Source organism: Nakamurella flavida, assembly GCF_030811475.1.
In the GTDB taxonomy this organism is placed as follows: Bacteria; Actinomycetota; Actinomycetes; order Mycobacteriales; family Nakamurellaceae; genus Nakamurella; species Nakamurella flavida.
Genome location: NZ_JAUSQV010000001.1, coordinates 2,422,301 through 2,479,022, shown reverse-complemented (window position 1 = coordinate 2,479,022; position 56,722 = coordinate 2,422,301). Strand labels below are relative to the sequence as shown.

General features: G+C 71.8%; 53 protein-coding genes (1 of these 53 only partly in view). 31 read left to right on the top strand and 22 right to left on the bottom strand.

The features are described from left to right. The first annotated feature begins 10 nt into the window (after positions 1-10). Genes J2S58_RS11090 through J2S58_RS11075 form a run of 4 tightly spaced genes read left to right on the top strand, consistent with a single transcriptional unit; the run spans position 11 to position 6,283 of the window. Positions 11-997: an ABC transporter permease gene (locus J2S58_RS11090; protein ID WP_205258309.1), complete on the top strand. Its 987-nt coding sequence runs from the start codon at positions 11-13 to the stop codon at positions 995-997. A gap of 1 nt (position 998) precedes the next feature. Further along, positions 999-1,964: an ABC transporter permease gene (locus J2S58_RS11085; RefSeq protein WP_205258310.1), complete on the top strand. Its 966-nt coding sequence runs from the start codon at positions 999-1,001 to the stop codon at positions 1,962-1,964. A 1-nt stretch (position 1,965) separates the two neighbouring features. Continuing rightward, the gene (locus J2S58_RS11080) at positions 1,966-3,870 is read left to right on the top strand and encodes an ABC transporter ATP-binding protein (RefSeq protein ID WP_205258311.1); all 1,905 of its coding nucleotides are present in this window, start codon (positions 1,966-1,968) and stop codon (positions 3,868-3,870) included. Between the two features lie 22 nt (positions 3,871-3,892). Next, the gene (locus tag J2S58_RS11075; RefSeq protein WP_205258312.1) at positions 3,893-6,283 is read left to right on the top strand and encodes a beta-galactosidase; all 2,391 of its coding nucleotides are present in this window, start codon (positions 3,893-3,895) and stop codon (positions 6,281-6,283) included. A gap of 72 nt (positions 6,284-6,355) precedes the next feature. On the opposite strand, the gene J2S58_RS11070 is transcribed toward J2S58_RS11075, so the two are convergent. Next, positions 6,356-7,360: a LacI family DNA-binding transcriptional regulator gene (locus J2S58_RS11070; protein ID WP_306828240.1), complete on the bottom strand. Its 1,005-nt coding sequence runs from the start codon at positions 7,358-7,360 to the stop codon at positions 6,356-6,358. 134 nt (positions 7,361-7,494) lie between these two features. Here J2S58_RS11070 and hisD point away from each other — a divergent pair, with 134 nt between their 5' ends. The 10 genes from hisD to J2S58_RS11020 all read left to right on the top strand — a co-directional run bounded on the left by hisD (position 7,495) and on the right by J2S58_RS11020 (position 19,468). Further along, on the top strand, positions 7,495-8,820 hold the full coding sequence (hisD, locus tag J2S58_RS11065; protein ID WP_205258314.1) for a histidinol dehydrogenase: 1,326 nt from the start codon (positions 7,495-7,497) through the stop codon (positions 8,818-8,820). A 46-nt stretch (positions 8,821-8,866) separates the two neighbouring features. Continuing rightward, complete coding sequence (locus tag J2S58_RS11060) at positions 8,867-9,919, top strand: zinc-dependent alcohol dehydrogenase (protein ID WP_205258315.1); 1,053 nt, start codon at positions 8,867-8,869, stop codon at positions 9,917-9,919. A gap of 104 nt (positions 9,920-10,023) precedes the next feature. Continuing rightward, complete coding sequence (locus J2S58_RS11055; RefSeq protein WP_240189400.1) at positions 10,024-11,139, top strand: sugar ABC transporter substrate-binding protein; 1,116 nt, start codon at positions 10,024-10,026, stop codon at positions 11,137-11,139. Positions 11,140-11,141: 2 nt separating this feature from the next. Further along, a complete protein-coding gene (locus tag J2S58_RS11050; protein ID WP_205258317.1) occupies positions 11,142-12,641 on the top strand; it encodes a sugar ABC transporter ATP-binding protein in 1,500 nt (499 codons plus the stop codon). After that, positions 12,638-13,654 carry an ABC transporter permease gene (locus J2S58_RS11045; RefSeq protein WP_205258318.1) on the top strand — a complete coding sequence of 339 codons (1,017 nt, stop codon included), beginning with the start codon at positions 12,638-12,640 and terminating at the stop codon, positions 13,652-13,654. Before J2S58_RS11050 ends, J2S58_RS11045 begins: the two co-directional genes overlap by 4 nt. Positions 13,655-13,709: 55 nt before the next feature. Then, complete coding sequence (locus J2S58_RS11040) at positions 13,710-15,080, top strand: NAD-dependent succinate-semialdehyde dehydrogenase (protein WP_240189370.1); 1,371 nt, start codon at positions 13,710-13,712, stop codon at positions 15,078-15,080. 91 nt (positions 15,081-15,171) lie between these two features. Then, positions 15,172-15,912, top strand: a complete 741-nt coding sequence (locus J2S58_RS11035) for a dienelactone hydrolase family protein (protein ID WP_205258319.1) — start codon at positions 15,172-15,174, stop codon at positions 15,910-15,912. 38 nt (positions 15,913-15,950) lie between these two features. Beyond that, positions 15,951-17,450: an FGGY-family carbohydrate kinase gene (locus tag J2S58_RS11030; RefSeq protein WP_205258320.1), complete on the top strand. Its 1,500-nt coding sequence runs from the start codon at positions 15,951-15,953 to the stop codon at positions 17,448-17,450. A 32-nt stretch (positions 17,451-17,482) separates the two neighbouring features. Beyond that, a complete protein-coding gene (locus tag J2S58_RS11025; RefSeq protein WP_205258321.1) occupies positions 17,483-18,520 on the top strand; it encodes a ketopantoate reductase family protein in 1,038 nt (345 codons plus the stop codon). A gap of 105 nt (positions 18,521-18,625) precedes the next feature. After that, positions 18,626-19,468, top strand: a complete 843-nt coding sequence (locus J2S58_RS11020; protein ID WP_205258322.1) for an aldo/keto reductase — start codon at positions 18,626-18,628, stop codon at positions 19,466-19,468. Between the two features lie 67 nt (positions 19,469-19,535). Here J2S58_RS11020 and J2S58_RS11015 read toward each other — a convergent pair whose 3' ends face one another. After that, complete coding sequence (locus J2S58_RS11015; protein ID WP_205258323.1) at positions 19,536-20,120, bottom strand: YczE/YyaS/YitT family protein; 585 nt, start codon at positions 20,118-20,120, stop codon at positions 19,536-19,538. A 130-nt stretch (positions 20,121-20,250) separates the two neighbouring features. On the opposite strand from J2S58_RS11015, the gene J2S58_RS11010 reads away from it, so the two are divergent. Further along, entirely contained in the window at positions 20,251-21,123 is an 873-nt protein-coding gene (locus tag J2S58_RS11010; protein WP_205258324.1) for an LLM class flavin-dependent oxidoreductase, read from the top strand. Between the two features lie 86 nt (positions 21,124-21,209). Continuing rightward, positions 21,210-22,397 (top strand): dipeptidase, encoded by a 1,188-nt coding sequence (locus J2S58_RS11005; RefSeq protein WP_205258325.1) that lies wholly within the window; start codon positions 21,210-21,212, stop codon positions 22,395-22,397. A 3-nt stretch (positions 22,398-22,400) separates the two neighbouring features. Here J2S58_RS11005 and J2S58_RS11000 read toward each other — a convergent pair whose 3' ends face one another. Both J2S58_RS11000 and J2S58_RS10995 read right to left on the bottom strand, forming a co-directional pair. Continuing rightward, positions 22,401-23,171, bottom strand: a complete 771-nt coding sequence (locus J2S58_RS11000) for an HAD-IIB family hydrolase (protein WP_205258326.1) — start codon at positions 23,169-23,171, stop codon at positions 22,401-22,403. A 154-nt stretch (positions 23,172-23,325) separates the two neighbouring features. Next, on the bottom strand, positions 23,326-23,568 hold the full coding sequence (locus J2S58_RS10995; RefSeq protein ID WP_205258327.1) for a ferrous iron transport protein A: 243 nt from the start codon (positions 23,566-23,568) through the stop codon (positions 23,326-23,328). Positions 23,569-23,726: 158 nt separating this feature from the next. On the opposite strand from J2S58_RS10995, the gene J2S58_RS10990 reads away from it, so the two are divergent. From J2S58_RS10990 to J2S58_RS10975, 4 genes are all read left to right on the top strand, one after another. Beyond that, complete coding sequence (locus J2S58_RS10990; RefSeq protein WP_205258357.1) at positions 23,727-24,761, top strand: LacI family DNA-binding transcriptional regulator; 1,035 nt, start codon at positions 23,727-23,729, stop codon at positions 24,759-24,761. 440 nt (positions 24,762-25,201) lie between these two features. After that, positions 25,202-29,380 (top strand): fibronectin type III domain-containing protein, encoded by a 4,179-nt coding sequence (locus tag J2S58_RS10985; RefSeq protein WP_205258328.1) that lies wholly within the window; start codon positions 25,202-25,204, stop codon positions 29,378-29,380. Positions 29,381-29,585: 205 nt separating this feature from the next. Further along, the gene (locus J2S58_RS10980; protein WP_205258329.1) at positions 29,586-29,807 is read left to right on the top strand and encodes a hypothetical protein; all 222 of its coding nucleotides are present in this window, start codon (positions 29,586-29,588) and stop codon (positions 29,805-29,807) included. After that, positions 29,804-30,298, top strand: coding sequence for a hypothetical protein (locus tag J2S58_RS10975; protein WP_205258330.1), 495 nt, complete (start codon positions 29,804-29,806; stop codon positions 30,296-30,298). The genes J2S58_RS10980 and J2S58_RS10975 overlap by 4 nt, the downstream gene beginning before the upstream one ends. 65 nt (positions 30,299-30,363) lie before the next feature. Here J2S58_RS10975 and J2S58_RS10970 read toward each other — a convergent pair whose 3' ends face one another. The 3 genes from J2S58_RS10970 to J2S58_RS10960 all read right to left on the bottom strand — a co-directional run bounded on the left by J2S58_RS10970 (position 30,364) and on the right by J2S58_RS10960 (position 32,240). Beyond that, on the bottom strand, positions 30,364-30,945 hold the full coding sequence (locus J2S58_RS10970) for a TerD family protein (protein ID WP_205258331.1): 582 nt from the start codon (positions 30,943-30,945) through the stop codon (positions 30,364-30,366). A gap of 94 nt (positions 30,946-31,039) precedes the next feature. Beyond that, positions 31,040-31,615, bottom strand: a complete 576-nt coding sequence (locus J2S58_RS10965) for a TerD family protein (protein ID WP_205258332.1) — start codon at positions 31,613-31,615, stop codon at positions 31,040-31,042. Between the two features lie 46 nt (positions 31,616-31,661). Next, positions 31,662-32,240 carry a TerD family protein gene (locus tag J2S58_RS10960; RefSeq protein ID WP_205258333.1) on the bottom strand — a complete coding sequence of 193 codons (579 nt, stop codon included), beginning with the start codon at positions 32,238-32,240 and terminating at the stop codon, positions 31,662-31,664. A gap of 441 nt (positions 32,241-32,681) precedes the next feature. Here J2S58_RS10960 and J2S58_RS10955 point away from each other — a divergent pair, with 441 nt between their 5' ends. Both J2S58_RS10955 and J2S58_RS10950 read left to right on the top strand, forming a co-directional pair. Then, a complete protein-coding gene (locus J2S58_RS10955) occupies positions 32,682-33,086 on the top strand; it encodes a hypothetical protein (protein ID WP_205258334.1) in 405 nt (134 codons plus the stop codon). A gap of 88 nt (positions 33,087-33,174) precedes the next feature. Continuing rightward, positions 33,175-34,728 carry a signal peptidase I gene (locus J2S58_RS10950; protein ID WP_205258335.1) on the top strand — a complete coding sequence of 518 codons (1,554 nt, stop codon included), beginning with the start codon at positions 33,175-33,177 and terminating at the stop codon, positions 34,726-34,728. Between the two features lie 40 nt (positions 34,729-34,768). Here the strand turns inward: J2S58_RS10950 and J2S58_RS10945 are convergent, their stop codons facing one another. The 4 genes from J2S58_RS10945 to J2S58_RS10930 all read right to left on the bottom strand — a co-directional run bounded on the left by J2S58_RS10945 (position 34,769) and on the right by J2S58_RS10930 (position 38,291). Then, the gene (locus tag J2S58_RS10945; protein ID WP_205258336.1) at positions 34,769-35,848 is read right to left on the bottom strand and encodes a hypothetical protein; all 1,080 of its coding nucleotides are present in this window, start codon (positions 35,846-35,848) and stop codon (positions 34,769-34,771) included. A gap of 58 nt (positions 35,849-35,906) precedes the next feature. Further along, positions 35,907-36,473 (bottom strand): TerD family protein, encoded by a 567-nt coding sequence (locus tag J2S58_RS10940; protein WP_205258337.1) that lies wholly within the window; start codon positions 36,471-36,473, stop codon positions 35,907-35,909. A gap of 2 nt (positions 36,474-36,475) precedes the next feature. Continuing rightward, on the bottom strand, positions 36,476-37,009 hold the full coding sequence (locus J2S58_RS10935; protein ID WP_205258338.1) for a hypothetical protein: 534 nt from the start codon (positions 37,007-37,009) through the stop codon (positions 36,476-36,478). 61 nt (positions 37,010-37,070) lie between these two features. Beyond that, a complete protein-coding gene (locus J2S58_RS10930) occupies positions 37,071-38,291 on the bottom strand; it encodes a toxic anion resistance protein (RefSeq protein WP_205258339.1) in 1,221 nt (406 codons plus the stop codon). 244 nt (positions 38,292-38,535) lie between these two features. On the opposite strand from J2S58_RS10930, the gene J2S58_RS10925 reads away from it, so the two are divergent. Then, on the top strand, positions 38,536-39,969 hold the full coding sequence (locus J2S58_RS10925) for an MFS transporter (RefSeq protein ID WP_205258340.1): 1,434 nt from the start codon (positions 38,536-38,538) through the stop codon (positions 39,967-39,969). 371 nt (positions 39,970-40,340) lie between these two features. Then, positions 40,341-41,495 (top strand): hypothetical protein, encoded by a 1,155-nt coding sequence (locus J2S58_RS10920; RefSeq protein WP_205258341.1) that lies wholly within the window; start codon positions 40,341-40,343, stop codon positions 41,493-41,495. 3 nt (positions 41,496-41,498) lie between these two features. Here the strand turns inward: J2S58_RS10920 and J2S58_RS10915 are convergent, their stop codons facing one another. The 4 genes from J2S58_RS10915 to rpmG all read right to left on the bottom strand — a co-directional run bounded on the left by J2S58_RS10915 (position 41,499) and on the right by rpmG (position 42,953). Beyond that, positions 41,499-41,969 (bottom strand): NUDIX domain-containing protein, encoded by a 471-nt coding sequence (locus J2S58_RS10915; RefSeq protein ID WP_205258342.1) that lies wholly within the window; start codon positions 41,967-41,969, stop codon positions 41,499-41,501. A 39-nt stretch (positions 41,970-42,008) separates the two neighbouring features. Continuing rightward, complete coding sequence (locus J2S58_RS10910; RefSeq protein WP_205258343.1) at positions 42,009-42,449, bottom strand: Fur family transcriptional regulator; 441 nt, start codon at positions 42,447-42,449, stop codon at positions 42,009-42,011. A gap of 76 nt (positions 42,450-42,525) precedes the next feature. Beyond that, positions 42,526-42,789: a 30S ribosomal protein S18 gene (rpsR, locus tag J2S58_RS10905; RefSeq protein WP_205258344.1), complete on the bottom strand. Its 264-nt coding sequence runs from the start codon at positions 42,787-42,789 to the stop codon at positions 42,526-42,528. Next, positions 42,789-42,953: a 50S ribosomal protein L33 gene (gene rpmG / locus J2S58_RS10900; RefSeq protein WP_205258345.1), complete on the bottom strand. Its 165-nt coding sequence runs from the start codon at positions 42,951-42,953 to the stop codon at positions 42,789-42,791. The genes rpsR and rpmG overlap by 1 nt, the downstream gene beginning before the upstream one ends. A gap of 240 nt (positions 42,954-43,193) precedes the next feature. Between rpmG and J2S58_RS10895 the strand changes: the two genes are divergently transcribed. The 3 genes from J2S58_RS10895 to J2S58_RS10885 all read left to right on the top strand — a co-directional run bounded on the left by J2S58_RS10895 (position 43,194) and on the right by J2S58_RS10885 (position 45,474). After that, positions 43,194-43,847 (top strand): DUF2020 domain-containing protein, encoded by a 654-nt coding sequence (locus J2S58_RS10895; protein WP_205258346.1) that lies wholly within the window; start codon positions 43,194-43,196, stop codon positions 43,845-43,847. A 94-nt stretch (positions 43,848-43,941) separates the two neighbouring features. After that, positions 43,942-44,469: a peptidylprolyl isomerase gene (locus J2S58_RS10890; RefSeq protein ID WP_205258347.1), complete on the top strand. Its 528-nt coding sequence runs from the start codon at positions 43,942-43,944 to the stop codon at positions 44,467-44,469. A 69-nt stretch (positions 44,470-44,538) separates the two neighbouring features. Continuing rightward, a complete protein-coding gene (locus J2S58_RS10885) occupies positions 44,539-45,474 on the top strand; it encodes a rhomboid family intramembrane serine protease (RefSeq protein WP_205258348.1) in 936 nt (311 codons plus the stop codon). Between the two features lie 6 nt (positions 45,475-45,480). On the opposite strand, the gene J2S58_RS10880 is transcribed toward J2S58_RS10885, so the two are convergent. Next, positions 45,481-45,927, bottom strand: coding sequence for a PH domain-containing protein (locus J2S58_RS10880; protein ID WP_205258349.1), 447 nt, complete (start codon positions 45,925-45,927; stop codon positions 45,481-45,483). Between the two features lie 69 nt (positions 45,928-45,996). Next, a complete protein-coding gene (locus J2S58_RS10875) occupies positions 45,997-46,284 on the bottom strand; it encodes a cell division protein CrgA (RefSeq protein WP_205258350.1) in 288 nt (95 codons plus the stop codon). A gap of 481 nt (positions 46,285-46,765) precedes the next feature. On the opposite strand from J2S58_RS10875, the gene J2S58_RS10870 reads away from it, so the two are divergent. From J2S58_RS10870 to J2S58_RS10855, 4 genes are read left to right on the top strand one after another with little or no spacing between them, the layout of a single operon-like run. Beyond that, the gene (locus J2S58_RS10870; protein WP_306828211.1) at positions 46,766-47,467 is read left to right on the top strand and encodes a DUF881 domain-containing protein; all 702 of its coding nucleotides are present in this window, start codon (positions 46,766-46,768) and stop codon (positions 47,465-47,467) included. After that, positions 47,464-48,348: a class E sortase gene (locus J2S58_RS10865; RefSeq protein WP_205258351.1), complete on the top strand. Its 885-nt coding sequence runs from the start codon at positions 47,464-47,466 to the stop codon at positions 48,346-48,348. The genes J2S58_RS10870 and J2S58_RS10865 overlap by 4 nt, the downstream gene beginning before the upstream one ends. Before the next feature lie 3 nt (positions 48,349-48,351). Continuing rightward, positions 48,352-48,504, top strand: coding sequence for a hypothetical protein (locus J2S58_RS10860; protein WP_205258352.1), 153 nt, complete (start codon positions 48,352-48,354; stop codon positions 48,502-48,504). 55 nt (positions 48,505-48,559) lie between these two features. Continuing rightward, positions 48,560-49,216, top strand: a complete 657-nt coding sequence (locus J2S58_RS10855; RefSeq protein ID WP_306828208.1) for an aminodeoxychorismate/anthranilate synthase component II — start codon at positions 48,560-48,562, stop codon at positions 49,214-49,216. A gap of 131 nt (positions 49,217-49,347) precedes the next feature. On the opposite strand, the gene J2S58_RS10850 is transcribed toward J2S58_RS10855, so the two are convergent. From J2S58_RS10850 to J2S58_RS10830, 5 genes are all read right to left on the bottom strand, one after another. After that, positions 49,348-50,928 (bottom strand): S1C family serine protease, encoded by a 1,581-nt coding sequence (locus J2S58_RS10850; protein WP_306828207.1) that lies wholly within the window; start codon positions 50,926-50,928, stop codon positions 49,348-49,350. Positions 50,929-51,071: 143 nt separating this feature from the next. Continuing rightward, positions 51,072-53,318: a Stk1 family PASTA domain-containing Ser/Thr kinase gene (gene pknB / locus J2S58_RS10845; RefSeq protein ID WP_306828205.1), complete on the bottom strand. Its 2,247-nt coding sequence runs from the start codon at positions 53,316-53,318 to the stop codon at positions 51,072-51,074. Positions 53,319-53,406: 88 nt separating this feature from the next. Further along, positions 53,407-54,762, bottom strand: coding sequence for a serine/threonine-protein kinase (locus tag J2S58_RS10840; protein WP_306828202.1), 1,356 nt, complete (start codon positions 54,760-54,762; stop codon positions 53,407-53,409). 1 nt (position 54,763) lies between these two features. Next, positions 54,764-56,275, bottom strand: coding sequence for a peptidoglycan D,D-transpeptidase FtsI family protein (locus J2S58_RS10835; RefSeq protein WP_306828200.1), 1,512 nt, complete (start codon positions 56,273-56,275; stop codon positions 54,764-54,766). Further along, positions 56,272-56,722: the 3' portion of an FtsW/RodA/SpoVE family cell cycle protein gene (locus J2S58_RS10830; protein ID WP_306828198.1), read on the bottom strand. The gene runs 1,046 nt beyond the window's last position; the window shows 451 of its 1,497 coding nt (coding positions 1,047-1,497); the start codon falls outside the window, past its right edge — the gene reads right to left on this strand; the stop codon is at positions 56,272-56,274. Before J2S58_RS10830 ends, J2S58_RS10835 begins: the two co-directional genes overlap by 4 nt.

Here is a 56,722-nt window from a genome sequence, read left to right as displayed (position 1 = left end):
GAGACCCGTCATGAAGTATTTCGCCAGCAAGATCGGGTACTTCCTGCTCACGGTGTGGGCGGCGGTCACCCTGAACTTCCTCATCCCGCGCCTGCAGCCCGGTGACCCGGCCGAGGTGATGGTGCGCCGGCTCTCCGGGGAGACCGGGCAGGTCGACCCGGCCCAGGTGGAGGCGGTGCGGGCCATGCTCGGCCAGCCCACCGGCAGTCTCTGGTCGCAGTACTGGGACTACCTCGGCGCGCTGCTCAGCGGCGACTTCGGGGTGTCGTTCACCTACTTCCCGTTCCCGGTCACCGAGGTGATCGCCAAGGCGCTGCCCTGGACGGTGCTGCTCGTCGGCCTGACCCAGGTGCTCTCCTTCGTCATCGGCACCCTGCTCGGCGCGTGGGCGGCATGGCGGCGCAACAGCCGGTTCGACGGGTTCATCTCCATCGGGTCCACCTTCATCGGCAACCTGCAGACCTTCTGGATCGGCCTGCTCATCCTGTTCTTCGGCGCCTACGAGCTCGGCTGGTTCCCGGCGTCCGGCGGGTACGGCTACACCACCCCGGGGTGGAACGGGCAGTTCGTCGCGGACGTGATCGCCCACGCCTTCCTGCCCGCGCTCACCCTCATGGTCACCGCGCCCATCGGCTTCATCCTGGGCATGCGCAACACCATGGTGATGACGCTCGGGGAGGACTACATCCGCCTCGCCCGCGCCGAGGGCCTGTCCGACCGCACCGTGGCGTTGAAGTACGCGGCGCGGAACGCGTTGCTGCCCAGCGTCACCAACTTCGCGCTGTCCCTGGGGGCGTTGTTCGGCGGGTCGATCCTGGTCGAGACCATCTTCGACTATCCGGGACTGGGCCGGCTGATCGGCGAGGCGACCAGCAACCGCGACTTCCCGCTCATGCAGGCCCTGTTGCTGTTCACCATCCTGGCCGTGCTGGTGGCCAACCTGATCACCGATCTGCTCTACGGCGTCCTGGATCCGCGCGCCCGGAAGGAGAGCTGAGATGACCGTCCCCCTGCCCCAGTCCGTACCCGGCGCGGCCGAACTGAACGAGGCCGTCGACCCCACCCGGCCGCCCGCCGGGGTGGACGAGCTCGGGTCCGACGACGCGGATCGCGGCGCGAAGCCGCCCCGCTGGTACGCCATCATCTGGTCCAGCGGGAAGGCCCGCGTCGGGCTGTGCATGCTGGCGTTCTTCGTCCTCATCGCGGTGTTCGCGCCGCTGCTGGCGCCCTACGACCCGCTGGACGGCTCCTTCGAACCGGTGCTGCCGGTCAGCGGGGACCACCTGCTGGGCACCACGTCCCAGGGCTACGACATCCTGTCGCAGTTCCTCTACGGCACCCGGCTCTCCCTCGGGGTGGGCGTGCTGGGTGGGCTGTTCGCCACCCTGATCGCCGTGTTCGTGGGCCTGGTCTCCGGCTACGCCGAGGGGTCCTGGCTGGACAGCGTGCTGTCCTTCTTCACCAACCTCGCCCTGGTCGTCCCGGTGCTGCCGCTGATGATGGTGATCATCGCCTACAGCGAGACCCGCGGGCTGCTGCTGCTGGTCTTCGTCATCGGCATCACCAGCTGGGCCGGGGCGGCGAGAGCCAAGCGGGCGCAGATCATCACGTTGCGGAACCGGGAGTTCGTCACCGCGGCCAAGTTCGCCGGCGAGGGCACCCTGCGGATCGTGTTCCGCGAGATCATGCCCAACATGACCTCGCTCATCGCGGCGGGCTTCATCGGCGCCTCCACCGGCGCCATCGTCGCCGAGGCGGGCCTGTCCTTCCTCGGCTTCGGCGACCCGACCTCGGTGAGCTGGGGGCAGATGCTCGCCCAGGCCAACGCCAACGGCGCCCTGGTCCAGGGCCTCTGGGTGTGGCTGTTCGTCCCCGGCATCGCCCTCGCCCTGCTGATCACCTCGCTGACGTTCGTCAACTTCGGCGTGGACCTGCTGAGCAACCCCCACCTGCGGGAGGACTGACATGGCCGTTCGAAAGCCGTTGCTTCAAGTGCGTGACCTGACCGTCCGCTACGAACCCCGGATGCATTCCGGGCTGACCGCCGTCGACCACGTCAGCTTCGATCTGCACGAGGGGGAGTTCGTCGGGCTCATCGGTGAGTCCGGCTGTGGCAAGAGCACTCTCGGGGTGGCGCTGCTCCGGCTGCGGCAGAGCCCGGCGAAGATCACCTCGGGCCAGGTGCTGTTCGACGGCACCGACATCCTGGCGCTCTCGGAGGACGAGCTGCGCACGCACCGGTGGAGCGACATCGCCACGGTCTTCCAGAGCAGCATGAACAGCCTGAACCCGGTGACCCGCATCGCGTCCTCGTTCGCCGACGTGCTCCACGCGCACACCGATCTGGACGACCGTGCCGTTGCCGCCCGTTCGGCCGAACTGCTGGAGATGGTCTCCATCGACCCGTCCTTCCTGCAGAACTACCCGCACGAGCTGTCCGGCGGGATGAAGCAGCGGATCAACCTGGCCCTGGCGCTCGCCCTGCGGCCGCGGTTCGTGCTGCTCGACGAGCCGACCACCGGCCTGGACGTGGTGGTGCAGCGGACCATCCTGGACAACATCCGCGAGCTGCAGCGGGAGCAGAAGTTCACCGTGCTGTTCATCTCCCACGACATGGGCACGGTGCTGGAGTCCTCGGACCGGATCATGGTCATGTACGCCGGACGGATGGTCGAGATCGGGTCCAGCCGCGCCCTGCTCGAGAAGCCGCTGCACCCGTACTCCAAGGCGCTGCTGGGCTCCTACGGGGACCCGCGGGCGGAGACCGTGGCCATCACCTACATCCCGGGGCGCCCGCCGGACCTGCGGCAGCGCCCGCCGGGCTGCGCCTTCGCCCCCCGCTGCCCGGAGGCGGTGGCGTCCTGCACCACGCTGGACCCGCCGCTGCAGCGGGTGGAACGGGTGGACGTGGCCTGCCTGGTCGCCCAGGCCCAGCACGGGCTGCGTGACCTGCCCGAGGACGTCGGCGAGCCGATCGCCGGGTTCGCCGGGCCGGCGTTCGTCAAGGAACTCACCGACCCGGCGGCCCGCCGCGGATCGGTGATCATCGAGGTCGACGCGGTGAGCAAGACCTTCACCCGGCGGCAGAAGATGAAGACCCACACCATCCAGGCCGTGGACGACGTCAGCTTCACCCTGCGCGAGGGGGAGGTGACGGCGCTGGTCGGGCAGAGCGGCAGCGGGAAGAGCACCCTGGCCAGGATGATCACCGGGGTGGAGCGCCCGTCCGCGGGGTCCGTCCGCTTCCACCCGCCGGGCGACGGCGGTCGTGATCAGGGGGCGGGCCAGGAGGTCGGGCGGATCCGCGGCAAGCAGCTGGAGGCGTTCCGGCGCAGCGTGCAGTACGTCTTCCAGGACCCGTACGCGGCGCTGAACCCGGCGCACACCATCGGCATGACGCTCGGCCGGCCCGTGCACAACTTCGCCGGGCTGCGCGGGAAGGCGCTGACGCAGCGGAGTGTGGAGCTGCTGGAGAAGGTGGGCCTGTCCCCGGGGGCCCGCTTCCTCGGCCGCTTCCCGTACGAGCTGTCCGGCGGGCAGCGGCAGCGCGTCGTCATCGCCAAGGCGTTGGCATCCGGCCCGCGGCTGATCATCGCCGACGAGCCCATCTCCAGTCTCGACGTGTCGATCCGCGCCGAGATCCTCGAGCTGCTCAACGCCCTGGTCGTCGACGAGCACGTGGGCATCCTCTACATCACCCACGATCTGCTCAGCGCCCGCATGCTCGCGGACTCAGCGCTGGTGCTCAACCACGGGAAGCTCGTCGAGTCCGGGCCGGCGGCGCAGGTCATCCTGCACCCGAAGGACGAGTACACCCGGACCCTGCTGGCCGCCATCCCCGACCCGAAGGCCGCCGGCCGGGTCGCCTGACCGATCCGCGGGACGGGTGGCCGTGACGGCCCCCGTCCCGTTCCCGTGCGAGGAGGACAGCGTGCAGGTGCACTTCGTCGACAAGCAGATCCGGCTGGACGGTCGGCCGGTGATGGTGCTGGCCGGGGAGATCCACTACTTCCGGCTCGACCGTGCGGACTGGTCCGACCGGCTCGACCTGCTGGTGGCGGCTGGGGCGGACACGGTGGCCAGCTACATCCCGTGGGTGGTGCACGAGCTGCCCGACGGCACCCTCGATCTGACCGGGCGCACCCGCCCCGAGCTCGATCTCGGCGCCTTCGTCGACCTGGCCGCGGCCAAGGGACTGGCCTTCCTGGCCCGGCCGGGGCCGTTCACCATGGCCGAGCTGCGGCACGAGGGCGTGCCCGGTCGGGTGGCCGTGGAGCACCCGGAGATCCGGCCGGTCGGCTGGGACGGCGCACCTGCCCCGACGTCCACGCTGGACTACCTGGCGCCGGCCTTTCTGGCCGAGACCCGTTCCTGGTACGCCGCTGTCGGGGCGGTCCTCGCGCCGCGGATGGCCGGCGTGGGTGGCCCGGTGACCCTCGTCCAGCTGGACAACGAGATCGGCATGCTCGCCTGGGTCTCCAACACCCCGGACCTGACCGAGCATCTGCTGGCCGATCTGCACACCTGGCTGGAGGACCGGTACGGCCCGGACGGTCTCGTCCTGCGGTACCCCGGTGCGCCGCTGGTGCTCACCGACGATCCGGTCGGGTGGGCGAGCCTGGTGCGCAGTCCGCAGCTGCAGAGCAGCGGGGCGCTGCGGCATGACCTGAGCACGTTCCTGCGCGGCCGGTTCGCCCGGTACGTCGACGCCCTGGCCGGATTCGCCACCGAGAGCGGATTCGGCGGGGTGCCGTTCCTGATCAACGTGCACGGCACCGAGGCCGGCGGGGCGGCGTCGTTCCCGATCGGCATCGCCCAGCTGCTGGAGACCTGGCGGGGGCGGGCCGACCGGACGGCCGGGTCCGACCACTACGTGGGCACGCTGACCTGGGCGTCGGCCGCCGAGCTGTACCTGGTGCACGCCTTCCTCGACGCCACGCTGGACGCCGGCCAGCCGTTGACCAGCCTGGAGTTCGAGGTGGGCACGGGCGACTACGGCGGCGACGAGGGCGCCTTCACCGACCCCACGTCGGTGGTGCTCAAGACCCGGCTGCTGCTGTCCCAGGGCACCCGGTTGTTCAACGCGTACCTGTTCGCCGGCGGGGAGAACTTCCTCGATGAGCGGGTGGACGACCGGGGCACCCACCGATTCGGGATCACCGGCCAGCGGCACGGCAGCGCGGCGCCGGTCGATCCCGACGGGCGGCCCGGCCCGGCGTACGCGTCGACCCGGGAGGCGCTCCAGGTGGCCCGCGCGCACGAGCGCTGGGCGGCGACCTGGCAGCCCGAGTTCGACGACGTGACGGTGGGTTTCGTCCCCGACCACTACGCGACCGAGTACACCTACCGCGGCAACGCGGTGATGCCCGAGCTGACCGATGACCTGCGGCACGCCCGCGGTGGCGGCCCCGGCAGTGTGCTGGCCCGCGCCCTGCTGGGGGCCGGGATCCGCTATTGCGCAGTCGATCTCGGTGGGGCCGGTGCACTCGGCGGGGTCGTGGTACTGGGCAGCCCGTCGGTGTTGGGCGCCGCCCTGCAGCGGCGGCTGGTCGAGCACGTGACCGCGGGCGGCGGACTGCTGCTCGTCGGGTCGCTGCCCACCCGCGACGACGACGGCGCGTCCTGCACGATCTTCGCCGACGCGCTGGGGCTGCGGGCGGGGGAGACGCTGACCGGAGCGGACCTGCCGTTCGCCTCCTTGGTCGGCGCCGGGTGGGCGGCGCACCGGCCGGAGGTGCGGGTGGGCCGGATGCAGGTGCTGGACGTGCCGGCCGGTGAGGTCCTGCTGCGGGATGCGATGTCCGGCCGCCCGGTCGCTGCCCACGTCCGGCTGGGTGCCGGGCAGGCGGTGGTGATCGCGGCGGACGTGGCCCTGCCGCCGGAGTTCCTCGGCGAGATCATCGGGCGGCTGGGCGGTCGCCCCGGTCTGCGGATCGAGCGGGACACCCCCGGCGTGCTGGCCACCACCACCCGCACCCCGGACGGCGACCGCTTCCTGCACGTCATGACGGTGACCGGGCTGACCAGCACGGTGTCGTTCACCCTCGACGGCCGTCCGCTGTTCGACGGGGACACCGTCGAGCTTGCCCCGCGGACGGGGCTGATCCTCCCGGTCGACGTGGGCATGGCCGGCCGTCGGGTGGCCGCCACCGCCGAGATCGTCTCCCTGGACGGCGATGTGCTCACGCTGCGGGCGGCCGGCCCCGGCCGGGCGGTGTGGATCGACGGGTGTCGGCGGGACCTCGGCGGCCCGGGTGACCAGGCGGTCGCTCTGACCGGTTGACCGGATGCTCGGCCGGTGGGGTAGGGCCGTCGGCGTGGTCGGCCGGTCGGCCGCCTCCGGACACCGGCGGTCTCAGCCGCGGACCGCGGCGTGCGTCCGACGACGGGCCAGCGTGGTGGCGACGACCCGTCGCTCGGGTGCGGCCTCCTTGTCCCGGATCCGGCGGACCAGCAACTCCGCCGCTCCCGCAGCCATCGCGGCGAGATTCACCCGGACCGTCGTCAGGTCGAAGACGGACCAGCCGGCCGGGGCGATGTCGTCGAAACCGACCACGGACACGTCGCCCGGGACGTCGATGCCGTCGGCCGCGGCCGCATCCAGCGCACCGAGCGCGATGACGTCGTTGGCGCAGAACACGGCGGTCGGTGGGTGCGGCCCGCCCAGGAGCTGCCGCAGGCCCCGCTGGCCGGCCTCGTGGGTGAAGCTGCCGACGACGATGCGTTCGTCGGGCAGGGCGATCTCGTGATCGGCGAGGTGTCGGACGAACGAGGCCCGGCGGGCCCGGGCGGTGCTCACGTCCATCGGGCCGGAGATCATCCCGAGGCGTCGGTGACCCAGGCCCACCAGTTCACGGACGACGGTCTGCACGCCACCGTCGTCGTCGGGCACGCAGGAGTCGGCGTCGTCCCCGTCCACCTCGCGGTTGAGGAAGACGAACGGGATCCCGGCCCGGGTCAGGGCACCGGGCAGGGGGGAGGACACGGTCAACGCGGTCAGCACCACGCCGTCCAGTGAGCCGTCGAAGATCGGTGCGAGATCGGTCTTCTCGTCGGATCCGTCGGCGCTGGTGGTGAGCAGCACCGTGCAGTTCCCGGAGGCCATCAGCGCATCGTGCAACGGGGCGAGGAGTGCGGGGTAGAACGGGTTCAGCAGCTCCCCGGTGACCACCCCGATCCGCCCGGTCCGCCGGGTGGCCAGGCTGCGGCCGACCTGACTGGGTGTGTAGCCCAGGGCCTCCACCGCGTCCAGGATGCGCTTCTTGGTCTCCGGCGAGATCCGGGTCGAGTCACGCAGCGCCAGGGAGACCGCGGACTGCGAGACCCCCGCGAGCCGCGCCACGTCGTACCCGGTCACCACGTCGTGCTCCCCGACAATTCAGTCATACGCATGAATGCCCCCTTCTTGAGCGTCCACAGTGTCACAGCGCTGCTTGACGGTCATGCGCATGACCGGTAGACAGACCGAGTACACCCCGACCCAATGGAGGATCAATGGTGGCCTCGCAGCACCTCAAGCAAGCATCGCCCACGGCCCCGTCGTCGGTGGGTTCCGGGGTGGCCGACACGGTGTCCGGCGTGATCGCCGACATCCGGACCCGCGGTGACGTGGCGGTCCGGGAGTACTCCGAGAAGTTCGATCGCTGGTCCCCCGAGAACTTCCGTCTGTCGGCCGAGGACATCGAGCGCATCGTCGCGACCGTCCCGGAGGCGGTCATCACCGACATCACGACCGTGCAGGCCAGCGTCCGCCGGTTCGCCCAGCACCAGCGCGACTCGATGACCGACTTCGAGGTCGAGATGTCTCCGGGCGTCCACCTCGGCCAGAAGAACATCCCCGTCTCCGCGGTCGGCGCCTACGTGCCCGGTGGTCGCTACCCGCTCGTCGCCTCGGCCCACATGACCGTGGTGACCGCGAAGGTCGCCGGCGTGGAGTCGGTCGCCGCCTGCACCCCGCCGATCCGCGGGGAGATCCCCGCCGCCACCATCGCGGCGATGCATCTGGCCGGCGCGGACGACATCTACGTGCTGGGCGGGGTCCAGGCCGTCGCGGCCATGGCCGTCGGCACCGAGACCGTCCGACCGGTCAACCTGCTGGTCGGCCCGGGCAACGCCTACGTGGCGGAGGCCAAGCGCCAGCTGTTCGGCAGCGTCGGCATCGACCTGTTCGCCGGTCCCACCGAGACCCTGGTCGTCGCGGACGAGTTCGCCGATCCGTTCGTGGTGGCCGTGGACCTGCTCAGCCAGGCCGAGCACGGGCCGGATTCACCGGCCATCCTCGTCACCTCCTCGGCGGAGGTCGGGCGGGCCGCGCTGGAGCACATCGACCGGCTGCTGGTCGACATGCCCACGAAGGACTTCGCCGGTCCCGCCTGGCGCGATCACGGCCAGGTCATCGTCACCGAGAACCTCGAGGACGCCTACCGGGTGGCCGACTCGTTCGCGAGCGAGCACGTGCAGATCCTGACCGCCGAACCCCGCCGGGCCCTGGAGACGATGCGCAACTTCGGCGCGCTCTTCCTCGGCGAGGGCACCTGCGTCTCCTACGGCGACAAGGTGATCGGCACCAACCACACGCTGCCCACCCGCGGAGCCGCCCGGTACACCGGCGGGCTCTGGGTCGGGAAGTACCTCAAGACGGTGACCTATCAGGAGGTCACCGACCAGGCCGCGTCGGCCGCCCTCGGCGAGTTGTGCGGCCGCGCCGCCCGGGTCGAGTTCTTCGAGGGTCACGCCCGCTCCGGCGACGTCCGGGCCGCCAAGTACGCCGGGGCCGAACTGCCCTGGGCCCCCGAGCAGTACCGCGCCGTGGCCCGATGACCACCCACCCCGCTTCCGCTGGTCGATCCGCACTGAAGGAGATGTCGTGAAGGGTTACGTGTTCAAGGGCGACCGCGTCGTCGAGCTGGTGGAGCGGGACAAGCCCACCGTCGGCCCCGGCCAGGTGCTGATCCGGACGAAGACGTCCTCGATCTGCGGGACCGATCTGCACGTCTACCGCGCGCCCGCGGCCACCGTCGGCTCCAGGGGCGTGACGATCAGCGGACACGAGCCCGTGGGCGAGGTCGCCGAGGTCGGCGCCGGGGTGGCCTGGCCGGCCGTCGGCGACCGGGTCGTCGGCTACCACGTCGCCGGCTGCAACGTCTGCAAGTTCTGCCAACTCCGCCGCTACAAGGAATGCCCGCACAACTACAGCGCCCCGGCCTCCGACCCGCAGCGCATCGCCATGCAGGAGAACCTGGACGGCTCGAACGGGGAATACATCCTGCTCGAGGCCGGGCTGGTGCTCCCGCTGCCCGACGAGTTCACCTGGGCGGACGGCTCGGTGCTGGTGTGCAACTTTGGCACCGCCTACGGCGCCGTCCGGAACGCGTTCAGCTTCCCCGGCGGCACCCTCGCGGTGTGGGGCCTGGGGCCGGTCGGCCTGAACATCGTCCTGGTCGCCCGGGCCATGGGCATGCGCGTCATCGGGATGGACGTCTCCGCGGGACGCCGCGGCGTCGCGGAAGCCATGGGGGTCGAGGTCGTCGACGGGGCCCAGGGCTCGCTCACCGAGCTCCTGCACTCGATGACCGATGGCGAGGGCCCGGACTCGATCATCGACACCACCGGGGTCGGTTCGGTCCACGAGATCCTGGTACCCACCGTGAAGCGCGGCGGCACCGTGGTGCTGGTCGGCCTGGGGCACAACACCTCGGTCGGCCCGGTTCCGCAGGCGGTGCTGCGCCAGGTGACCATCAAGGGCTCCTGGATCTTCGACATCGAGGACTGGCAGCCGATGCTCGAGTTCGTCCGCTCGCACGAGCTCGTCGACCTGATGGCCACCGTCGACAAGGTCGTCCCCATCGCCGATTTCGAGCTCGCCTTCGAGGAGGCCGATCAGGCCCTCGCCGGAAAGATCATCTTCGACTGGGCGTAGTCCCCCGGTCGTCCCCCCGCGCACCGGCTCCGCCGGGTCGCAGCACCCCCGGTCGCCGTCCCGCGCACCGTGGTCACAGGCAAAGGAGCCAAGTCGTGAACGAGATGTCGCGTATTTCCCGCCGGTCCTTCGGGGCGGGTGCGCTCGGCGCCGCCGGGCTCGCCCTGCTGGCCGCATGCGGTCAGGGCGCCCAGGCCGGCGCGTCCGGGGCGAGTTCGGGCGCCGGCGGTGGTGGCGGTGGTGGCACCGGCACCTACGCCAACAAGGGCATGGACTTCTTCTTCTTCGTCATGCTGGCGGAGTCGATCAAGCGGCGCACCGAGGAGCTCGGCTTCACCTACAACTCCACCGATGCCAAGCAGGACTCCAGCCAGCAGTTCAACCAGGCCAAGACCCTGCTGGTGCAGAAGCCGTCGTTCCTCGTCGTCGACACCGTGGACTCGGGTGCGTGGGCTCCCATCGCGACCCAGACCAAGGGCGCCAAGGTCCCCTTCGGTGCGGTCGACTCGCTGGTCACCGATGGTGAGATCGACTTCCAGGTCGCGTTCGACAACTCCATGGCCGGGACCCTGGCCGCGCAGAAGACGGTCGAGCTGCTCAAGGCCAAGTACGGCACCGAGCGCGGCCAGGTCTTCAACGGGTACGGCGCGCTGTCCTCCGCGGCCTGGAACGCCCGCAAGATCGCCTTCGAGGCCGAGCTCGCCAAGTACCCGGAGATCCAGCTGATCTCCCGCCCCACCGACGGCAGCGAGACCACGGCCCGCCAGGTCGCCGGCGCCACCCTGTCGGAGTTCGCCGACCTGGACGCCATCCACGGCCCCAGCGACTCGATCACCCGCGGCTTCATCACCGCCATGCAGACCGCCGACCGGCTGAAGAAGGTCGGCGAGGAGGGGCACATCATCGTCACCACGATCGACGGCGAACCCCAGGCGCTGCAGTGGTTCCGCGACGGCACCGTCGACGCGCCGGTGTCCCAGGACCCGGTCGCCTACGGCGAGATCTGCGTGGACATGCTGACCACGTACACGGCCAAGGGCCAGGCCATCCCGCTGGGTGCCTACGACAACAAGGACTACTTCTGGGAGAGCTCGGTGATCGACTCGACGCCGAACGGCCCGGTCATGACGATCCCGCCGTACATCATCGACAAGGACAACGTCGAGGACCCGCGGCAGTGGGCGAACGTGGTCACCCAGAAGTGGGGCATCAAGCAGTGACGGTGGAACGGGGCGAGGTCGTCCTGGAGACGCGGGGCCTGGAGAAGAAGTACGGCGAGAACTACGCGCTGGAGCCCTTGGACCTGACCATCGCGGCCGGATCCATCCACGGGTTCCTCGGCAAGAACGGTGCGGGCAAGTCCACCCTGGTCGGCATGATCGCCGGCTCGGTGCGGCCGACGGCCGGCGAGATCCTGCACGAGGGAACCGACATCACCTCCACGGGGTACACCGAGCGCCGGGCGATGGGCATCCACCTGCTCGGCCAGCACGCCGAGCTGGTGGGTGCGCTGAGCGTCGCGGAGAACCTGATGATGCCCAACCTGCCCCGCGGGGCCGGTGGCCTCGTCAAGTGGTCCAAAGTGCGCAGTGAGGCCAGGGAGGTGCTCGAGCGCTACCGGTTGCCGTTCCACGTCTCGACACCGGCCGCGGAGCTGTCCCTGCACGACCAGCGTCGGCTCGCCATCGCCCGCACCCTGCGCGAGGGCGGCAGCCTGGCCATGCTCGACGAGCCGACGGCTGCGCTGAGCCGCAGCGAACGGCGTGAGCTGTTCGACTGGATCCGGGAGCTCAACGCCGAGGGGCAGACCTTCGTCTTCATCTCGCACTACAACAGCGAGATCCAGGAGATCTGCGACGAGTGCACGGTGTTCCGCGACGGTCGCCTGGTGGCCTCCGGGGTGAACCCCCGGAGCATCTCCTCGGCCGAGATCTCCGAGCTGGTCACCGGAACGGCCGTCCAGGAGTTCCACCGCGTGCCCGTCCCCGAGGCGCAGGCGCACCTGGAGCTGCGGGACTTCCGGGCACCCGGGGTCGGCCCGATCGACCTGGAGATCGGCCGCGGCCAGATCATCGGGTTCGTCGGACTGCCGTCCTCCGGGGCGAAGGAGCTCGCCCGCGCCATCGGCGGACTCAACCCCGGCCACACCGGGGAGATCGTCCTGGACGGCAAGGCCGTCGCGACGGCCGACGTGCCGGCGGCCCACGCCGCCGGCATCGCCTACCTGACCGACGACCGCATCCACGAGGGCCTGGTCAAGGAGATCTCCATCATGGAGAGCCTGCACCTGGGCAACTGGCCCACCTCCCGGGGCCTGGTCGACTTCCCGGCCATGAAGCGCTACTACACGTCCATCAACCAGCGGCTGCACATCCGCTCCAGCGGTCAGCAGCAGCCGGTGGGCGAGCTGTCCGGCGGGAACCAGCAGAAGGTGCTGATCGGCGCGATCCTCGCGCTGAACCCGCGGGTGATCATCCTGGACGAGCCGACGGTGGGCGTGGACGTCGGGACGAAGGAAGAGATCCACGGCCTGATGGACGAACTGACCCGCCAGGGCATCAGCGTCATCCTGCTGACCTACGACGCCGACGAGATGTGCCGCGTCGCCGACATCGTCGTGGCCTTCCAGGACCAGCGCGTGGCCAGGGTTCTCACCGGCGCGGACATCACCGCCGACGCCATCATCGACAGCCTTGTGGAACACACGGGAGTATCGGCATGAGCCAGACGCAGTCACCCGAGCACGTCACGCCCACCGGCCCACCGGTGCCGAGGGCCACGGCCGCCACCAGGGGAAGACCGGGCGCCGTCCCGCTGGTCCTGAACAACATCGTCTGGGTGTTGCTCGTCCTGTTCGCGATCGTCGGGTACCTGCTGAACCCGTTCTTCTTCAGCATCCCCAACGCCCAGAACATCCTGGTGCAGGCGACGACGCTGGGCTTCCTGGCGGTCGGCATCGCCTTCACGCTGCTGATCGGCGAGATCGACCTGTCCGTGGTCGGCGTCCTCGGGTTCAGCGGGGCGATCGGCGCCGTCGCGGTGAACAACGGCGTGCCTCCGCTCCTGAGCATCCTGCTGGTCATCGCCACCGGCGGGTTGATCGGCCTGATCAACGGCTTCTGCGTGGCCAAGCTCAAGATGAACTCGCTGATCACCACCCTCGCGGTCGGGTTGACCCTGGGCGGCGCCGTGCTGGCGATCACCGAGGGCACCACCATCACCATCGACCAGCCCGGGTACACCTTCATCGGCACCCAGTCGATCGGCGGCTGGCCGATCATGCCGCTCGCCCTGGTGATCCTGTTCGTGGTCGTCTTCGTCCTGCTGAACCGGACCCGTTGGGGGCGCAGCATCTACGCGACCGGCGGCAGCGAGCGCGCGTCGTTCGCGGCCGGTGTCCGCACCACCCGCGTGCGGATGAGCGCGTTCGTGGTCTCCGGGCTGTTGGCCGGCTGTGCGGGCTGGATCGCCACGGCGTACCTGTCCGGCGTCAACTCCACCATCGGCTCGGACATCCTGCTGTACGCGATCGCGGCGCCCGTGATCGGCGGCGTCTCCCTCACCGGCGGCGTCGGCAAGGTCGCCGGGATCCTGGGCGGCATCCTGCTCATCACCGTCGTCCAGGTCGGACTGCAGCTCAGCAGCATCTCGGCCTACTACATCACCATGGCGGGCGGCGCGATGATCTTCGTCGCCGTGCTCATCGACATCGTCCGGATCCGCGTGCGGCGCTGAACCGCGCCGCACCGAGCAACGCTGTTTCCGCTCTCTCCTTCCCGAAAGGATCTCCATGTTCGCGACCGTGAACCCGGCCACCGGCGAGAAGCTCGCGCAGTACGACTACCTCACCGACGAGCAGCTGCAGGACGCCCTCGCGCGGACCGACGCCGCCCACCGATCCTGGCGGGAGGTGCCCCTGGACGAGCGGATCGCCGTGCTGCACAGGGTCGCCGACCTCTACCGCGAGCGCAGGGACGAGCTGGCCCGTCTCACCGGTCTCGAGATGGGCAAGCCCTTCGAGGAGGCCAAGGGCGAGATCGACATCGTCGCCAGCATCTGGGACTACTACGCCGACCACGCGGAGGATCTGCTGCGTGAGCAGGAGCTGTCCGTCAGCGGCGGCGGCCGGGCGTTCATCCGGACGAAGTCGATCGGCTCGATCCTGGGCATCATGCCGTGGAACTACCCGCACTACCAGGTCGCCCGGTTCGCCGCCCCGAACCTGGTGCTGGGCAACAGCGTCCTGCTCAAGCACGCCGAGAACTGCCCGCAGAACGCGCTCGTCGTGCAGGAGCTCGTGGAGCAGGCCGGCGGCCTGCCCGACGCCTACCTCAACGTCTTCGTCACCACCGAGCAGGTCGGCACGATCCTGGCCGACCGTCGCAACCAGGGCGTGTCCCTGACCGGCAGCGAGCGGGCCGGTGCCGCGGTCGCGGAGATCGCCGGGCGCAACCTGAAGAAGTGCGTGCTGGAGCTGGGCGGCAGCGACGCGTTCATCCTGTTGGACACCGACGACATGGACCTCGCCGTGGAGAAGGCCGCGAGCGGCCGCATGTACAACTCCGGTCAGGCCTGCAACTCCCCGAAGCGGCTCATCGTCGTCGAGGACCTGTACGAGGACTTCGTCTCCGGGCTCAAGCAGCGGCTGACGTCCCTGAGGGCCGATCCAGACACGGAGATGGCCGCGGTGTCCATCGGGCCGGTGGCCTCGCGCACCGCCGCCGAGCAGCTCCAGGAGCAGGTCGACGACGCCGTGTCCAAGGGGGCGACCCTGCACCTGGGCGGCACGATGTCGGAGAACGGTTCGTTCTTCTCCCCGACCCTGCTCACCGACGTCAAGCCGGGGATGCGCGCCTACCGGGAGGAGGTCTTCGGGCCGGTCGCGGTGGTCTACAAGGTCAAGGACGAGGCCGCGGCGATCGAGCTGGCCAACGATTCCGACTACGGACTGAGCTGTGACATCTTCAGCGCCTCCCCGGAGCGGGCGATCGCGGTGGCCGATCAGCTGGAGACCGGCATGGCCTGGATCAACGGCATCTCCGGGACCCAGGCCGACCTCCCCTTCGGTGGGGTCAAGAAGTCCGGCTACGGCCGCGAGCTCGGCGAGTACGGCATCCTCGAGTTCGCGAACAAGAAGATCTTCCGGCTCCCCGCTGAGTGAGTGGGTCGCGTGCTCTCCGCCCCGGTGGGTGATCCCCGCCGGGGCGGAGTCGTCTCCGGGGTCCTGTGGACTGCTGCGTAGGGTCACGGGCATGCCCCACATCAGCATCTCCGCCGCCACCGCGACCGCCGGCCAGCAGGCGGAACAGGGCGCGTACCTCGCCGTTCCCGTCCCCACCGCCGACCGGCCCGGCCCCTGGCCCGGGGTGATCCTGGTGCACGACGCGTTCGGGCCGGGCGACGACATGCAGGAGCAGGCCGACTGGCTGGCCGCCGCCGGGTACGTCGCACTCATGCCGGATCTGTTCCAGGGCCGGTCATGGGTGCGGTGCGTCAAGGGCGTCTTCCAGCAGCTGGCCGCCCAGCGCGGCCCGGTGTTCGACCGGATCGAGGCGGCCCGGGCTCGACTGGCCGACCGGGCCGACTGCACCGGCTCCGTCGGCGTCATCGGGTACTGCATGGGCGGTGGGTTCGCCCTGGTCCTCGCCGGCCGACCCGGCTACGACGTGGCGAGCGTGAACTACGGCCCGCTGCCCAGGAACCTCGACGAGGTGCTCGGCGGCGCCTGCCCGATCGTGGCCAGCTACGGCGGCAAGGACACCGGCCTCAAGGGCGCCGCGGCGAACCTGCGCGCCGCCGTGGAGCGGGTGGAGGCCACGGCCGACATCAAGGAGTACCCGGACGCCGGGCACGGGTTCATCAACCGGCTGAAGATCCCGTCGCCGCTGCCCACCCTGATGCGCATCGCCGGGGTCGGGTACGACCACGACTCGGCCGCGGACGCCAAGCGCCGCATCCTGACCTTCTTCGACCAGCACCTGTCCCTCGGCTGACACCGCCCGCACCTCATCGAGATCCGAACGGAGACACCATGACCGCCGGTGGCACGACCCGGGACGACGACGTCTGGATCGGACTGGACCTGGGGACGCAGAGCGTCCGGGCGCTGGCGGTGACCGCGGACGGGACCGTCGCCGGCTCGGGCAGCGGCAAGCTGACCAGCCACCGCGACGGACCCGCCCACGAGCAGGACCCGGCGCAGTGGTGGGAGCAGGTGGTCGTGGCCACCCGCGCTGCGCTGCAGGGCATCTCACCGGAGCGGGTGCGGGGCGTCGCCGTGGACGCCACGTCGGGCACCATCGTGCTGACCGACCCGGACGGGCGCCCCCTCACCCCGGGGATCATGTACGACGACACCCGCGGTGCCGCCGAGGTGGACGAGATCAACGCCGTCGGCGCGGAGGTGTGGGCCACGCTCGGCTACCAGCGCATGCAGCCCTCCTGGGCGCTGCCCAGCCTGCGGTGGTTGCTGCGGCAGCACCCCGAGCTGGTCGGCACCGCCCGCCTGGCCCATCAGAGCGACGTGATCACCGGCCGGCTCGTCGGTCGCCCCGTCGCCGCCGATCTGAGCAACGCGCTGAAGACCGGCGCGAACCTCGACGACGAGACCTGGCCGCTGGACGTGTTCGAGCGGCTCGGCATCCCGGCCACGTTGCTGCCCCCGCTGGTGCGCACCGGAGCCTTCCTGGGCGAGGTCGGTTCCGGGGCGGCCGCCGAGACCGGAATCCCCGTCGGCACCCCGGTGATCGCCGGCGCCACCGACGGCTGCGCGGCCCAGCTCGGCGCCGGGGCGCTGCGGATCGGCAGCTGGAACTCCGTGGTCGGCACCACCCTCGTGCTCAAGGGCGTCAGCCACGAGCTCATCCGCGACCCGCTCGGCGTCGTCTACTCCCACAAGGCGCCCAACGGGGACTGGCTGCCCGGCGGGGCGTCCAGCACCGGCGCGGGCGCGGTGTCCCGGGACTTCCCCGGCGCCGACCTGGACGAGCTCGGCCGCCGCGCTGCCGCCTTCGCCCCCACCGACGTGCTCGCCTATCCGCTGGTCTCCGACGGCGAGCGGTTCCCGTTCATCGCCCCGGACGCGCGCGGCTTCCTGCTCGGTGACCCGCGCGACGACGCGGAGCACTTCGCCGCCGTGCTGCAGGGCGTGGCGTTCGTCGAGCGGCTCTGCTTCGACTACCTCGACCTCCTCGGCGCCCCGATCGGCGGCGATCTGATCGTCACCGGTGGCGCGACGCGCAGCCCGTTCTGGAACCAGCTCCGCGCCGACGTGCTCGGTCGGCCCCTGGTCCTGCCGGAGAACGCCGAAGGGGCGCTGGGCATGGCCGTCCTCGCCGCCTCCCCCGGGCGGGAGGCCGCGGATGTCGCCGCGGAGATGGTGCGCATCCGCGCCACCGTCGACCCGCGCCCGGAGATGCTCGGCCGCTACGACGACGCCTACCTGCGGTTGGTCGGTGAGCTCGAGGGGCGGGGCTGGCTGCCCGCGTCCGTCGCAACGCTCGCGCGGGAGCGCACGGGCACCGGGCGGTGACCGGGGGACGGTGAGCGGGGAACACTGACCCCATGACCCGTTACGTGATCGTCGGCGCCGGAGCCATCGGAGCCACCCTCGGTGGCCGCCTCGCGCAGGCCGACCGGGACGTCGTCCTGGTCGCCCGCGGTGAGCACGCCGCCGCCATGGCCGAGCGCGGCCTGACCCTGCGCGACCCCGCGGCCACCGTCACCGTGCACCCCCCGGTGGCCACTGCGCCCGAGGACGTCGACCTGACCGTGGACGACGTGGTCGTCCTCACCGTCAAGACCCACCAGGTGCTGGCCGCGGTGACTGCCTGGGCCGATCGGCCCGTGCGTGACGGTGGCGCGGTGGTGGGGACCGCGGGGGAGCTGCTGCCGTTCGTCACCGCGCAGAACGGGGTGAGCAGCGAGGAGCTGTGCCTGCGGTACGTCGACCGGGTGTTCGCCGCCTGCCTGTGGATGCCCGTCGTCCTGCTGGAACCGGGCGAGGTGTGGGTGCGCTCGTCGCCGTTGTCCGGGGTGTACCAGGTCGGCCGGGTCCCCGCGGCCCGCACCGATCCGCGGGACGCGGCGTTCCTGGACAGACTGGTCGCCGACTGCGCCGCCGCCGCTGTGGAGATCCAGCGTCCGGCCGAGGTCCTGGCCTGGAAGTACCGCAAGCTGCTGGCCAACCTCGGCAACGGGGTGCAGGCCCTGCTCGGCGACGGCGACCCCGAGGTCAAGCGGTTCGTCGGACTGGCCCGGGACGAGGCCCTCGCCGTCCTCGCCGCCGCCGACATCGAGCCGGTGGACCCGGACGAGCAACGCGCCGGCGTCGGGGGCAAGACGGACCCGAAGCCCATCCCCGGGCAGCCCGCGGGCATGGGCGGATCGTCCTGGCAGTCGCTGGCCCGCGGTACCGGGAGCATCGAGACCGACTACCTCAACGGCGAGATCGTCCGGCTCGCCCATGTGCACGGGGTGCCCGCCCCGGTGAACACCGTCCTGGCCCGGCTGTGCCGACAGGCCGCGGCCCGCCGCGACGCCCCCGGCTCGGTCACCGCCGACCAGCTCGACGCCGCCCTGGCCCACCCACGTACGGCGTAAGGGGTCTGCGTCGGTAAGCTGCGCCGGGCGGTCGGACGACTGCGGCAGCGACCTGCGCCGCACCCCGGTCCCGCCACATCCCGCGTCACCCAGGAGGAGACAGGCATGAGTTCGGTCCCGAACATCACCCTGAACAACGGCGTCCAGATTCCGCAGCTCGGTTTCGGCGTCTTCCAGATCAAGCCGGCCGACACCGTCGAGGCCGTGACGACCGCGCTGGAGATCGGCTACCGCCACATCGACACCGCGCAGATGTACGGCAACGAGAAGGAGGTCGGGCAGGCCGTCGCGCAGTACGACATCGACCGCGCCGACGTCTTCATCACCAGCAAGCTGAACAACAACCAGATCGGTCGCGACGACGCGCTCTCCGCGTTCGACCAGACCCTGAAGGATCTGGGCGTCGACACCATCGACCTGTTCCTCATCCACTGGCCGCTGCCGACCGTGCGCGACTACGTGGAGACCTGGAAGGCCTTCGAGGAGATCTACGCCTCCGGTCGCGCCCGCTCCATCGGCGTCTCCAACTTCCAGAAGTCCCACCTGGACAAGCTGAAGGCCGAGACGGACACCGTCCCCGCCGTCAACCAGATCGAGGTGCACCCGTACCTGACCCAGGAGGCGCTGCGCGCGGTCGACGCCGAGTACGGCATCGCCACCGAGGCATGGTCGCCGATCGCCCAGGGCAACGTGCTCGACGACCCGGCGATCACCGCCATCGCCGAGGCCACGGGCAAGAGCCCGGCCCAGGTCGTGCTGCGCTGGCACGTCCAGCTGGACAACATCGTCTTCCCGAAGTCGGTCACCCCCAGCCGGATGAAGGACAACTTCGAGATCTTCGACTTCCAGCTGACCGACGACCAGGTCGCCAGCATCTCGGCCCTGAACAAGGACGAGCGCACCGGGCCCGACCCGGACGTGTTCGACATGGTGCCGCCGAAGAAGTGACGCCGGCTGCCTGACCAGAACGGTCCGGTCCCTTCGGGGGCCGGGCCGTTCTGCGTCTCCGGGTGGGTCAGGCCGGACGGAGGTGCGGGCTGAGGGTGGCGAACCGCCGCCCCAGCAGGTCCACCGCCGGCCCGAGCAGCACGATGACCAGCACCGTGGCCACCCCGATCGAGGCGCCCAGCAGCCAGCCGGCCACCGCCCCGGCGAACTGGAACGCGCTGTAGCTCCACCGGAACGGCACGGGCGGATCCCACGCGGTGGACAGCGCCTCGGCCGGGCCGGCCCCGAACCTGCTCCCCAGGTACCCGGCGACCCCGAAGCTGAGGATCACGAACGCGATGACCAGCAGCCCGATCCGGGCGGGCAGGGACAACCCGGCGGGCACCAGGTCGAGCACGTACCCGACGACCAGCCCGGTGACCACCGGCTGCACCACCGTGCCCAGCGCCGGCCGCGCCCCCTTGAGCCAGGCCAGCAGGACCAGGATCAGGCCGATGGAGATGTTGACCAGGGCGAAGGGCAGCCCGGACGCCCGGGTCGCGCCGTTGATCAGGGTGGAGTAGCCGTCCGACCCGAGGTCGGCGGCGAGCAGCAGGCCGACCCCGATGCCGAGGACCCCGCAGGACAGGAACAGCTGGATCACCCGGCGCACGCGGCCCAGTATCCCCGGGCGCCCGCGTCGCCCTGACCACCCGCCGGACAACCGTTGTCGCGCTGGACGTGTCGGGCATCGGGTGTCGTGCAGCAGGCTGGACAGCCCGCGCCGGGGGAGGATGGCTCCCATGACCACGCTCGGTGTCGTCCACCTGCCCCAGAACCCGCCGGAGAAGCTGCGGGAGGTGGCCCGGGCCGCCGACGCCGCCGGGCTGGACGAGCTGTGGCTCTGGGAGGACTGCTTCCTGACCGGCGGGGTGTCCACCGCGGCGGCGATCCTGGCCTGGACGGAGCGGCTGGGGGTCGGCATCGGTCTGCTGCCCGTCCCGCTGCGGAACGTCGCCCTCACCGCCATGGAGCTGGCCACCCTGGAGGCGTACTTCCCGGGCCGGACGGTGCCGGCGGTCGGGCACGGGGTGCTGGACTGGATGGGCCAGGTCGGCGCCCGGGCCGCCTCGCCGATGACCCTGCTGCGCGAGTACACGACGGCGCTGCAGGCCCTGCTGCGCGGGGACACGGTGACCACCGACGGCCGGTACGTGCACCTGGACGGCGTCGCCCTGGACTGGCCGCCGGCCGCCCCGCCGCGCCTGCTGGTCGGCGCCACCGGACCGCGCACCCTGCAGCTGGCCGGTGAACTGGGCGAGGGCACGGTGCTGAGCAGCAACACCACCCCCGACGAGGTTCGCGCGGCCCGGGTCGAGATCGACCGCGGGCGGGCGACCGCGGGCCGCGGCGAGCCGGCCACCATCGCCGTCTTCGTCATCGCCGCCACAGGACCCGACGCGGCGCAGCGGTTGGACCGCGAGCTGCGGCGGTGGAACTACGACCCGGCCCGGGACATCGGGATCGCCGGTGGTGCGGACGATGTCGCCACAGCGGTGCGGAGATGGACCGACGCCGGGGCCGACACCGTCGTCCTGCAACCCACTCTCGACGAGCCCGACGTGATCGGCTTCGTCGAGTTCGTCGCCGGGCAGGTCGCTCCGCTCGTCCGCTGAGCGCGGGGCCGGGTGTCCCGGAACGTCTCGGTACAGTCACCGCGACCCGTCGAGCGGCGGCGGAGCTGCGGCGAGAGCGGGACGAGATGACCGGATCGGCCTCCGACGTGTGGATCCTGGACGGGCACAACGACCTGCCCATGGCGCTGCGGGCCGGTTCGGGATCGTCCGTGCTCGGTCTGGACGGGCCACGCCCCGCCCTGCACACCGATCTGGCACGGCTGCGGGCCGGGCAGGTCGGCGGGCAGTTCTGGTCGGTGTACGTCACCTCCGCGCTGCCCGAGCCCGAAGCGGTGGTGGCCACCCTGCAGCAGATCGACATCGTGCACCGGATGATCTCCGCCTACCCGGGCACGTTGGCCGCAGCCTGGACGGCCGACGAGGTGCTGGCCGCGCGCGCGTCCGGGCGCATCGCGTCGCTCCTGGGCATCGAGGGCGGCCACAGCCTAACCGGATCGCTCGGGGTGCTGCGGATGATGGCCCGCCTCGGCGTCCGGTACGTGACGCTGACCCACAACGACAACACCCCCTGGGCGGACTCGGCCACCGATCTCGCCGCCGCCGGCGGGCTGACCGACGTGGGCCGGGCCATCGTGGCGGAGATGAACCGGATCGGGGTGCTCGTCGATCTCAGCCACACCGCGGCGACCACGCAGAAGGACGCGCTGGCCGCCAGCCGGGCACCGGTGATCTTCTCGCACTCGTCCTGCCGGGCCGTCTGCGATCACGTCCGGAACCCGGCCGACGACGTGCTCGACCTGCTGGCCGGCAACGGCGGGGTGCTGCAGGTGACCTTCGTGCCCGCGTTCGTCTCCGAGCGGGTGCGGGAATGGGAGCTCGACCTCAAGGCCGAACGGGAGCGGCTCGACCTGCCCCGGGCCCTGAGCGAGTGGCACCGTGCCCCGCACCCCGGGGAGGAGCCCACCGACGTGCCCGTCGAGATCCCGGCGTCGCAGGATCCGCGCCTGCAGGAATGGTTGGCGCAACACCCGTCACCACGCGCGACCCTGGCCGACGTCGCCGACCACCTCGACCACGCGCGCGAACGCATCGGCGTCGACCACCTCGGGCTGGGCGGCGACTTCGACGGCGTCGACGCGCTGCCCGACGGGCTGCAGGACGTCAGCACCTACCCGGCGCTGCTGGCCGAACTGAGCCGTCGGGGGTGGTCGGACGCCGATCTGGCCGCGGTGGGGTCCGGGAACGTGCTCCGGGTCCTGCGGGCGGCCGAGGACGTCGCCGAGGAGATCGTGTGGCCGGGTGCGCCGGCCTGAGGCTCAGCCCTTGAGGGTGGCGATGAGACCGCGGATGAAGACCGCGGTCTCCTGCCAGCGCTCGATGGCCACCGTGCGGATGCCCAGCGACTTCACCGGGAAGTCGTTGCCGCCCGGATCGAGCCGGTCACCGACGAACAGCAGCTGATCGGCGGTGAGCTGGAGCTGATCCATCAGCTTGCGCATGCCGTAGGCCTTGTCGACGCCCTTGCGGGTGACGTCGATCGAGGTGGAGCCGCCGCCACGGACCTCGAGCTCGGGGAGCAGGGGAGCGGCGTAGGCGCGCAGGCTCTCCTTCTTGGACCCGTCCCGGTCCCACGCGTGCTTGGCGTCCACCGGGGCCTGCTGGCCCAGGGCGGAGAAGGTGATCTGGCTGCCGCGGTCCTCCAGGATCGGGCCCCAGGTCTGCTCCTCCCACAGGCCGAGTTCCTTGGCGCCGGCGGTGAGAACCTCCAGGACGCGCTGCTTCTCGTCCTCGGACAGCTCCTCGGAGTACTGCCGGTCCCAGTGGTCGCCGGACCACAGGTAGTACTGCGTGCCGCAGGTCGGCATGAGGTGCAGCCGGTCCAGGGCGGGGCCGGAGTCGAGGCTGGTGAGCACCTGCATCTCGAACTGCTCGAAACGGCCGCCGGAGATGATGCAGACCTGGACGTACTCGAGCAGCTCGCCCAGCAGGGCGGCCATCTCGGGGTCCACGGGGGACTTCGACGGAGCCAGCGTGTCGTCGAGATCGAAGGCCACCAGGGCCAGTTCGGTCTTCAGAGCGTGTGTCACAGCGCGTCCCCTACCCGTCATCCACCCATCAGAATCCGCCGAAACCTAACACGGGGGGCCGCTGCGTCACCGGGAGTCCACCGGACGGGGTGAGGGATCCCACGACGGGCTGACGGCAGCTCCGGGGTGCGCCATCCGCCGTCCATCGGCGCGATCACCGCAGTTCAGGTCGGGTGCGCGGGGCGCGGCGGGGTGGGGGCTCGGGGACGGCCTTGGCCGCGACCACGTGGGCCAGCACCACCTCGCGGTCACCGGTCCGGGTGTCCACCACGACCCGGTCGACCGAACGGGACCGCACGTACCCGAGGGTGTCGGTGAACCCGCCGGGGATGCGGGTGCGGATCACCACCCGGGTACCGACCGACACCTCCAGCAGGAACGCGACGGGGCCGGGCATGTCCGCACGGTAGCGCGGGCGGCCGGGACGTCCCGGGGAACCGCGCCCGGTTGACACCGGCCCATCGCGCCACGTGGTGCACTGCACCGGTGCGGCCCCGACGGGTGCGCCGGGACGAACGGGTCGGCAGTCATCTGGGGGTAGAGGCAGTGGGCGAAATGCCGACCGGCGCCGATGCGGCCCGACCCACCATGCGGGACGTCGCCGCGCTGGCCGGGGTGGCCCTGAAGACCGTGTCCCGGGTGATGAACGGCGTGCCGAGCGTGGACCCCGTCCTCGCGGCACGGGTCCGGGCCGCCGCCGCCGAGCTCGCGTACCGGCCCAACCTCGCGGCCAACCTGCGCAGCGGCCGGACCAACACCGTCGGCCTGTTGCTGGAGGACATCGGCAACCCGTTCTCCGCGGCCACGCTGCGGGCCATCGAGGACGAGCTCGAGGCCGCCGGCATCCTGCTCCTGGCCGCCAGCCTGGACGAGCAGCCGTCCCGCGAGGAGGAGCTGACCCGCCGGCTCATCGACCGCCGGGTCGACGGGTTGATCGTCGTCCCGGCCTCCCGGGACCAGCGGTACCTCGTGGCCGAACAGCTGCGCGGGACGTGCGTGGTCTTCCTCGACCGGCTCCCGCAGCCCCTCGTCGCCGATGCGGTGGTGTCCGACAACCGGGTGGGGGCGCGTCGGGGGGTGGAACACCTCGTGCGCCACGGCCGGCGCCGGATCGCCTATCTGGGCGACGATCCCGCGATCCCCACGGCCGCCGAGCGGTTCCGCGGATATGTGGACGCCCTGGCCGGTCAGGGTCTCCCGGTCGACCCCGCCCTGGTCCGCCACGGACTGCGGTCGGTCCAGGAGGCCCACCGCGCCGCTGCGGATCTGCTGGCCGGGCCGGACGGCGTTGGGGTCGACGCCCTGTTCACCAGTCAGAACCTGGTGACGATCGGCGCGGTGGGCGCACTGCACGCCGCCGGTCGCCATCGCGAGGTCGCCCAGGTCGGGTTCGACGACATCCCGTTCGCCGAGGCCCTCGAGCCCGGAGTCACCGTGGTCGCCCAGGACACCCGGATGTTGGGCCGCACCGCCGCCGAACGTCTGCTCGCCCGGATCCACGGCGACCGTTCCGCCCCGCAGGTCTTCTCCGTTCCCAGCCGCCTTCTCGTCCGGGGCTCGGGCGAATTGCCGGTTTCGACGACCCCCTGATTGATCATCGATTGTCGACGTTTTGCCAAGATGTCCTGACAATCAATTCCTGGAAGTGAGACGGAGAAATTCCGTTCTCGTGCTGGTCACGGCTGCCTCCCAGGGCCCCGGTCGGTGAAATCCGTTGTCGGGCGCAGGCCGTCGCAGCGTGCCCCGTGGATCACCGCCGGTCGGAGAATGACAACCCGGCGCGGATGAGTTTCAACGTTCATGCAGATCAGAGCGCATCGGTGGGTATTGCCCACATCACACCCCGGCCGTAGGATCTGCCCTGACCCACCCCAGACACCGGTGTCTCACGAAGGGCCCCACGTATGTCGACGAGCAGAACAAGAATGCGCCCCGCCGTTGCGGCGGGGCTCTGTGCCGCCCTGGCGATGACGGGAATGGGCCTCGCGGGCCCCGCCGCGGCGGCCGTTCCGGCCGGGATCGCATCCGCCGTGACGATCGCACCGGCGGTGAGCGCCCCGGCCGAGCAGGAGGCGGAGCCCTATCGGCCCGATTTCCACTACACGCCCGAGAAGAACTGGATGAACGACCCGAACGGGCTCGTCTACTACCAGGGCGTCTACCACCTCTTCTACCAGTACAACCCGTTCGGCACGACGTGGGGCAACATGAGCTGGGGCCACGCCACGAGCACCGATCTGGTCCGGTGGACCGAGCAGCCGCTGGCCATCCCCCAGGACGCCGACGCGGACATCTTCTCCGGCTCCATCGTCGTCGACCACGACAACACCTCCGGGTTCGGCACCGCCGAGAACCCGCCCCTGGTGGCGATGTACACCACCGCCTATCGAACCGGCGAGCAGGCGCAGTCGCTGGCCTACAGCACGGACGCCGGACAGACCTGGGTCAAGTACCCGGGGCCGGTGCTCGACCGCGATTCCAACAACTTCCGGGATCCGCACGTGTTCTGGTACGACGGCGGGACGCCGGAGACGTCGTACTGGGTCGTGGTCACCGTGGAGGCCCTCGATCACCAGGTGCTGCTGCACAAGTCGACCGACCTGAAGAACTGGACGCAGCTGAGCACCTTCGGCCCCGCCAACGCGACCGGCGGACAGTGGGAGTGCCCCGATCTGTTCCCCCTGGCCGTGGACGGCGACCCCACGAACATCAAGTGGGTCATGGTCGTCAACATCAACCCCGGCGCCGTGGGTGGTGGATCCGGCGGGCAGTACTTCGTCGGTGACTTCGACGGCACCACCTTCACCTCCGAGAGCACCGTCGGCTCCGACACCCTGCCCCCCGGAACCACTCTCGCCGGATTCGACCAGGGCACCTACGACGGCTGGACCGTCGCCAACGAACCGGGGAACTGGAAGAACGGGCCCTTCGGTGACGCCCCCGCGGGCGCGGCACTGCCGGGGCAGACCCCGGTCACCGGGTTCTCCGGCACCGGAGTGGTCAACGGGTTCAACGACGGCGACTGGCCGGTGGGCTCCATGCGGTCGCCGGACATCACGATCCAGGACGACCGCATCAACTTCCTGGTCGGCGGCGGGAACCACCCGCACGTCGACGGCACCCAGCTCACCAACGATCCGCCGGCCGGCAGCGAGCTGCTCTTCGACGGATTCGAGTACCCGGACGGGAAGTCCGTCACCGACGACGGCTGGACCCTGACCGGTGACTTCACCGCCGAGCGCAACCCCGCCACCGCGGGCGGGGAGAACTTCCTGGGCGCCAAGCGCATCAACACCTTCGAGGGCGGTCCCCGGGGCGACGACAACACCGGCACCCTGACCTCGGCGCCGTTCACCGTCGACAAGCGGTACCTGAGCATGCTGGTGGGCGGCGGTTTCCGCCCGGCCGGGAGCGAGCAGACCCTGCAGGTGCAGGTGCTCGTCGACGGTGCCGTCGTGGCCAGCACCGCGGGGCAGGAGTCCGGTTCGCTGAACTGGAAGTCCCTGGACCTCGAGGCCTATCTGGGACGCAGCGCCCAGCTGCGCATCGAGGACACCGCCACCGGCGGTTGGGGACATCTCACCCTCGACCACGTCGTCCTGGCCGACACCCCGGCCCAGGTCCGCAGTGACGAGACCACCGTCAACCTGGTCGTCGACGGCGCGGTGGTCCGCACCGCCACCGGCGGCAACAGCGAGACCCTGGACTGGACCTCCTGGGACGTCCGCGAGTTCGCCGGACGGCAGGCCCACATCACCATCGTCGACAACAACCGCGGCGGGTGGGGGCACATCCTGGCCGACCAGTTCATGGTCTCCGACGTGGCGGCACCGTCCCGTCTGCAGTCCTACGACTGGCTGGACTGGGGTCGGGACTTCTACGCCGGTGTCACCTACGACAACGCGCCCGACGGCAAGCGGATCATGGTCGCCTGGATGAACAACTGGGACTACGCCAACCAGATCCCCACCGGGCAGTGGCGCAGCGCCATGGCCCTGCCGCGCGAACTGAGCCTGGAGACCGTGGACGGGCGACCGCAGCTCGTGCAGAAGGTCGTCGACCAGGTGGCCGGCCTGCAGGAGCCCGTCGCGTACACCGCCGGACCGGCAGACATCCCCGCCGGGGAGACCGTCCTGCCGGCCGAGGCCGACGGCACCACCCTGAGGATCGACGCCGTCCTCAGCCCGGGTACGGCCACGGCCTTCGGCCTGGGCGTGCGCCGGTCCGCCGACGGGTCGCAGCAGACCCCGGTCGTCTACGACACCGACACCGGGCGGCTCAGCATCGACCGGACCCGCTCCGGCGACACGGGTTTCAGCACGGCCTTCTCCTCGGTGGAGTCCGCTCCCGTCACCCTGCAGGACGGCAAGCTGCACCTGGAGCTGTACGTGGACCGGGCCTCGGTGGAGGTCCTGGCCCAGCAGGGCAAGCGGACCCTGACCGATCAGATCTTCCCCGACGCTTCCAGCACGGGCATCTCGCTGATCTCCGAGGGCGGCACCGCCCGCCTGGACAGCCTGACCGTCACCCCGCTCCGCAAGGCGGAGGCCACCGCGCCCGGCGCGCCGACCGCGGTCACCGCCGTGGCCGGCAACGGGACCGCCACCGTCGCCTGGCAGCCGCCGGCCGACGACGGCGGATCCACGATCACCGGGTACACGGTCACCGCCTCCGACGGATCGACCTGCACCAGCACCGCCCTGTCCTGCGAGGTGACCGGGCTGGCCGCGGGCACGTACACCTTCACCGTGACCGCGACCAACAGCGGTGGCACCGGCCCGGCCTCGGCCGCGTCGGCACCGACCGCGGTCACCGTCACCTTCACCCGCACGGTCGACCCCACCATCACCGGGACGGCCGCGCCGGGTTCGGTCCTCACCGCGGCCGACGGGACCTGGTCACCGACCCCGACGTCCGTCGCCCACCAGTGGCTGCGGGACGGCGTCGCCGTCCGCGGTGCCACCGGCTCGACCTACACCGTCGCCCGCGGCGACCTGGACCGGTCGATCTCGGTCCGGGTGACGGTGAGCGCCCCCGGCCTCCCCGACGCCTCTGCCACGAGCGCGGCGGTCACCGTCCGGGCCGGTGTACCCGGTGCGCCCACCGCCGTGCGCGCCACGGCCGGCAAGGGGCAGGCCACCGTGTCGTGGAAGGCCCCCGGCAACGGCGGCAGTGTCATCTCCGGCTACACCGTCCGCACGGCCACGGCCGACGGTGCGGAGGTCGGGCAGGGCTGCACGGTGGCCGGCGGCGCCCGTCGCTGCGTGGTCACCGGTCTGACCCCCGGGATGAGCTACGTGTTCACGGTGACCGCCACGAACGCCGTCGGTGAGGGACCCGCCTCGGCGCCCTCGACGCCGGTCCAGGTGCGGGGCACGTTCACCGTCACCACCGCGCCGGCGATCTCCGGCAGCCCCGCCGTGGGTTCGGAGCTGTCGGCGACCGACGGGGTGTGGAGCCCCGCGCCCACGTCGGTGACCCACCAGTGGCTGCGCGACGGTCGACGGATCCCCGGGGCGACCGCCGCCCGGTACACGGTGACCCCCGCCGACCAGGCCACCACCCTGTCGGTGCGGGTGACCGCATCGGCGGCCGGGGTGACCACCCGGTCCGCGGACTCCGCCGGAGTGGCCGTTCCGGCGACCGTGGCCGGGGCGCCCACCGCGGTCACCGCCACGGCGGGGAACCGGCAGGCCACCGTGCGGTGGACGGCACCGGCCGCCGACGGCGGCAGCACCGTCACCCGGTACACCGTGACGACCACCTCGGCCGACGGCCCGGTGGACGGGGTCGGGTGCACGGTGGCCACCGGACGCACCTCGTGCGTCGTCGGGGGCCTCACCCCCGGCGCGACGTACACCTTCGTGGTGGCGGCGACGAACGCGGTCGGACAGGGCCCGGCCTCGGCCGCGTCCGCACCGGTCCGGGTGCGGGGGGCCTTCGTGGTCGACGCGGCCCCGACCATCACCGGGACCCCTGCGGTCGGCAGCCCGTTGACCGTCCAGCCGGGCAGTTGGACGCCCACCCCCAGCGGCATCGCCTACCAGTGGTTCCGCAACGGGGCCGCGATCCGCGGGGCCGACGGGGACAGCTACACCCCGGTGAACGCGGACAGCGGGCGGTACCTGACCGTGCGGATCACCGGTACCGGTGACGGAGTCGTCACCACCCGGGCGTACACCGCGGCGGTGCTGATCACGGGGTCCTGACCGGCGCGCCCCGTTCTCTCCGCCGCCCGGGTCCGCACGGAACCGGGCGGCGGAGCCGTGATCTCCGAGGTGTCGAACCGGTCCGGACGGGGAACCCCCGGATGTCGGACACACGACGCCCACCGGAACCGTGCATCCGTGCGGGTCACGGGCGGCGTACCTGATGCGGCCTGGACGTCAGGCTGATCGAGCGAGAGGAACCCCCATGGCTGAAACACCGCTGGAGCAGCAGAGCGTCTCGAGCTTCGCCGACCTGGGCAAGGAGATGTGGTCCTACCTCACCGGGAAGGGCGCCGTCATCAACTACGAGTTCGTCGACATGACGGTGGAGGTGCCCCGGGAGACCGGCGCCGACGCCGCCCGCGCCGTGTGGAAGCTGAACGGCTCCCTGCGCATCACGACCGCCGAGGGTTCCCCGGCCAAGTGACCGATCCGACCGGTTCGGCGGGTCGCACCGTGAACCCCGCGAACGGCCTCCCGCCGCTCGCGGTGTTCGCGGACCTCCGTATCGAGGTGGACGGCGTGCCCGCCCACCTCACCTCCGCGGGCGACCGGCTGGAGCTGCGCACCGAGCGTCCGTTCGCTCTGTTGGCCGGACTCCCGGCGACGATCGGGCCGGCCTCGGCGCGGGGCGGGCCGACCCGGTTGGCCGGGCAGGCGGCCACGCTGCTCGCCGAGAACGGTGTCGGCATCGACGTCGTCACCTCGCGGGGGCTCGTCGCGCGCCTCGGTGCCGGCGCGGACTCCCGGGTGGGCCGCCTGGTCACCGGTAGTTGCGCTGTCCAACCCGGCTCGGCGTCCGCCGTCGGCCGCCTGCTGGCCGGGTCCGTCCCGGCCGGCGCGGTCCGGGTCGGTGGCGGCGTGCTCGCCGCCGCCGGCGCCTGGTACCTCGGCCGGCTGTTGCGCCGTCGGGCCTGACACGAATGCTGCCCCCCGGCCCGACGGGCCGGGGGGCAGCGAAGCGTGCCGTGGCCGCAGATCCGTCAGACGGAGGCCAGGGCCAGCGGGACCAGCTGATCGGCCGTGCGGCCCTCACCCGGGGTGCCGATGGCCGTGAACGTCCAGCCGCTGCCCGAGCGCGAGAGCCGGGCCATCACCACCGCCGTGTGCGTCCCGGAGCCGCTGAGCTCGTACCGCACCAATTCCTTGTCCCGGTCCACCGAGTCCACGGCGCGGGCCACCGCGTTCTCGATCTGCGAGAAGTTCTCCCCGGTGTAGCTGTTCACCACGAACACGATGTGCGCGACGGTCGCCGGGACCCGCGGCAGGTCGACCAGGATCGACTCGTCGTCCCCGTCACCCTTGCCCGTACGGTTGTCGCCGGTGTGGGTGATCGACCCGTCCTTGGACCGCAACTGGCCGAAGTAGACGATGTCCACCACCTTCCGGTCGGTGGACAGGAGCAGCGCCGAGGCATCCAGGTCGACCGAGACCTGTTTCGTGCCACCGAACATGCCGCGCTTGGTGATGGCGTCCCAGCCCAGGCCCATGCGGACCTGGCTGAGTTCACCGCCGCCGGATTTGGTGAGGCTGACGGTCTGGCCCTTGGTCAGGCTGACACTCATGGTGTTCCTCTCGGGTGGGTCGAACGAGGTGATCAGGGTGGTGTCGGGCCGGCCGTGCTCGGGACGACAGGCGACAGGCGACAGGGCTACGGAGCTACAGGGCGACGCCGAAGTCGGCGGCGATCCCGCTCAGCCCCGTGCTGTAGCCCTGGCCGATGGCCCGGAACTTCCACTCCTCGCCGCTGCGGTACAGCTCCCCGAACACCATGGCCGTCTCGGTGGACGCGTCCTCGGTGAGGTCGTACCGGGCCAGCTCGCTCTGGTCGGAGTTGTTGACCACGCGGATGAACGCGTTGCGCACCTGGCCGAAGCTGACGCCGTTCTGCTCGGCCTCGTAGACCGAGGCGGCGAAGGTGACCGAGTTCAGCTCGGGCGGCAGGGCCGACAGGTCGACGGCGATCACCTCGTCGTCGCCGCTGCCGTCACCCGTGCGGTTGTCCCCGCGGTGCTCGATGGCCCCCGCCGGTGACCGCTTCTGATTGAAGAAGACGAACCATTCGTTGGACAGGATGCGGCCGTCCCCGCCCAGCCCCAGCGCGCTGGCGTCCAGATCGAACTTGACCCCGGTGGTCGTCCGGGCGTCCCAACCCAGGCCCACGCTGACCTGGGTGAGCCCCGGCGCGGCCTTGGTCAGCGACAGGTTGCCGCCCTTGGTCAGACTGATACCCATACGTGCTCCTTCGCGCGAGAGATGCTGTGTGACGGACGGTGTCGGATCAGCCGACGTTGACGCCGAAGTCGCGGGCGATACCGCCGAGCCCGGAGGCGTACCCCTGACCGATGGCCCGGAACTTCCACTCGGCGTTGTGCCGGTACACCTCGCCGAAGACCATCGCCGTCTCGGTGGACGCGTCCTCGGTGAGGTCGTAGCGGGCCAGCTCCGAACCGTCGGCCCGGTTGACCACCCGGATGTAGGCGTTGCGGACCTGCCCGAACGACTGGCCGCGGGCATCCCCCTCGTAGATCGAGACGGGGAAGACGATCGAGGTGATCTCGGCCGGCACCTGTGCGAGCTCGACGTTGATGACCTCGTCGTCGCCGTCGCCCTCGCCGGTCAGGTTGTCGCCCTGGTGCTCGATGGAGCCGTCCGGCGACCTGAGGTTGTTGAAGAACACGAAGTACTCGTCACCGAGCACCTTGTGCCCGGTGTCGAGCGCGAGGGCACTGGCATCCAGATCGAAATCCGCCCCCGATGTCGATCGGACGTCCCACCCCAACCCGATCGACACCGACCGTAGATCCGGTGCGGCCTTGGTCAGGCTGACGTTGCCGCCCTTGCTGAGGCTGACTCCCATGCTGTCGCTCCCATCCCCTGAGGTGTGCGTATCCGTGTGCGACACGTGCCGGTCGGGGTCACCTCGCCGACCACCCGTGCCTGGGCTCCACCCTGCCAGGTCCGCCGACGCCGCGGTGGTCGAGCGGGTCACGGGCCACCGGGGGACGAAGGGGTGTGACGCAGGGTGACACCTCTCCCGGCCGGGGCCGCGACGGGTGAACTGCCGGTCCGATGGTGTGATCACCGGACTTTCGCCTGGTCAGGCGCAGATCGTCGGGTCATTCTGATCACCGGGCCGTGGACGACGCGATCGCGATCGTCCGACCAGGCCTCCCACCGCACCTCCCCCCCGCCGCCCTCCCGTCCCCCGACGCGAGGGCCGACGTGGACCGATGCTGCGACCGGCCGACAGACCCACGTGGTGGGTCGGGCCTCACCCTGAAGAGATGAGAGCACCGATATGCGCACTTCCCACAAGATCATCGCGGCCGCCGCCCTCGTCGGGCTGGCCGTCGCCGGCGGCGCCGCCTTCACCGGTACCGGTCTGGCCAGCACCACCGCCGCCACCCAGTTCGTCGGCGGTACCGTCTCGCAGACCGTCACCGGCGCGACGCTGACCGGCGTCACCTACGGCTTCACCGACGACAGCAACACCGCGGTCGACGAGATCACCCTGGTGCTGGAGGGAGCGAACGGGCGCGTCCCCGACGTCACCATCAACTCCACCTCCTCGTCCCCGCTCCTCGCGGTGTGCACGGCCGTCTCCGCTCCGGGCGCCACCGTTCCCAACACGTCGACCTGCACCATGCCGGCCGGCACGACGTCGGTGACCGGTCTGACCGGCATCGACATCACCGTCGCCTGATGACCTCCCGTCGAACCGGCGTCCCCCGTCCGCGGGTGGTCGCCGGTTCGACGGGCGTCCGGGCCGGGACGACGGGGCGAACCCGGGGATGAGACGGGCAGGACGACTGCTGGCCGGCGTGCTCGCCCTGTTCTGTGTCCTGGTCTCGGCGGCCCTGGTCACCGGTCGGATCACCGCCGTGGTCACCAGCGGGGTCAGCATGAACCCCGTCTACTACCAGGGCGATCTGGTCGTGGTGGCCCACCGCGACCACTACGTGATCGGCGACATCGTCGCCTACCGCGCGAAGGGCGTGGACGCCCTGGTGCTCCACCGCATCATCGCCGGCGACGGCGCCGGCGGATTCACCATGAAGGGCGACAACAACTCCTCGATCGACCCGTTCCGGCCCACCACCGGTGACATCGCCGGAACGTCGGTCCTGCACGTCTCCGGCGGGGGACACGTCCTGCACTTCATGACCGACCCCGTCGTCCTCGGCTGTGCCGCCCTGCTGATGCTCCTGCTGGGCGAGAGCGCCCGCCGGCGGCGGCGCTCGGCCCGAACCCGAAGGAGACAAGCCGTGGACACCAGAACACGGACACCCCAGGCGGGTTCCTTCGCGGCCCGGCCCCGTCCGGTCCAGACCGCTTGGGTGATCACCGGTCTCCTGCTCGTCCTCGGACTCGGACTGGGGGTCCTGGCCTGGACCGCCCCGAGTCTGCGTCCGGGACCGCCGGTCGGCATCGCCCGCTCGGTCGACATCTCCTACACCGCGGACGTCCCGCCGTCACCGGCCTACGACGGCACCGTCGTCACGTCGCCGGACCCGGTCTACCGCAAGCTCTCCGACACCGCCGTCGTCGAGATCGGCTACACCGGTCCCCCGGGCGACCTGTCGGTCGGGGTGGCCCTGTCGGCCACGAACGGGTGGCACTCCGATCTCCCGCCCCTGGTGACCCAGGCCGTGACCGGTGACGGGGAGACCGTCACCGCCCCGCTGGATCTCCGGGACGTGCAGGCCCGCGCCGACGCCGCCGCCGAGGCCATCGGCATCCCCACCGGGACGCTCACCCTCACCCTGACGCCCAGCGTCACCAGCCCCGGCGTGCCCGCCCTCACCGCACCCGTCCCGTTCGAGGTCACCCCCCTGGTGTTCGTGCCGGCGACAGGCAGGATCCCGACCGTCGCCGACGTGGTGCCGGGCGCCCCCACCACGATCACCCACACGCTCGGGGTCGGCGCCGTCCGGATCCCGGTGGTGGTGGTGCGGTGGATCGCCCTCCTCCTGCTCGTCGCGGGGATCGCCGGCGCGGTGTTCTCCCGGACACTCCTGCGCCGCGAGCCACCGCTGAGCCCGGCTGACCTCATCCGCCGTCAGCACGGTGCCGTACTGGCCGAGGTGCGCCCCATGCCCACGCCCACCGACCGGCACATCGTGGACGTCACCGACTTCGCGACCATGGCCAAGCTCGCCCGGCGGGTCGGGCTGCTCGTCATGCACTGGACGCGCAGCGGCGTGCACACCTATCTGCTCATCGACGACACCACCGCGTACCGGTACCGGCACGGTGGCCAGGACGACGGTGCCACGAACGACGCCGCCGGCGACACCGACGCCGACGTCGAGCGGGTGGACGACCCGCCGCCGGTGGTCCGCTGAGGCGCTGCTCGACGGCTGAGGCGCTGCTCGACGGCCCCGTTCAGTCGATCGGGGTGTGGTCGTCCAGCCAGGTGATCCGGTCGAAACCGTAGGCGCGGCAGGCGTCCCGGATGGACGGGGCCACGGCGTTCATCTCGGAGCGCAGGACCCATTCCCCGGCCACGTTGTGGACGGAGGCCAGCACCGCCACCTGATGGGCCGCGTCCCACGCCGGCAGGGTGATCGGCAACTCGACGCGATCCCCGCCGAAGGTGGTCACCAGCAGCGTCCCACCCCAGGCCAGCGGGGTTCCGGACGCCGACGATCCGTAGATCACCAGCCGCTCCAGGTCGGTGGAGCAGCGCAGATCCACGCTGATCCGCTCGAACTGACCGCGCCCGGCCAGCAGCAGGGGACGCCGAGTCCGGCCCGGCGGGGCGGTGCGCCGTCCCGCGGTCAGGTCGACGGTCGAGGACAACCCGGAACCCAACTGGTAGGCCGCGCCCATGACCAGATCACCGACGGACGCGGTGACCGCGAGATCCAGCACCAGCGAACCCACCCCGGACTGGACCCGGGTCAGCGCCACCGTCGGGGACCGACGGTCCAGGATCGTCGGCGCCCCCCGCCGGATGCGCGGGTGGATCGCACCCCGCCGGCGGGCCGGACCGGCCGGTGGTCCGGAACTGTTGCTGCGCACGGGCTCCCGACTCACCGGGGGCGGGGCGGGGACCACCGCCCCGGCCGCGGGCGGTCGGGTGATCCCGCCGAGGTCCAGCGAGGTGTCCGTGCGTGCGGCGGTGGGTCGGGTGGGTGCGGGGCCGCCGAGGTCCAGGGAGGTGTCGGTGCGTGCGGCGGTGGATCGGGTGGATGCGGCCGGGGCGGGCGGGCCGCCGAGGTCCAGCGAGGTCGCGCCCGACCCGCGATCCGGGGTGGCCGCCGGGGGGCGCGCGGGGGTGGGTGGCCCGGCCGGTCGGTCCGGTGCCGCTCCCGCCGCCGCGCCGGAGTGGTGGTGGTCGCGGCCGGCACCGCCGGTGAGGAATTCGGCCAACGCGGGGTTGGCGGCCGGCTTGCGCCGGTGCCGGAGGAAGGTCAGATCGGCCCGGGTCGGCGCCTGCTCGGGGGTCGAGGCGTGGATCATCGGGCGGGCCGACGGCGGGCGGACCGGTGACGGCGTCGGGCGGCCCGGTGGCCGGTCGTCACAGCGGGACCCCGTAGTCCGCCGCGATCCCGGCAACCCCGTTCTCGTAGCCCTGGCCGATGACCTTGAACTTCCAGCCGCTGGGGTGCCGGTAGAGCTCGCCGAGGCAGATCGCGGTCTCGGAGCGCAGCTGCGGGGCCAGGTTCTCCGACTGCACGAGTTCGGTGCCGTCGGCCAGGTCGAGCACGCGGATGCGGCAGTCCCGCAGCTGGCCCAGGGTGCGCCGCGCTCCGGGGCCGTCGTTCACGTAGAGCACGACGACGATGCGGTGGATGTCGGCGGGCACGTCCCCGAGATCGACCTCGATCTGCTCGTCGTCGTCACCGACGGCGGCGGAGAGCTGGGCCACGGACAGATCCGGCGAGGTGAGCTGGTTGAAGAAGACGAAGTACTCGTCGGAGGGGGCCTGGGCCTGCCGGTCGCACAGGATGGTGGCGGCGACCAGGTTGTCGGCCAGCACGTGCTCGGCGCCGGCGTTCCACCGCACGCCCAGCACCACACCCTTCAGGGTCGGGATCTCCTGGGTGAGGGCGACGTTCGCGCCCCGCTTCATCGGTACGGCCATGGCTAGAGGTCCAGCTCCGATCCGGCGAACTTGGTGCGGAGGAAGTTGCCCTGGGCGACCAGGGCGTTGGCGTCGTTGTGCCGGACGGCGTCCAGCACCTCGGTGGCCGCGTCGAACAGGAAGTCGAGCTGCTCGGTGAGGGCGTCGCTCGGCGTCTGGCCGATCGGTCCCGGTGCCGTCCGGGTGGCCGGGTCCAGGGCCAGGTACCGACGCAGCGTCGTCGGGAGATAGTCCCGGAGGATGCCGTTCAGCGACACCCGGGCATGGATGTCCAGTTCGCCGGGTCCGTCCGGGCCACCCGCCCGGGCCGATCGGAGCACCGCGTCCACGATGTCGGTGACGCGCCGGGCGGTGACCGTGGCCGCGGTCGGCAGCTGACCGGCCCCGGCGTTGATCGACCGTTCCACCACGACGAGCTCGCGGGCCAGCGCGGACGGGCTGTCCGGCTCGCCCGCCTGCCCCGGCTGTCCCGACGGCTGGTGGTCCGCATCGGCGCCGGGCTCCGGCCGGCGGCCGAACAACCAGTCCATCACCATCGGGGCGGCCTCGGGTGGGTGCGCACGGGCGAGCGGGACGGGACGGGATCGGTTCGGCGGTTCAGCTGCCGATCTCCCCGCGTCGCGCCCGCTCCAGGTACGGCTGGGCCCGCTTGACCTGGCCCTCCAGGGCCGAGACGGTGTCGGCCATCGAGGTCACGGCCTGGGCGCGGAAGGTGTCGACGGCGTCCATCGTGGCGAACACGTTGTCGAAGGCCTGCTGGAGCTTCTCCACCGAGATGGTGCTGGACGCGGCCTGCTCGTGGATCTGTCCGCCCTGGATCCGCAGTTGCTCGCTGGTCCGCGCGATCAGGTCGCTGGTCGCCGCGTTCAGGCCGGTGATCTGGTCCAGCACCAGCTTCTGGCGGGCCAGTGCCTGCGACACGATGACGGCGGTGCGCAGCGCCGCGATGGTGGTGGTCTGCGCGCGGTCCACCCCGCGCATCAGCTCCAGGTTGTTCTTGCGCACCAGGTCGAGGGCCATGTACCCCTGCACGGCGACGGCCATCTGCGTCATGATGTCCTGCCGGCGCTGCCGGATCGGGAACAGCGCGTCGCTGCGGACGGTGTTCGCGTCGTCGGCCCGGCCGGAGGAGTCCAGTCGCTGGATCTCCAGCTCCACCGCCTGGTCGAGCGCCCCGGCCAGCTCGTTGTATTCACCGAGCTTGCCCATCAGCGCCCACATGGTGGCCTTCTCGACCTCGATGGCCGCGTTGTCCTTGCCGAGGTCGTCCTTGCCGGAGGCCAACGACCGGATGATCGCGTCCAGGTGCGACTGGGCCGACTCGTACTTGGCGAAGTAGCGGTCGATCTTGTCCCCGCCCGGGATCCACTTGAGGACCTTCTTGAACCCGGTCAGGTCGGCGCGGTTGGGGTCCAGCTCGGTGATGGTCACCCGCAGATCGGCCAGGGTGGAGGCGACCCGGGTCTGGGCGTCCTTACCACCGCCCTTGCCGGCGTTCAGCGCGGCCGCCGGCCGGTCGAGCATGCGGGAGGAGACGTTCGCCGAGTCGCGCATCTCCTTGTCGCCCAGCCCGGTGATGGACTCGACCTTGCGGGCGAACTCGGGGGAGCGCACGTCGAGCTCGACCAGTTCACGGGCGAACGACTGGGCCCGGGTGGCCAGCTCCTGCGCGCGCGCATCGGCGACCGGTACGGCCCCGGCCGCCTGCTCGGGCTTGACGATCTGCACCGGTGCGGGCGGGGTGAGCACGAGGGCGCCCGGCTCGGCCGCCCCACCGGCCGGGATCGTGCTGCCGCCGCTGAGGTCGAGGTCGGTCATCGTGCCCTCTTCTCTGTGCCCGGAGCGTGGTCCGGGCTGCTCTCGTCCGTGGCATCTGCCCACCGTGGACCCACCGCGCGGGCCCGTCCCCGGGGCGCGGACGCCGCGGGAGTCCCATGGTATCGACGGGCCCCGCTGGCGTCGCGGGGTGCCCGATGCCCGTCCGGGGGACACTGCACCGCGGCGCGCATGTGCCACCGGTGCGATCCGGGGCGGCACGAGGCGTGGGAGGACGGGGGTGGGCATGACCGGGACGACGGCCGGGGACGCCGTGGGCTTCCGGCGACCGCTGGCCCTGCTGGTGGCCGGCGCCTACTTCATGGAGATCCTGGACGGGACGATCATCGCGCCCGCCGCGCCGGCCATCGCCGCCGATCTGGGGGTGGCCCCGGTCGACGTCAACATCGTCCTGTCCGCATACCTGCTCACCCTCGCGGTGCTCATCCCGACCGGCGGTCACCTGTCCGACCGGTTCGGCGCCCGGCGGGTGTTCACCACGGCCCTGGTGGTGTTCACCCTGGCCTCGCTGGGCTGTGCCCTGGCGAGCAGCCTGCCCATGCTCACCGCCACCCGGGTGCTGCAGGGCGTCGGCGGTGCGCTGATGGTGCCGGTCGGTCGGCTGGTGGTGCTGCGCGGCATCGAGAAGACCGACCTCGTCCGGGCCATCGCCTATCTGACCTGGCCGGCCCTGCTGGCCCCGGTGCTGGCTCCGGCCGTCGGCGGACTGCTGTCCACCTACATCGGCTGGCAGTGGATCTTCCTGATCAACCTCCCCCTCGGGGTCGCCGGGGTGCTGGTGGCCCGCCGCGTCGTCCCCGACGTCCGGGCCGACACCCCGCCGCGGTTCGACACCGTGGGGTTCCTGCTCCTCGCCGGGGGTCTGGCCGCGCTGGTGGTGGCGATCGAACGCGTCGGCACCGCCCAGGAGCTCTGGTCCGTGGGCGGCGGCGCGCTGCTGGGTGCCGTGCTGCTGACCCTGGCCGTCCGGCATCTGGTCCGCACCCCCCGACCGCTCATCGACCTGCGAATCCTGCGGATCGGCACCTTCCGCACCTCGGCCACCGCCGGGACGGTCTACCGGCTCGTGGTCAGCGCGGTGCCGTTCCTGCTGCCGCTGCTCTTCCAGATCGGGTTCGGGTGGACGGCGGCCCAGGCCGGGGCCGTGGTCATCGCCCTGTTCGTCGGCAACGTGGCGATCAAACCGGCCACCACGCCCCTGATGCGGCTGCTGGGCATCCGCGGCGTGCTCCTGCTGGCCGCGCTGGGCGGGTCCGCCTGCCTCGTCGGCATGGTGTGGGTGCGTGCCGACACGCCCCTGCTGGTGCTGCTGCCCCTGCTGGTCGCCTCCGGGGTGTTCCGGTCCATCGGGTTCACCGGCTTCAACAGCGTCACCTTCGCCGATGTCGGACCCGCCGACCTCGGATCGGCGAACACCCTGAACGCCACCCTGCAGGAGGTGGCCTCCGGAGCCGGCATCGCCCTGGGGGCACTGCTCGTGCGGCTGGGGGGTCCGGTCGCGGAGCGGCTCGGGTTCGATCCCGAACCCGGTACGCCCTATCGGGTCACCTTCGTCGTCATGGCGACGGTCCTGCTCGCGACCGCGGCGGCCGTGCTGCGGATGCCCCGGTCGGCGGGTCGCGCGGTCACCGGACACCGCAGACCTCGGGACGAGGAGTGACGCATCAGCCACGGAGTTCCCCCGGACGAGCACCTGGCCCGCGGTGCCGGCCGTCGGTCCTCGCTCCGAGGATTCGGGCGTGGTCGACATGGCGGGCAGACCAACTGCGGGCATCACCCAGTTGCGCCCGGCAGGACGACTCTTCGTGACGAGGGATGATGGGGATCCCGGACGGGCCCGGGGTGGCCGGTCTGGTTGACGACCCCTCGGACGGGCAGGACGCTGATCACAGCGGCCGCGTCCTGGTCGGGGGGATGACCGGTCCGGACCGGTCACACGGGGGCGGCTCGATCGCCGGAGGAGTGCACCGCATGTATGCCGTGTCGACGAGGGGCAGAGCCGGGCGCGCTTCCGTGCGCCCCGGTACGGGCGTGACGTCGGTCCGTCCGGTCGAGCACGGGGGCTCCACCGTGCTGGTCGAGATCGCCTCCGAGAAGAAGGTCATCGGCCGGGTCCGGGTGAGCGCGAACGTGCCGCTGGACGACACGTTGACCCCGTTCATGGCCGCCGCACTGCCGATCGCCCTGCACCGACGCACCCCCCTGCATCTGCAGGGCGAGGTCGACGGGGTGGCGCTGGAGCACATCGGGGAGGTCGGGGCGCTGTTGTCCGGGTGGTACCCGGCGCTCACCCGCGTCCCGGTGACGGCCGAGGCCGTCGTCCCCGGCTCGCAGCAGCGGACCGACGACCCGCCCCGATCGACCGGTGGGGTGGGCTGCTTCTTCAGTGGCGGGGTCGACTCGCTGTACAGCGCCGTCAAGCACGCCGGCGCCGACCTGACCCATCTGATCTTCCTCACCGGGTTCGACATCTCGCTCCGCGACCCGGTGCGGGCCAGTTCGGCGCTCCGCGCCAACCGCGTGGTGGCCGACCGGCTGGGTCTGCAGCTCATCGAGATGACCACCGACCTGCGGTCGGTCGGCGATCGCTACGCCGAGTGGGGGCCGGTCTACCACGGCGCCGCCCTGGCCATGGCCGGACTCCTGCTGTCTCCCGTCCTCGACCGCGTCCTGGTGCCGTCCACCTTCCAGAGCGAGTTCATGCACCCGTGGGGTACGCACCCCGACCTCGATCCGCTGTGGAGCAGCTCCCGGGTGCGCTTCGTGCACGACGGCGACGAGCGCACCCGTCCGCAGAAGGTCGCCGTGCTCGCCGACCATCCGTTCGCCCTGGACCACCTGCGGGTGTGCTGGGAGCAGCGCGGTGAGGGGACGACGACCTACAACTGCGGCCGGTGCGAGAAGTGCGTCCGCACCATGGTCAACCTGCGCGTGGTCGGGGCGGCGGGGAAGTGCGCGACGCTGCCGGCCGACCTGACCCCGGAGCAGCTCGCCGACCTGCCGCGCGTACCCGGCCGGCAGATCCCGTCGCGGGAGAACCTGGCCGAACTGGACCGGCGGGGTCGGCACGATCCCCGGTTGCGGTCGGCCCTGCTGCGCCGGCTGCGCTACGACGCCGTCTGGGGCGCCCAGGCGGCGGCGGAGGCGCAGATCCGTTCGGTGGCCCGCCGGCTGTTGATCAGCTGAGGCTCAGGTGATCTGGCGCAGGGCCTCGGCCAGCCGGTCGAGCAAGGGCACCTGACCGGCCACGACCTTCTCCCGTGCGGTGTCCAGGTCGAACCAGGCGGCCCGGTCGACCTCGGGAAAGCTCTGCATCCGCCCCGATCGCGGTGGCCACTCCAGCTCGAAGGTGTTGCTGCTGGCCGTCGCGGCGTCGAAATCGGCCCGGCGGGCAACGGCGTGCACGATCTTGCCGCCGGACTGCCGCACCGAGCCCAGCTCGATGTCCGGGCCGTCCGGCAGCGGGGACCCGAGCTCCTCCGCGAACTCCCGCGCCGCGACCTGACGGGGATCCTCGTCCGGGGTCATCTCCCCCTTGGGGATCGACCAGGCGCGGGCGTCCTTCCGGGCCCACAGCGGACCACCCATGTGCACCAGCAGCACCTCGGGGCCGGCCGGCCCAGGACGGTGGAGCAGGGTTCCGGCGCTGATCCTCACCATCGCGGCGGAGGGAGCGGCGCGGGGTGCGGCCGGGGGTGCTCAGCCAACGCCGGCCGGCTCGGCCGGGGACCCGGACCGGGTCCGCTCGTGGGCGCAGGCGGCACAGACCCCGAAGAGCTCCATCTGGTGGTCCAGGTCGACGTACCCGAACTCCTCGGCCACGGCCCGGGCCCACTGCTCCACTCCGGGGGCCTTGATCTCCTGCGTGCGACCGCAGACCCGGCACACCAGGTGGTGGTGGTGGCTGGGCTGCTCGCACTGCCGGTAGAGGACCTCGCCGGACTCCTTGCGCACCGTGTCGAGGTCGCCGGAGCCGGCCATCTCCTGCAGCGCGCGGTAGACGGTGGCCAGGCCGATCGAGGACCCGGTCGCGCGCAGTGCACCGTGCAGGTCCTGCGCCGAGACGAACTCGCCGGTCTCGGCCAGGACCTGCAGGATCGCCGCCCGCTGGGTGGTGTTCCGTCGCTGCGTCGCAGCCATCGCGTTCTTCCTTCAGTGGGCGTCCGGTGCCCGCGTGGGCCGATCGGCCCCGCGGGTCACCGGGTACCCGCGGACGTCAGCTGGAGCGCTTGCCGGCGCCGGGGTACGGCAGCAGGGCCATCTCCCGGGCGTTGCGGACAGCGGTGGCCATACGGCGCTGCTGCTGCGGGCTCAGCCCGGTGACGCGACGGGACCGGATCTTGCCGCGGTCGGAGACGAACCGCCGAAGCAGGGCGACGTCCTTGTAGTCGACGTGCTCGACCTTGGGGTTGAGCATGGCCGGACGCTTGGCCCGGACCGCGCTGACCTTGGGGTTCGGACGGGGGGTACGAGTGGCCATCAACGCTCCTCACGAAAGTCGACGTGCAGTCCCGCGACCGGGTCGAACTTCCGCAGGACCATGCGATCGGGGTCGTTGCGCCGGTTCTTGCGGGTCACGTAGGTGAAGCCGGTGCCTGCCGTGGACCGCAGTTTCACGATCGGACGGACGTCGGTCTGAGCCATGGTGGCGCCTTCCTGTACCGATGTTCAAGTCGGCCGGTCCGTCCGCACCGTCGGGTGCTCGGTCGGACCGACCGGGGCGATCACGTTCTGAGAGTCGCTCTCAATAGCTTACGCCGAGGAGGCCCGGGGCGATCGGGGTCCGCGCAGGTCCTCACAGGCAGCCCATCCGCCACTCCTACCGTGGTGGGTGACGGCACGGTCCGCGGACCGTGTGCCCCGCCCGTCCCGAGAAGGAGACCCGTGAGATCCCTCGCTCCCCGACGCCGGGCCGTGTGCGCGGCGGTGGCGGCCCTGGCGGTGCTGGCCGGTGCGGTGCTCGTGGGGTGCACCGGCGGGCCGTCCACCGCCGCGACGAGCGACCTGCAGACCCCCGTCGCGGCGACGACGCTGGTCAGCACGGTCGGCACGACCACCCGCACGGCCACCGTGGAGCAGACGATCACCAGCCGGGCGCCGGGATCGCAGGTCGTCGCGGCGCCGCCTCCGGAGACGCCCGTCCCCGCACCCGTCGACGGGTCCTGTCCGTATCTCACCGACGACGAGGTCGCGGACATCAACGGGCAGCGCACCGGGCAGACCACCGTCACCGACGTGCAGCCCCACCCGATCTGCACCTTCACCCGCAGCGACGGCGGATGGCTGGCCACGGTCCGGTTCATCGCCGCCGACACTCCGCAGGCCGCCGTCGCCGCGGTCGACCAGCACGTCCCGATCGACGGGTCGGACCCGGCGAGCCAGCCGGCCGGCTGGTCGGGCGGATCCACGGTGCTCGCCGACCGGTCGGTCTACGCCGTCGCGAAGGGCACCATCGCCGTGGTCGCGGAGTCCAACCAGCTGCAGACGGTGAAGGGCCGGCAGATGGTGGTCACCGCGGTCGCCCGGCTCGGCCTGTGAGCCGGGTGTGGGGTCCGTCCGGGTCGGGTCGGCATGTCCGGTCGGGGCGCGCACCGTCCGGGGCCGGTCGGACGGGCCGTCGTAGGATGGCCCGGTGAGTACTCAAGCAACCCTGCACACCAACCGCGGCGACATCGTCATCGACCTGTTCCCGAACCACGCCCCGAAGACGGTCGCCAACTTCGTCGGCCTGGCGACCGGGTCCGGGAAGTACTCGGAGAAGAACGCCGGCGGCTCCTCGGAGGGCCCGTTCTACGACGGGGCGATCTTCCACCGTGTCATCGACGGCTTCATGATCCAGGGCGGCGACCCGACCGGCACCGGCCGTGGCGGCCCCGGCTACACCTTCGCCGACGAGTTCCACCCCGAGCTGTCGTTCAACAAGCCCTACCTGCTGGCCATGGCCAACGCCGGGCCGGGCACCAACGGCTCGCAGTTCTTCATCACCACCGGCAAGACCCCGCACCTGACCTACAAGCACACCATCTTCGGCGAGGTCGCCGACCAGGCCTCCCGCGATGTCGTGGACGCCATCGGCACCACGAAGACCGACCGGTTCGACAAGCCCGCCGACGACGTGGTGATCACCTCGATCACCGTGACGGACACCGACGCCGCCTGATCCCGTCGTCGCGACCGGGGGTCCTCCCCGGGCGGTCGATGACACCCACCGACCTGCGATGAGGACGTCATGACGCACCCCCCGACCGGGCCGTCCCCCTGGGGCGGCCCGGTCGCTGCGCATCAGCCCGCGTGCACCTGGCACGCCGATAGGGCTACCGGCCTGGCCTGCACCCGCTGTGGCCGGCCCGCCTGCCCCGAGTGCCTGAGGCCGGCCAGCGTCGGCTTCCACTGCCGCGCCTGCGTCGCCGAGGGTCGGGCGACCACCGTGCAGCCGACGACGATCGCCGGCTCCCGGTTCGGCCAGCAGCCCGTGGTCACCTACGCCCTGATCGCCGTCAACGTCGCGATCTTCCTGGTGACCGCGATCCAGGCCAGGTCCGGGATGCAGCTCGGCGGATCGACGTGGTTCGCCCAGGGCTCGCTGCTTCCCGAACTGGTCGCCTCCGGCGAGTGGTGGCGCCTGCTGACGTCCGGATTCCTGCACGTCAGCGTGCCGCACGTGGCCCTGAACATGCTCTCGCTGTACGTCCTGGGGCTGCCCCTGGAGCGCATCCTGGGCCGCGGCCGGTTCGTGGTGGTCTATCTGCTTGCCCTGCTGGGCGGGTCCGCCGCGGTCATGCTGTTCTCGGACCCGCTCGGCCCCACCGCCGGCGCCTCCGGTGCGATCTTCGGGTTGATGGGCGCCCTGGTCGTCACCTTCCGACGGCTGAAGTACGACCCGCGCCAGCTGCTGACCATCGTGGCTCTCAACCTGGTCCTCAGTTTGACCCTGAGCGGGATCTCCTGGCAGGCGCACCTGGGTGGGCTCGCCGTCGGTGCCGCCGTCGGCGCGGTGATGGTCTACCCGCCGCGCGTCGTCCGCAACCGCTGGCAGCTCTGGGGCAGCGTGGGCATCCTGGCCGTGCTCGTCCTGATCGTCACCCTGCGGTTGCCGACCCTGCCGCAGGACTACTGCTCGACGGTCACCAGCGGAGATGTCACGATCTTGGTCCCCTGCGAGTAGTCCGGCTCAGCGGGGGCGGCGCGCCGCGATGGCGGCGGCGACCCGCTCCGGGTCGGTCCCCAGGTCCAGGCGTCCGAAGAGCAGCAGCTCGTCGTCGACGAGCTCGAGCTCCAGGGTGGTCGAGGCGATCCCCATCCGGCGGCGGCTCGGGGCGCTGACTCGGACGATCTCCGCCCAGCGCACGGTCCGGCCGCCGCCCACCCCGCGAATCTCCAGTCCGTGGGTGCCCACGGTCAGTCGGTGACCGATGCGCAGGCCCGCTGCACAGAGCCCGAGGAGGACGAGGGACAGGGCGGCGAGCACCACGCGGTCTGTCGGCTCGGACGCCAGCAGGACGGCAGCCAGGGCGACGGCCAGACCGGCGAGGCCGGCGACGATCAGCAGGGACCGGTCGGGACCGAACGCCTCGTCGGGACCGGCGGGCCGTCCGCCGTCACCGGAGACGTTGTCCACAGGCTCCGTCCACACTGGGGATGAATGACACGCGTGTAAGTCGGCCGCCGGGGGCAGCGGGTCAGCGGGTCAGCGCCAGCCCATCGTCATCAACAGGCCGGCGATCATCAACGTGAAGCCGATGCCGAAGTTCCAGTTGCCCAGGCTCGCCATGAAGGCGATGTCGGAGCCCCACAGGTAGAAGACCACCAGCCAGATCAGACCCAGCACCATCAGCGCCAGCATGATCCCGATGTAGACCGGGCTCGACGGAGCGGCGACCCGGGTGCGCGCGGCAGCCGCGGCGGGACTGCTCATCTCCCCCGAGGTGCGTGCCGCGCTCGTGGCGACGCTCTTGCGGACCTTGGACTTCGGCACTCGACTTCCTCCATGCTGACTGAGTCGTTCCGGGTCGTGCAGGGGTGTGCGTGGTGACCCGGCCGGCCGCCGGGGAGCCGGGGCGGGCGGCCCGGGCAGCGCACCGGGAATCCGGGGGCCCGGGTGCGGAACGGCCCCCTGAGGTCCCCGGACACCTGCGGTGGTGGCCCGGTCGGCGCAACGGTAACCAGGACCGTACATCGATGTTCCTAGCCTACGGGTTCGATGTTCGTCCGCGGTTCGGTCGGATCGGCTCCGGGGCCGGTGACCTGCGCGCGGGCATGCCGAACGGCTGGCGACGCCGGTCGCCCTGCGTGCGCGGTGGTGACGCACAGGGGGAGAGGATGGGCAGACTGGAGCGGTGGGCGGTGAACGAGGGGGCGGTGACGCGGTGGGTCCGGATCCGGTGGGACGCGGTGCCCGACCCCGCCGACCGCGCCGCACCTCCCGCGCCGCCGGATCCCGCGGCCGGTGGTGGACGGTGGGCACCGTCGTGGTCTGCCTGCTCGCCGGTCTCCTGATGGGCACCGCCCGCGCCTCGTCGCAGGATCGTGACGTCCGCACCCGCGCCGTGGATCTGTCCGTGCTGGTCAGCGAGGCCGAACAGCGCGTGCAGAACGCCGACGCCGCCGCGGGCCGCCTGCAGGCCGGTATCGACGCGGAGGCCGATGCCGATCTGTCACCCACCGTGGAGAAGGTGCTCGCGCAGGCCCGCGCCCTGCAGCCCGCCGCCGGGCTGACCGCCGTGGCCGGTCCGGCCCTGCAGGTGACGCTGACCGACGCGCCGCGCGACTCCGACGGCAACTACCCGGCCGGGGTCGATCCCGACGATCTGGTGGTGCATCAGCAGGACGTGCAGGCCGTGGTCAACGCGCTGTGGGCGGGTGGGGCCGAGGCCATGACGATCATGGGCCAGCGGGTCATCACCACCTCCGCGGTGCGCTGCATCGGCAACACCCTGCTCCTGCAGGGCAGGACCTATTCACCGCCCTTCGTCGTCGCCGCGATCGGGGACGGCACACGGATGCGGACCGCACTGGACGGGGAGCCTGGCGTGACGTTGTTCCGCAAGTACGTCGACCGCTTCGACCTCGGATACGAGGTCGTCGCGCTGGACGACGTGACCATGCCCGCGTACGACGGGCTGGTGCGCGCGCAGTCGGCCACCACGATGCCCCGATGAACATCGACGAGCGGGTCCGTCCGACGCCGCCTCCGCCGCCGCCCCGGCGGGGGGTGGGCCGACTGATCGTGCGCGGCCTCGGGCAGACGTTCGTGACCCTGGGCGTGGTCATCCTGCTCTTCGTGGTCTACGAGGTCTGGATCACCGATCTGTTCGGCGAGCGCAAGCAGGCCGCGGCGACCACCGCCATCGACCAGCAGTGGGCCCAGGCGCAGGAGACGGTGGAGTCCACCAGCACGGTGGTGGTCACCGACCCGGCGCAGCTGGTCACCGATCCCCGGGAGCGCACCCCGCAGTACCAGACGCTGACCGGGCAGGGCTTCGCGAAGATCTACGTCCCGTCGTTCGGAGCGGACTACGCGTTCACCATCGTCGAGGGCACCGACCCCGACGACCTCTACATCGGACCGGGCCACTATCCGGACTCGCAGATGCCCGGTCAGCCGGGGAACTTCGCCGTCGCCGGCCACCGGGTGTCCAAGGGGTCGCCGTTCAACGACCTGAACCTGTTGAACGCCTGCGACGCGATGGTCGTCGAGACCCAGGACGACTGGTTCGTCTACCGGGTGCTGCCGATGACCGACCAGCAGGCCGGTTGGAACCCCGCGGCCGACTCCCGCTGCACCGGGGTCGAGGTGCCCGGCGGGGAGTACGGCGGCCTGTCGGGTCGGGTCATCACCGTGCCGTCCGACTACGCCCAGGTGCTGCCGGTGCCCGGTGTCGCCTCGGCCACCGTCCCGTCCGACGCCATGCGGCTGATCACGCTGACCACCTGCCACCCGCAGTTCTCCGACGCCGAACGGATGATCATCCACGGCGAACTGGTCACCAGCTACGCGAAGTCCGACGGCTTCGTCCCGCCCGAGATGCAGGAGCGCTGAGCGATGTACGTCTGGATCTGGCGCCACCTGCCCGGGCCGGCCGGGGCCAAGGCCGCGCAGGCCTTCGTGATGTTCCTGGCCTTCGCCGCCCTGTTGTTCTTCGTGGTCTTCCCCTGGGCCGAGCCGTATCTGCCGTTCGACCGCGTGGTCCAGTAGCGGGCGAGGGCGCAGGCCCGACGGGGACCGCTCCGGGCTCTGCCATGCTGGGACGGTGAGCACCCGGCAGACCCACATCCTCGTGGTGGACAACTACGACTCGTTCGTCTTCAACCTGGTCCAGTACCTGGAGCAGCTGGGTGCGCGGTGCACCGTGCGACGCAACGACGAGATCGCCGTGGGCGACGTGCAGGCGCTGGACGTGGACGGCATCCTGCTCTCGCCGGGCCCCGGTGCCCCCGCGGACGCGGGGGTCACCGAGGAGATGGTCCGCTGGGCGCAGGACCGCAGTCCGGTGCTGGGGGTGTGTCTCGGGCACCAGGCCATCGCCGAGGTCTACGGCGGGGTCGTCGACCGGGCCGAGGAGCTGCTGCACGGCCGCACCTCGTTGGTGCACCACTCGGGCGCGGGGAGCCTGGCCGGCCTGCCGGACCCGTTCACCGCCACCCGCTACCACTCGCTCGCCGTGGTGGACGGCACCGTCCCCGACGAGCTCGAGGTGACCGCCCGGACCGACGGCGGGGTGATCATGGCCGTCCGGCACCGCCGCTACGACATCGAGGGCGTGCAGTTCCACCCGGAGTCCGTGCTCACCCAGGGCGGGCACCGGCTGCTGGCCAACTGGCTGGCCCGGTGCGGCGACCGGGCTGCGGCGGCCCGGGTCGACGAGCTGGAGAACGAGGTCGAGCGGCTCCGCCTGTCCGCCGTCTGACCCGCTCTGACCCCGGACATGCCGATGGCCCCGTCCCCCGCGATCGCGGGAGCGGGGCCATCGGCATGTCCGGCACCGGGAAGGGGTGGAGCCGGAGGCCTGGTGTGCGAAGGCCTGGTGTGGCGGTGACCTCAGTTGGAGGTGGCCGAACCGAGCGTCACGGTGACCGTCTCGGTCTGCCCGTCCCGCACGTAGGTGATCGGCACGGTGCCGCCGGGGGCGGAGGACCGGATGGCCGCGACGAGCGCGTCGGCGGTCTCCACCAGCTGGTCGCCGACCTTGGTGACGACGTCGCCGGCCTGCAGACCGGCCTGCTCCGCGCCGCCGCCGGAGGTCAGCTGCGAGAGCGTCGCGCCGGAGGCCTGGGTCCGGGTGGCCGCGTCGGTCACGGAGGCGCCGAGGACGGCGTGGGTGGCCTTGCCGGTGTCCACGATCTCCTGGGCGATGCGCTTGGCCTGGTCGATCGGGATGGCGAACCCGACCCCGATGTTGCCGGCCTCGCCGGAGGTCGTCGAGGTGGACGCGATCGCCGAGTTGATGCCGATCACCGCGCCGTTCATGTCGACCAGGGCGCCACCGGAGTTGCCCGGGTTGATGGCCGCGTCGGTCTGAATCGCGTTCATCACGGTGTCCTGGGCGGTGCTCTGCGTCTGCTGGGCGGATCCGGTGCGGACCGGCCGGTCCAGCGCGGAGACGATGCCGGAGGTCACGGTGGCCGACAGGCCCAGCGGCGACCCGATGGCGACGACCTGCTGACCGACCTGCAGGTTGTCCGAGGAACCGAGGGTGGCCGTGGTGAGCCCGGAGACGTTCTCGGCCTTGATGACGGCCAGGTCGTCGGTGGCATCCGCGCCGACCACGGTGGCGTCGGCGGTGGTGCCGTCGTTGAAGCGCACCTGCAGGGTGGTGGCGCCCTCGATGACGTGGTTGTTGGTCAGGATGAGTCCGTCGCCGGACAGGATCACCCCGGATCCCTCGCCCTGGCTGCTCGACGAGGTCGACAGCACCGAGACGACCGACGGCAGGACCGCCGACGCGACCTGCTGGACCGAACCGGTCGGGGCCGGGAGCTGGGCGGAGACGGTGGAGGACTGCGCCGAGCGGCTCAGGGAGTTGTCCACGGACGTGTTCGAGCTGCCGAGGTTGGCTCCCACGACGCCCCCACCGAATCCGGCGGCGAGGGCGATGACCGCGCCGATGGCCAGGGTGGTGGTCCGACGCCCGGTGCGGGTGGGGCGGTCGAGCACCGCGGTGCCGCCCGGCGCGGGCTGTCCGGCCGCGTACCCGGGCGCGCCGCCGACGGGCGGGAGGTACCCGCCGCCGGCGACGGGGTAGGAGCGGGTGTCGTACGGCCGGCTCTGCTGGCCGGCGCCGGACCAGGACGGATCGGTCAGCGCGCCGCTCGGGCGGGGCTGCCACCAGGCGTGGTCGCCGGAGCTGCCGGCCGCCGGCGAGCTCCCGCCGGGGTGGGCCCCGGTGGTCCGGATCGGGCCGGTGTCCTGCTCGGACTGCCGACCCCAGTAGGGCGCGGCAGGAGCGGACGGGGCCGACGGGGCGGCGGGGGTTCCGGCGGTCGGGCTGCCCGCAGGGGTGCCGGCAGCGGAGGTGCCGGCGTCGCGCTCGGTGGAACGGTCGGGCGCGGCGGAGAAGCGATCGGCGGCATCGTCACCGGGCCGGTCGGCCCCGGGCTGCGCGTTCATGTCCTGGCTCATGGACACGACTCTGGCCCTGTCGGGTGTGAGTCGGCTGAGTGCGGGTTGCGCGCGTCCCGGGAGAGGCTGGCAGCGAACTGTGAGTCAGCTGTCCCGACCCTGGGTTCCACCCGTTCGGGGGAACCCAGGGTCGGGCAGCGCGGTCAGCCGGCCGGCTGGCTCGGGATCGTCGTCTCCGCGGGGGCCGGCGTGGCCGGGGGCGCCGCGGAGGGAGCCGGAGCGGTGGTCGGCGGCGTCGTCGGGGTGGTGGGCGTGGGCGGCGCCGCCGCCTGGTACACGGTGATGGTCACCCGTTGGCTCGTCGGGATCTGCGTACCCCCCGGGACGGACTGCTGCTGCACCCGGCCGACCAGGTCGCCGCTCGGTGCGGCCGGACCGGCCGTGGTGGAGACGTTGGTCAGCCCCGCGTTGGCCAGGGCCGCGCGGGCGGCTCCCTCGGTGGCACCCCGGACGTCGGGGACGACGGCCTGGGCCTGCACTCCGATGTCCACGCTCACCCGGGTACCGGTCTTGGCGACCACCTCACCGGACGCCGGACTCTGCGCGACGACCGCGCCGACCAGGGCCGGGTTGGTGGTCTCCACCTCCCGGGTCGCCAGGGTGCCGCGGTCACCGGACCACCCGACGTTGCGCATGGCCGCGGCGGCCTCGTCGGGGGTCAGGTTGCGCAGGTTCGGCATGGTCATCTGCGAGTTGTCCGAGACGGTGAGCGTCACCGAGGTGCCCTCCTGGATCCGCTCGCCCGGCTTGGGGTCGATGGCCAGCACCTGGTTGAGCGGTTCCGCGCTCGCCGCCTGCTGCGAGACGACGGTCAGCTTGAGCGCCTGCAGCTGCGCGGTGGCGTCGGCCAGCTGCAGACCGACGAGCCCGTCGGGGACGGCCACGAAGTTGGGTCCGCTGCCGATGACGACGGTGATGACGGTGCCCGGGGCCACCGAGGCCTGGGCCGCCGGATCCTGCCGGATCGCCTTGTTCCGGTCCGCGTCCGAGGACGCCTCCTGCACCTCGGCGTACTGCAGGTTCGCGGCCGACAGGGCGTTCTTGGCCTGCTCCGGGGAGTAGGTGACCACGTTCGGGACGTCCACGTTGCGGACGCCCTCACCGATGTCCAGGCTCACCGAGGAGCCCTTGTCGACCGAGGTCAGCTTGGACGGTCGCTGTTCGACGACCTGCCCCTTCTTGTCGTCGGTGGACTCGACGTTGGCGATCTGGCCGAGGACCAGGCCGCTGTCCCGCAGTCGGGCGGTGGCGTCGTCCGCGGACAGCCCCGTCAGCTCCGGGACGGCGACCTGCTGGACGGGCGGCGGGGCCGAGGTGACCCGCAGGGTCAGCCAGATGGCGCCGGCCAGCAGGGCGAGACACAGCGCACCGATACCGACGAATCCCCAGACCCGCTTCGAGCGGCTCTGCTCCGTCTCCTCGGGTTCCCACTGGTCGGTGGGGCCGTGGGTGGGCGGGGCGAGCAGGGACGGGCCCGCGCCGACCGACCGCGGGGTGGCGCGGTAGATCTCGGTGCGGTCCTCGTCGGACATCAGCGGGGTCGCCTTGACCGCCTGACCGGACAGGGCCCGCACCAGGTCCTGCCGCATCTCGGCGGCGTTCTGGTAGCGGTTGAGCGGGTTCTTGTTCAGCGCCTTGAGGACGATGGAGTCGAGCTCCCGGGCCAGCCCGGGACGGACCTCGCTCGGCGGCTTCGGGGTCTCGCGCACGTGCTGGTAGGCGATGGCGACAGGGGAGTCGCCCACGAAGGGCGGTGAGCCGGTGAGCAGCTCGTAGAGCACGCAGCCGGTGGCGTAGACGTCGGAGCGGGCGTCGACGGGCTCGCCCCGCGCCTGCTCGGGCGAGAGGTACTGCGCGGTGCCGATGACGGCGGCGGTGGCCGTCATCGTGGCCTGCCCGTCGGAGACCGCCCGGGCGATGCCGAAGTCCATCACCTTGACCGCGCCGGCCCGGTTGAGCATCACGTTCGCCGGCTTGATGTCGCGGTGCACGATGCCGTGGCGGTGGGAGAAGTCCAGCGCCGCGCAGATGTCCGCGGTGATCTCCATGGCGCGCTTGGGCTCCAGCGGCCCCTCGCGCTTGAGCAGGTCGCGCAGGGTCTCGCCCTCGACGTACTCCATGACGATGTACGGGATGGGCCCGCTCTCGCCGGTCGTCTCACCGGTGTCGTAGACGGCGACGATGGCCGGGTGGTTGAGCGAGGCCGCGTTCTGCGCCTCCCGGCGGAACCGGGCCTGGAACGAGGGGTCACGGGCCAGATCGGCACGCAGCACCTTGATCGCGACGTCCCGACCGAGGCGGAGGTCGCGGCCGCGGTGCACCTCGGACATGCCACCGAAGCCGAGGGTGTCCCCGACCTGGTAGCGATCGCCGAACAGGTATCCCGTCATGCCGTCCTTCGTCCTTCCGCAGATCGTGCCGTTCCTGGTGTGCGTGAGCGTGTACGTCCCTTGCCCGTCGTCGGGCCGCCCGGCCCGCTCACCGCTCGGAGTCCGGGCCGGTCGCGCCGCCCGTGCGAGGGCTGCGGGCGACCACGCGCACCGAGGGTGGCACACCGGGAGCACCGTCGGATCCCGCGGCAGCCGGTGCTGTGGGCACCGACACCGACACCGTGCGCACGGCAGGGTCTGCCGACCAGGACGCAGCCGACCCCGGCTCGGTTGCCTCGACCGCCCGGACCTCTCCGGCCGACACGGCGCCCGGCCCGGACCCGGTCGAGGACAGCGTCCGCACCGGGTCGGCCGGCACCGGCGCGGCCTGCCGGTCGATGAGCACGCCGGCGGCCCCGGCGAGCAGCAGGACCAGGATGGTCAGCAGCACCGACAGGGCCGTGCGGCGGGCCGCCGGACGGCGGGCGACGGGGACCGGACGGACCGGCTGGGCCATGACCGGCGGACGGGTGACAGGTGGGACGACGGCCGCCGGGGCGGGCGGCACCGACACCGGCGGCATCATCCGGGTGGCCGGGGCGTCGACCGGGGGCGGCGGGAGGGAGCCCCCGGAGCGCACGGCGGTGACGGCGGAGGCCACGGCCGCCCCGTCGGCCAGGCGCTGGGCCGGGTCCTTGACAAGCATCCGCAGCACCAGGGCGGCCACCGGCGGCGGGACGTCCCCGGGGAGCGGGGGCGGCATGTCCCGCAGGTGGGCCATGGCCACCGCGACGGGGCTGTCCGCCTCGAAGGGACGTCGACCGGCCAGGCACTCGTAGGTCACCACGCCCAGGGCGTAGGTGTCCGAGGCGGGGACCGCCTCGCGGCCCGCCGCCTGCTCCGGGGAGAGGTACTGGGCGGTGCCCATGACCATGCCGGTGCGGGTGACCGGGGCCGAGTCGGTGACCTTGGCGATGCCGAAGTCGGTGAGTTTCACCTGGCCGGTGGGGGTGATCATGATGTTTCCGGGCTTGATGTCGCGGTGCACCAGGCCCATCACGTGGGCGGCCTGCAGGGCGCGGCCGGACTGCGCGGCGACGTCCAGCGTGCGGGCCACGGTGAGCCGCCCGGTCCGGGCGAGGACGGCGGACAGCGGCTCGCCGACGACCAGCTCCATGACCAGGAACGCGGTGTCCGCCCGCCCGCCGGGCACGATCGCCACCTCGCCGTAGTCGTAGACCGCGGCGATGCCGGGGTGGTTCAACGAGGCGGTGATGCGGGCCTCGGAGCGGAAGCGGTCCAGGAACTCCGGGTCACCGCTGAGCTCGGACTTCAGGATCTTCACCGCGACGGTCCGGGCCAGCCGGGTGTCGTCGGCCGCCCACACCTCGCCCATCCCACCGACGGCGATCCGCCGGGTGAGGCGGTAACGGTCGGAGAGCATCAGACCGGGGGTCAGTGCCATGTCACAGCCCCCCGCTCAGCGCGGCGGCGATGACGGCGCGCCCGATGGGCCCGGCCACCTTCGCCCCGGTCGCGGCGAGGTCACCGTTCCCGCCGTTCTCCACCATGACGGCCACCGCGATCGGCGCGTTGTCGGCCGGGGCGAAGGCGACGTACCAGCAGTGCGGCGCGGTGTTCTTGGGGTCGCTGCCGTGCTCGGCGGTCCCCGTCTTCGACGCGATGACCAGGTCGGCGATGCCGCCGGACCCCGGGGTCTCCTTCTCGGACTGCACCATCATGTCGCGCACGGAGTCGGCCACGTCGACGGGGACGGTCTGGCCCAGCGAGGTCGGCTCGGTCTCCGAGATGACCGACAGGTCCGGCTTGGTGGTCCGGGCGATGAGGTGCGGGGCCATCCGCTCGCCGTGGTTGGCGATGGTGGCGACGACCTCGGCCATGGCCAGCGGGGTGACGGCCACGTCGCGCTGGCCGATGCCGGTCTGGGCCAGCGCGGCGATGTCCGGGATCTGGCCGATGCGGGAGGGCACGACGTCCAGGCCGAGCTCGCCGTCGCCCTCGTCGGTGGTCGAGCCGTCACCGATGCCGAATCCGCCGGCCTCCTCCTTGACCGCGTCCGCACCCAGGCTCATCGCGACCTCGGCGAACGCGGTGTTGCAGGAGTGGGCCAGCGCCTGGGTCAGGGTGACCTGCGAACCGTCGCCCTCGGCGCAGTTCTCGCCCATGTAGTTCGACAGGGTGGCTCCGCCGGTGCCGGGCAGGGTGATCGTCGGCGCTCCGGTGACCGGGGTGTCGACGGTGTCCCCACGCTGCAGGGCGGCGGCCGCGACGATCAGCTTGAACGTCGAACCCGGCGGGTAGACGTTGGCCACGGCCCGGTTCAGCAGCGGTGACGGGGCATCCGGATCCGGCGGGGCGACCAGCGCGTTGTAGGCGGCGCGTTGCTCGGCGTCCGAGTGCCCGGCCAGCGGGTTCGGGTCGTAGGACGGGGTGGAGACCATGGCGAGCACCTCCCCGGTGTCCGGGCGCAGCGCGACCACGGCGCCGGTGTAGCCCTTCTCGGTCAGCGCGGTGTACGCGGCCTGCTGGATGGCCGGGACGATGGTGAGCTCGACATTCCCGCCGCGGGGGTCGCGCCCGGTGATCAGATCGGACAGCTGGCCGGCGAACAGGTCCGCACTCTCCCCGGACAGCACATCGTTCTCCGTCCGTTCCAGGCCGGTGGGGCCGTAGCGCATCGAGTAGTAGCCGGTGAGGCCGGCGTAGACCGGGCCCTCCGGGTAGACCCGCTGGTAGCGGTACTGGTCGTCCACCGGGTCGGACCGGGCCAGCACCACACCGCCGGACGCGGTGATCTGCCCGCGCTGTCGGCTGTACTCGGCCACCAGCGTGCGGCGGTTGTTCGGGTCGGTGCGGTAGTCGTCGGACTTCACCACCTGGATCCAGGTGATGTTCAGCAGCAGCGCGACGATCAGGACGATGACCGCGCCGCCGACCCGGCGCAGCGGCCGCCTCATCGGTCGGCCTCCCCGTCACGGCCCCTGGGGGAGGTGGCCGGCGCCGAGGCCCGACCGACCACGGGCACCATCTCGGTGGCCGCCTCGGTGATCGGCGCGGCGACCCGCACGGGCCGGATCTCCGGGCGCCGGGCGGAGTCCGAGATGCGCACCAGCAGCGCCAGGATCACGTAGTTGGCGAGCAGCGAGGAGCCGCCGTAGGACAGGAACGGCGTGGTCAGTCCGGTCAGCGGGATCAGCCGGGTGACGCCGCCGACGATGACGAACACCTGCAGGGCGAGGGAGAACGCGAGCCCGCCGGCCAGCAGTGAACCGAAGCCGTCCTTGACCAGCAGAGCGGTGCGCAGCCCGCGGGAGACCAGGATCAGGTAGCAGAGCAGGATCGCCGTCAGCCCGACCAGGCCCAGCTCCTCACCGAGCGCGGCGGTGATGAAGTCCGTCGACGCG

What these genes read in the sequence shown, in the direction of transcription:
- J2S58_RS11090 (WP_205258309.1), top strand. Translation starts at nt 11, where the DNA reads ATGAAGTATTTCGCCAGCAAGATCGGGTACTTCCTGCTCACGGTGTGG.
- J2S58_RS11085 (WP_205258310.1), top strand. Translation starts at nt 999, where the DNA reads ATGACCGTCCCCCTGCCCCAGTCCGTACCCGGCGCGGCCGAACTGAAC.
- J2S58_RS11080 (WP_205258311.1), top strand. Translation starts at nt 1,966, where the DNA reads ATGGCCGTTCGAAAGCCGTTGCTTCAAGTGCGTGACCTGACCGTCCGC.
- hisD (WP_205258314.1), top strand. Translation starts at nt 7,495, where the DNA reads ATGGTGGCCTCGCAGCACCTCAAGCAAGCATCGCCCACGGCCCCGTCG.
- J2S58_RS11055 (WP_240189400.1), top strand. Translation starts at nt 10,024, where the DNA reads ATGTCGCGTATTTCCCGCCGGTCCTTCGGGGCGGGTGCGCTCGGCGCC.
- J2S58_RS11045 (WP_205258318.1), top strand. Translation starts at nt 12,638, where the DNA reads ATGAGCCAGACGCAGTCACCCGAGCACGTCACGCCCACCGGCCCACCG.
- J2S58_RS11040 (WP_240189370.1), top strand. Translation starts at nt 13,710, where the DNA reads ATGTTCGCGACCGTGAACCCGGCCACCGGCGAGAAGCTCGCGCAGTAC.
- J2S58_RS11035 (WP_205258319.1), top strand. Translation starts at nt 15,172, where the DNA reads ATGCCCCACATCAGCATCTCCGCCGCCACCGCGACCGCCGGCCAGCAG.
- J2S58_RS11030 (WP_205258320.1), top strand. Translation starts at nt 15,951, where the DNA reads ATGACCGCCGGTGGCACGACCCGGGACGACGACGTCTGGATCGGACTG.
- J2S58_RS11025 (WP_205258321.1), top strand. Translation starts at nt 17,483, where the DNA reads ATGACCCGTTACGTGATCGTCGGCGCCGGAGCCATCGGAGCCACCCTC.
- J2S58_RS11020 (WP_205258322.1), top strand. Translation starts at nt 18,626, where the DNA reads ATGAGTTCGGTCCCGAACATCACCCTGAACAACGGCGTCCAGATTCCG.
- J2S58_RS11010 (WP_205258324.1), top strand. Translation starts at nt 20,251, where the DNA reads ATGACCACGCTCGGTGTCGTCCACCTGCCCCAGAACCCGCCGGAGAAG.
- J2S58_RS11005 (WP_205258325.1), top strand. Translation starts at nt 21,210, where the DNA reads ATGACCGGATCGGCCTCCGACGTGTGGATCCTGGACGGGCACAACGAC.
- J2S58_RS10995 (WP_205258327.1), bottom strand. Translation starts at nt 23,568, where the DNA reads ATGCCCGGCCCCGTCGCGTTCCTGCTGGAGGTGTCGGTCGGTACCCGG.
- J2S58_RS10990 (WP_205258357.1), top strand. Translation starts at nt 23,727, where the DNA reads ATGCCGACCGGCGCCGATGCGGCCCGACCCACCATGCGGGACGTCGCC.
- J2S58_RS10980 (WP_205258329.1), top strand. Translation starts at nt 29,586, where the DNA reads ATGGCTGAAACACCGCTGGAGCAGCAGAGCGTCTCGAGCTTCGCCGAC.
- J2S58_RS10970 (WP_205258331.1), bottom strand. Translation starts at nt 30,945, where the DNA reads ATGAGTGTCAGCCTGACCAAGGGCCAGACCGTCAGCCTCACCAAATCC.
- J2S58_RS10965 (WP_205258332.1), bottom strand. Translation starts at nt 31,615, where the DNA reads ATGGGTATCAGTCTGACCAAGGGCGGCAACCTGTCGCTGACCAAGGCC.
- J2S58_RS10960 (WP_205258333.1), bottom strand. Translation starts at nt 32,240, where the DNA reads ATGGGAGTCAGCCTCAGCAAGGGCGGCAACGTCAGCCTGACCAAGGCC.
- J2S58_RS10955 (WP_205258334.1), top strand. Translation starts at nt 32,682, where the DNA reads ATGCGCACTTCCCACAAGATCATCGCGGCCGCCGCCCTCGTCGGGCTG.
- J2S58_RS10950 (WP_205258335.1), top strand. Translation starts at nt 33,175, where the DNA reads ATGAGACGGGCAGGACGACTGCTGGCCGGCGTGCTCGCCCTGTTCTGT.
- J2S58_RS10945 (WP_205258336.1), bottom strand. Translation starts at nt 35,848, where the DNA reads ATGATCCACGCCTCGACCCCCGAGCAGGCGCCGACCCGGGCCGATCTG.
- J2S58_RS10940 (WP_205258337.1), bottom strand. Translation starts at nt 36,473, where the DNA reads ATGGCCGTACCGATGAAGCGGGGCGCGAACGTCGCCCTCACCCAGGAG.
- J2S58_RS10935 (WP_205258338.1), bottom strand. Translation starts at nt 37,009, where the DNA reads ATGGTGATGGACTGGTTGTTCGGCCGCCGGCCGGAGCCCGGCGCCGAT.
- J2S58_RS10930 (WP_205258339.1), bottom strand. Translation starts at nt 38,291, where the DNA reads ATGACCGACCTCGACCTCAGCGGCGGCAGCACGATCCCGGCCGGTGGG.
- J2S58_RS10925 (WP_205258340.1), top strand. Translation starts at nt 38,536, where the DNA reads ATGACCGGGACGACGGCCGGGGACGCCGTGGGCTTCCGGCGACCGCTG.
- J2S58_RS10915 (WP_205258342.1), bottom strand. Translation starts at nt 41,969, where the DNA reads ATGGTGAGGATCAGCGCCGGAACCCTGCTCCACCGTCCTGGGCCGGCC.
- J2S58_RS10910 (WP_205258343.1), bottom strand. Translation starts at nt 42,449, where the DNA reads ATGGCTGCGACGCAGCGACGGAACACCACCCAGCGGGCGGCGATCCTG.
- rpsR (WP_205258344.1), bottom strand. Translation starts at nt 42,789, where the DNA reads ATGGCCACTCGTACCCCCCGTCCGAACCCCAAGGTCAGCGCGGTCCGG.
- rpmG (WP_205258345.1), bottom strand. Translation starts at nt 42,953, where the DNA reads ATGGCTCAGACCGACGTCCGTCCGATCGTGAAACTGCGGTCCACGGCA.
- J2S58_RS10885 (WP_205258348.1), top strand. Translation starts at nt 44,539, where the DNA reads ATGACGCACCCCCCGACCGGGCCGTCCCCCTGGGGCGGCCCGGTCGCT.
- J2S58_RS10865 (WP_205258351.1), top strand. Translation starts at nt 47,464, where the DNA reads ATGAACATCGACGAGCGGGTCCGTCCGACGCCGCCTCCGCCGCCGCCC.
- J2S58_RS10860 (WP_205258352.1), top strand. Translation starts at nt 48,352, where the DNA reads ATGTACGTCTGGATCTGGCGCCACCTGCCCGGGCCGGCCGGGGCCAAG.
- J2S58_RS10850 (WP_306828207.1), bottom strand. Translation starts at nt 50,928, where the DNA reads ATGAGCCAGGACATGAACGCGCAGCCCGGGGCCGACCGGCCCGGTGAC.
- pknB (WP_306828205.1), bottom strand. Translation starts at nt 53,318, where the DNA reads ATGACGGGATACCTGTTCGGCGATCGCTACCAGGTCGGGGACACCCTC.
- J2S58_RS10840 (WP_306828202.1), bottom strand. Translation starts at nt 54,762, where the DNA reads ATGGCACTGACCCCCGGTCTGATGCTCTCCGACCGTTACCGCCTCACC.
- J2S58_RS10835 (WP_306828200.1), bottom strand. Translation starts at nt 56,275, where the DNA reads ATGAGGCGGCCGCTGCGCCGGGTCGGCGGCGCGGTCATCGTCCTGATC.